General features: G+C 69.6%; 49 protein-coding genes (2 of these 49 cut by a window edge). 20 read left to right on the forward strand and 29 right to left on the reverse strand.

The annotated features are described in order from the left end of the window. The 7 genes from ACQP06_RS26615 to ACQP06_RS26645 form a co-directional block, all read right to left on the reverse strand. Positions 1 to 1,934: the 5' portion of an Hsp70 family protein gene (locus tag ACQP06_RS26615; RefSeq protein ID WP_433667142.1), read on the reverse strand. It extends 349 nt beyond the left edge of the window; only the first 1,934 of its 2,283 coding nucleotides appear in the window; it begins with the start codon at positions 1,932 to 1,934; its stop codon lies off the left edge, out of view. 742 nt (positions 1,935 to 2,676) lie between these two features. After that, the gene (locus ACQP06_RS26620; RefSeq protein ID WP_433667143.1) at positions 2,677 to 4,260 is read right to left on the reverse strand and encodes an FAD-dependent oxidoreductase; all 1,584 of its coding nucleotides are present in this window, start codon (positions 4,258 to 4,260) and stop codon (positions 2,677 to 2,679) included. A 14-nt stretch (positions 4,261 to 4,274) separates the two neighbouring features. After that, positions 4,275 to 5,279, reverse strand: coding sequence for an AurF N-oxygenase family protein (locus ACQP06_RS26625; RefSeq protein WP_433667144.1), 1,005 nt, complete (start codon positions 5,277 to 5,279; stop codon positions 4,275 to 4,277). Between the two features lie 255 nt (positions 5,280 to 5,534). Beyond that, positions 5,535 to 6,557 carry an Hsp70 family protein gene (locus ACQP06_RS26630; RefSeq protein ID WP_433667145.1) on the reverse strand — a complete coding sequence of 341 codons (1,023 nt, stop codon included), beginning with the start codon at positions 6,555 to 6,557 and terminating at the stop codon, positions 5,535 to 5,537. A 336-nt stretch (positions 6,558 to 6,893) separates the two neighbouring features. Beyond that, a complete protein-coding gene (locus ACQP06_RS26635; protein ID WP_433667146.1) occupies positions 6,894 to 8,747 on the reverse strand; it encodes an N-acetylmuramoyl-L-alanine amidase in 1,854 nt (617 codons plus the stop codon). 279 nt (positions 8,748 to 9,026) lie between these two features. After that, entirely contained in the window at positions 9,027 to 9,485 is a 459-nt protein-coding gene (locus ACQP06_RS26640; RefSeq protein ID WP_433667147.1) for a ubiquinol-cytochrome c reductase iron-sulfur subunit, read from the reverse strand. Positions 9,486 to 9,570: 85 nt separating this feature from the next. Further along, positions 9,571 to 10,128: a sigma-70 family RNA polymerase sigma factor gene (locus ACQP06_RS26645; protein WP_433667148.1), complete on the reverse strand. Its 558-nt coding sequence runs from the start codon at positions 10,126 to 10,128 to the stop codon at positions 9,571 to 9,573. A 180-nt stretch (positions 10,129 to 10,308) separates the two neighbouring features. Here ACQP06_RS26645 and ACQP06_RS26650 point away from each other — a divergent pair, with 180 nt between their 5' ends. The 3 genes from ACQP06_RS26650 to ACQP06_RS26660 all read left to right on the forward strand — a co-directional run bounded on the left by ACQP06_RS26650 (position 10,309) and on the right by ACQP06_RS26660 (position 12,330). Continuing rightward, complete coding sequence (locus ACQP06_RS26650; protein WP_433667149.1) at positions 10,309 to 10,689, forward strand: hypothetical protein; 381 nt, start codon at positions 10,309 to 10,311, stop codon at positions 10,687 to 10,689. A gap of 76 nt (positions 10,690 to 10,765) precedes the next feature. After that, positions 10,766 to 11,515, forward strand: coding sequence for an SDR family oxidoreductase (locus ACQP06_RS26655; RefSeq protein WP_433667150.1), 750 nt, complete (start codon positions 10,766 to 10,768; stop codon positions 11,513 to 11,515). A 62-nt stretch (positions 11,516 to 11,577) separates the two neighbouring features. Then, on the forward strand, positions 11,578 to 12,330 hold the full coding sequence (locus ACQP06_RS26660) for an alpha/beta fold hydrolase (RefSeq protein WP_433667151.1): 753 nt from the start codon (positions 11,578 to 11,580) through the stop codon (positions 12,328 to 12,330). A 26-nt stretch (positions 12,331 to 12,356) separates the two neighbouring features. On the opposite strand, the gene ACQP06_RS26665 is transcribed toward ACQP06_RS26660, so the two are convergent. The 4 genes from ACQP06_RS26665 to ACQP06_RS26680 form a co-directional block, all read right to left on the reverse strand. Continuing rightward, positions 12,357 to 13,730, reverse strand: coding sequence for a bifunctional lysylphosphatidylglycerol flippase/synthetase MprF (locus ACQP06_RS26665; RefSeq protein ID WP_433667152.1), 1,374 nt, complete (start codon positions 13,728 to 13,730; stop codon positions 12,357 to 12,359). A 66-nt stretch (positions 13,731 to 13,796) separates the two neighbouring features. Further along, the gene (locus ACQP06_RS26670) at positions 13,797 to 14,759 is read right to left on the reverse strand and encodes a DUF5996 family protein (protein WP_433667153.1); all 963 of its coding nucleotides are present in this window, start codon (positions 14,757 to 14,759) and stop codon (positions 13,797 to 13,799) included. Between the two features lie 28 nt (positions 14,760 to 14,787). Further along, positions 14,788 to 15,444 (reverse strand): CE1759 family FMN reductase, encoded by a 657-nt coding sequence (locus ACQP06_RS26675; RefSeq protein ID WP_433667154.1) that lies wholly within the window; start codon positions 15,442 to 15,444, stop codon positions 14,788 to 14,790. 8 nt (positions 15,445 to 15,452) lie between these two features. Continuing rightward, the gene (locus tag ACQP06_RS26680; protein ID WP_433667155.1) at positions 15,453 to 16,586 is read right to left on the reverse strand and encodes an LLM class flavin-dependent oxidoreductase; all 1,134 of its coding nucleotides are present in this window, start codon (positions 16,584 to 16,586) and stop codon (positions 15,453 to 15,455) included. Positions 16,587 to 16,892: 306 nt separating this feature from the next. On the opposite strand from ACQP06_RS26680, the gene ACQP06_RS26685 reads away from it, so the two are divergent. The 5 genes from ACQP06_RS26685 to ACQP06_RS26705 all read left to right on the forward strand — a co-directional run bounded on the left by ACQP06_RS26685 (position 16,893) and on the right by ACQP06_RS26705 (position 24,665). Next, complete coding sequence (locus ACQP06_RS26685) at positions 16,893 to 17,261, forward strand: hypothetical protein (protein ID WP_433667156.1); 369 nt, start codon at positions 16,893 to 16,895, stop codon at positions 17,259 to 17,261. A gap of 88 nt (positions 17,262 to 17,349) precedes the next feature. Continuing rightward, a complete protein-coding gene (locus tag ACQP06_RS26690) occupies positions 17,350 to 20,568 on the forward strand; it encodes an ATP-binding protein (RefSeq protein ID WP_433667157.1) in 3,219 nt (1,072 codons plus the stop codon). Positions 20,569 to 20,662: 94 nt separating this feature from the next. After that, positions 20,663 to 21,043 carry a nuclear transport factor 2 family protein gene (locus tag ACQP06_RS26695; RefSeq protein WP_379277156.1) on the forward strand — a complete coding sequence of 127 codons (381 nt, stop codon included), beginning with the start codon at positions 20,663 to 20,665 and terminating at the stop codon, positions 21,041 to 21,043. 2 nt (positions 21,044 to 21,045) lie between these two features. Beyond that, on the forward strand, positions 21,046 to 23,136 hold the full coding sequence (locus tag ACQP06_RS26700) for an MMPL family transporter (protein WP_433667158.1): 2,091 nt from the start codon (positions 21,046 to 21,048) through the stop codon (positions 23,134 to 23,136). A gap of 77 nt (positions 23,137 to 23,213) precedes the next feature. Next, positions 23,214 to 24,665, forward strand: a complete 1,452-nt coding sequence (locus ACQP06_RS26705; RefSeq protein WP_433667159.1) for a DUF222 domain-containing protein — start codon at positions 23,214 to 23,216, stop codon at positions 24,663 to 24,665. A gap of 260 nt (positions 24,666 to 24,925) precedes the next feature. On the opposite strand, the gene ACQP06_RS26710 is transcribed toward ACQP06_RS26705, so the two are convergent. Next, the gene (locus ACQP06_RS26710; RefSeq protein WP_433667160.1) at positions 24,926 to 26,005 is read right to left on the reverse strand and encodes an acyl-CoA dehydrogenase family protein; all 1,080 of its coding nucleotides are present in this window, start codon (positions 26,003 to 26,005) and stop codon (positions 24,926 to 24,928) included. Between the two features lie 9 nt (positions 26,006 to 26,014). Then, a complete protein-coding gene (locus ACQP06_RS26715) occupies positions 26,015 to 27,181 on the reverse strand; it encodes an acyl-CoA dehydrogenase family protein (RefSeq protein ID WP_433667161.1) in 1,167 nt (388 codons plus the stop codon). A gap of 119 nt (positions 27,182 to 27,300) precedes the next feature. Here ACQP06_RS26715 and ACQP06_RS26720 point away from each other — a divergent pair, with 119 nt between their 5' ends. Both ACQP06_RS26720 and ACQP06_RS26725 read left to right on the forward strand, forming a co-directional pair. Beyond that, complete coding sequence (locus ACQP06_RS26720; protein WP_433667162.1) at positions 27,301 to 28,248, forward strand: patatin-like phospholipase family protein; 948 nt, start codon at positions 27,301 to 27,303, stop codon at positions 28,246 to 28,248. Next, on the forward strand, positions 28,245 to 28,829 hold the full coding sequence (locus ACQP06_RS26725) for a QsdR family transcriptional regulator (protein ID WP_433667163.1): 585 nt from the start codon (positions 28,245 to 28,247) through the stop codon (positions 28,827 to 28,829). The genes ACQP06_RS26720 and ACQP06_RS26725 overlap by 4 nt, the downstream gene beginning before the upstream one ends. Position 28,830: 1 nt before the next feature. Here ACQP06_RS26725 and ACQP06_RS26730 read toward each other — a convergent pair whose 3' ends face one another. From ACQP06_RS26730 to ACQP06_RS26745, 4 genes are all read right to left on the reverse strand, one after another. After that, positions 28,831 to 29,985: an alkaline phosphatase family protein gene (locus tag ACQP06_RS26730; RefSeq protein WP_433667164.1), complete on the reverse strand. Its 1,155-nt coding sequence runs from the start codon at positions 29,983 to 29,985 to the stop codon at positions 28,831 to 28,833. A gap of 36 nt (positions 29,986 to 30,021) precedes the next feature. Then, entirely contained in the window at positions 30,022 to 30,483 is a 462-nt protein-coding gene (locus ACQP06_RS26735; RefSeq protein ID WP_433667165.1) for a hypothetical protein, read from the reverse strand. 83 nt (positions 30,484 to 30,566) lie between these two features. Next, entirely contained in the window at positions 30,567 to 30,878 is a 312-nt protein-coding gene (locus tag ACQP06_RS26740; protein ID WP_357086311.1) for a hypothetical protein, read from the reverse strand. Between the two features lie 92 nt (positions 30,879 to 30,970). After that, positions 30,971 to 31,612 carry a TetR/AcrR family transcriptional regulator gene (locus tag ACQP06_RS26745; protein WP_433667166.1) on the reverse strand — a complete coding sequence of 214 codons (642 nt, stop codon included), beginning with the start codon at positions 31,610 to 31,612 and terminating at the stop codon, positions 30,971 to 30,973. 109 nt (positions 31,613 to 31,721) lie between these two features. Here ACQP06_RS26745 and ACQP06_RS26750 point away from each other — a divergent pair, with 109 nt between their 5' ends. Continuing rightward, on the forward strand, positions 31,722 to 32,438 hold the full coding sequence (locus ACQP06_RS26750) for an SDR family NAD(P)-dependent oxidoreductase (RefSeq protein ID WP_433667167.1): 717 nt from the start codon (positions 31,722 to 31,724) through the stop codon (positions 32,436 to 32,438). Positions 32,439 to 32,453: 15 nt separating this feature from the next. Here the strand turns inward: ACQP06_RS26750 and ACQP06_RS26755 are convergent, their stop codons facing one another. From ACQP06_RS26755 to ACQP06_RS26775, 5 genes are all read right to left on the reverse strand, one after another. After that, positions 32,454 to 33,776, reverse strand: a complete 1,323-nt coding sequence (locus tag ACQP06_RS26755) for a serine hydrolase domain-containing protein (protein WP_433667168.1) — start codon at positions 33,774 to 33,776, stop codon at positions 32,454 to 32,456. Positions 33,777 to 33,886: 110 nt separating this feature from the next. Next, the gene (locus ACQP06_RS26760; RefSeq protein ID WP_433667169.1) at positions 33,887 to 35,200 is read right to left on the reverse strand and encodes a CHAT domain-containing protein; all 1,314 of its coding nucleotides are present in this window, start codon (positions 35,198 to 35,200) and stop codon (positions 33,887 to 33,889) included. Then, positions 35,197 to 36,711, reverse strand: coding sequence for a tetratricopeptide repeat protein (locus ACQP06_RS26765; protein WP_433667170.1), 1,515 nt, complete (start codon positions 36,709 to 36,711; stop codon positions 35,197 to 35,199). Before ACQP06_RS26765 ends, ACQP06_RS26760 begins: the two co-directional genes overlap by 4 nt. Positions 36,712 to 36,713: 2 nt before the next feature. Further along, entirely contained in the window at positions 36,714 to 37,799 is a 1,086-nt protein-coding gene (locus ACQP06_RS26770; RefSeq protein ID WP_433667171.1) for a hypothetical protein, read from the reverse strand. Next, a complete protein-coding gene (locus tag ACQP06_RS26775; RefSeq protein WP_433673438.1) occupies positions 37,796 to 39,151 on the reverse strand; it encodes a hypothetical protein in 1,356 nt (451 codons plus the stop codon). Before ACQP06_RS26775 ends, ACQP06_RS26770 begins: the two co-directional genes overlap by 4 nt. A gap of 148 nt (positions 39,152 to 39,299) precedes the next feature. On the opposite strand from ACQP06_RS26775, the gene ACQP06_RS26780 reads away from it, so the two are divergent. The 3 genes from ACQP06_RS26780 to ACQP06_RS26790 all read left to right on the forward strand — a co-directional run bounded on the left by ACQP06_RS26780 (position 39,300) and on the right by ACQP06_RS26790 (position 41,305). After that, on the forward strand, positions 39,300 to 39,842 hold the full coding sequence (locus ACQP06_RS26780; RefSeq protein ID WP_433667172.1) for a lipoprotein LpqH: 543 nt from the start codon (positions 39,300 to 39,302) through the stop codon (positions 39,840 to 39,842). Between the two features lie 83 nt (positions 39,843 to 39,925). Then, positions 39,926 to 40,714 carry a hypothetical protein gene (locus ACQP06_RS26785; RefSeq protein WP_357086327.1) on the forward strand — a complete coding sequence of 263 codons (789 nt, stop codon included), beginning with the start codon at positions 39,926 to 39,928 and terminating at the stop codon, positions 40,712 to 40,714. 228 nt (positions 40,715 to 40,942) lie between these two features. Continuing rightward, a complete protein-coding gene (locus ACQP06_RS26790; RefSeq protein WP_433667173.1) occupies positions 40,943 to 41,305 on the forward strand; it encodes a hypothetical protein in 363 nt (120 codons plus the stop codon). Between the two features lie 23 nt (positions 41,306 to 41,328). On the opposite strand, the gene ACQP06_RS26795 is transcribed toward ACQP06_RS26790, so the two are convergent. Both ACQP06_RS26795 and ACQP06_RS26800 read right to left on the reverse strand, forming a co-directional pair. After that, complete coding sequence (locus ACQP06_RS26795) at positions 41,329 to 42,174, reverse strand: helix-turn-helix domain-containing protein (protein WP_433667174.1); 846 nt, start codon at positions 42,172 to 42,174, stop codon at positions 41,329 to 41,331. Positions 42,175 to 42,204: 30 nt separating this feature from the next. Continuing rightward, complete coding sequence (locus ACQP06_RS26800) at positions 42,205 to 43,188, reverse strand: cyclase family protein (protein ID WP_433667175.1); 984 nt, start codon at positions 43,186 to 43,188, stop codon at positions 42,205 to 42,207. Positions 43,189 to 43,282: 94 nt separating this feature from the next. On the opposite strand from ACQP06_RS26800, the gene ACQP06_RS26805 reads away from it, so the two are divergent. Together ACQP06_RS26805 and ACQP06_RS26810 are read left to right on the forward strand one after the other, a co-directional pair. Next, on the forward strand, positions 43,283 to 43,720 hold the full coding sequence (locus ACQP06_RS26805) for a T6SS immunity protein Tdi1 domain-containing protein (RefSeq protein WP_433667176.1): 438 nt from the start codon (positions 43,283 to 43,285) through the stop codon (positions 43,718 to 43,720). Between the two features lie 72 nt (positions 43,721 to 43,792). Next, complete coding sequence (locus ACQP06_RS26810) at positions 43,793 to 44,950, forward strand: lipase family protein (RefSeq protein ID WP_433667177.1); 1,158 nt, start codon at positions 43,793 to 43,795, stop codon at positions 44,948 to 44,950. A 7-nt stretch (positions 44,951 to 44,957) separates the two neighbouring features. On the opposite strand, the gene hutI is transcribed toward ACQP06_RS26810, so the two are convergent. The 4 genes from hutI to hutH are packed head-to-tail and all read right to left on the reverse strand — an operon-like array spanning position 44,958 to position 50,617. Continuing rightward, complete coding sequence (gene hutI / locus ACQP06_RS26815; protein ID WP_433673439.1) at positions 44,958 to 46,133, reverse strand: imidazolonepropionase; 1,176 nt, start codon at positions 46,131 to 46,133, stop codon at positions 44,958 to 44,960. Then, the gene (locus ACQP06_RS26820; RefSeq protein WP_433667178.1) at positions 46,130 to 47,425 is read right to left on the reverse strand and encodes a formimidoylglutamate deiminase; all 1,296 of its coding nucleotides are present in this window, start codon (positions 47,423 to 47,425) and stop codon (positions 46,130 to 46,132) included. The genes hutI and ACQP06_RS26820 overlap by 4 nt, the downstream gene beginning before the upstream one ends. Position 47,426: 1 nt before the next feature. Next, positions 47,427 to 49,076, reverse strand: a complete 1,650-nt coding sequence (hutU, locus tag ACQP06_RS26825; RefSeq protein WP_433667179.1) for a urocanate hydratase — start codon at positions 49,074 to 49,076, stop codon at positions 47,427 to 47,429. Then, positions 49,073 to 50,617, reverse strand: coding sequence for a histidine ammonia-lyase (gene hutH, locus ACQP06_RS26830; RefSeq protein WP_433667180.1), 1,545 nt, complete (start codon positions 50,615 to 50,617; stop codon positions 49,073 to 49,075). Before hutH ends, hutU begins: the two co-directional genes overlap by 4 nt. A gap of 95 nt (positions 50,618 to 50,712) precedes the next feature. Here hutH and ACQP06_RS26835 point away from each other — a divergent pair, with 95 nt between their 5' ends. Together ACQP06_RS26835 and ACQP06_RS26840 are read left to right on the forward strand one after the other, a co-directional pair. Then, positions 50,713 to 51,504, forward strand: coding sequence for an SAM-dependent methyltransferase (locus tag ACQP06_RS26835; RefSeq protein ID WP_433667181.1), 792 nt, complete (start codon positions 50,713 to 50,715; stop codon positions 51,502 to 51,504). Between the two features lie 39 nt (positions 51,505 to 51,543). Beyond that, entirely contained in the window at positions 51,544 to 52,557 is a 1,014-nt protein-coding gene (locus ACQP06_RS26840) for an alpha/beta hydrolase (protein ID WP_433667182.1), read from the forward strand. A gap of 7 nt (positions 52,558 to 52,564) precedes the next feature. Here ACQP06_RS26840 and ACQP06_RS26845 read toward each other — a convergent pair whose 3' ends face one another. Continuing rightward, the gene (locus tag ACQP06_RS26845; RefSeq protein WP_433667183.1) at positions 52,565 to 53,605 is read right to left on the reverse strand and encodes a hypothetical protein; all 1,041 of its coding nucleotides are present in this window, start codon (positions 53,603 to 53,605) and stop codon (positions 52,565 to 52,567) included. A gap of 51 nt (positions 53,606 to 53,656) precedes the next feature. Here ACQP06_RS26845 and ACQP06_RS26850 point away from each other — a divergent pair, with 51 nt between their 5' ends. Together ACQP06_RS26850 and ACQP06_RS26855 are read left to right on the forward strand one after the other, a co-directional pair. Then, positions 53,657 to 53,788 (forward strand): hypothetical protein, encoded by a 132-nt coding sequence (locus ACQP06_RS26850; protein WP_433667184.1) that lies wholly within the window; start codon positions 53,657 to 53,659, stop codon positions 53,786 to 53,788. A gap of 59 nt (positions 53,789 to 53,847) precedes the next feature. After that, a protein-coding gene (locus ACQP06_RS26855) for an arabinosyltransferase domain-containing protein (protein ID WP_433667185.1) crosses the window boundary here: on the forward strand, positions 53,848 to 57,323 show its 5' portion. The gene runs 214 nt beyond the window's last position; only the first 3,476 of its 3,690 coding nucleotides appear in the window; its start codon is at positions 53,848 to 53,850; its stop codon lies off the right edge, out of view.

A 57,323-nucleotide genomic window follows, 5' to 3' on the forward strand; every position in this document is an offset into this window, starting at 1 on the left:
GGGTTGGAACCACCCGGGTTCGAGCCACCAGGGTTGGAACCACCCGGGTTCGAGCCGCCCACGTTGGAGCCACCGGGGTTTGAACCACCAGGGTTGGAACCACCCGGATTCGCGCCACCGGGATTGGAGCCTCCGCCGTTGGAACCGGGTGACGCACCGCCGGTGTTGGCACCAGCGGGGTCGCCGGTCGCACCGCCGCCTGCCGAGGTGCCGCCGCCCGGGTTCGAGGCACCGCCACCGGAAGTCGTGCCACCCGTGGTGGTTCCGCCGGTGCCGCCTGGGGTCGAGGTGCCGGGGGTTCCGGTGCCGGCACCGGTTCCGCCCGTCGCGCCGCCGGGAGTCGTGCCGCCGGGCTGGCCCGAACCCGGCTGGCCCGCACCGGGCTGACCCGCACCGGGCTGACCGCTGCCGGGCTGACCCGCACCGGGCTGACCGCTGCCGGGCTGACCCGCACCGGGCTGACCGCTGCCCGGTTGACCCGCACCGGGCTGGCCACTGCCCGGTTGACCTGCGCCGGGCTGGGTTCCGCCGGGTTGTGTCGTGCCCGGCTGCGTCGTCCCGGGCTGACCGGTGCCCGGTTGGGTTGCGCCAGGGGTGGTTCCGCCGGGCTGGGTGGCGGAGGGGACGCCGGGGATGCTGACCTTGGGGGTCTTGCCGACGTAGCCGCCGATGGTCCAGCCCGCGAGAACGGGGTTCTGGAACGGGAGCGGGTTGGTGAACTGGGCCGGGTTCGCGTAGGTGACAGCCGGATTGGCCAGCGTCAGGGCGCGGGTCTCGCAGTGGCTGCCGCCGCCCGTGGTGTCGACGGGGCGGCCGTTGTACCAGGTGGAGGTGACCGTCGGGGCCTGCGGCGCGTAGCTGCGCACGGCGGCCACGGTGGTGACGGCGTGGGAGCGGGTACCCGCGGGGGCGGTAACGTCGTCGAGGACCATGACGTCCCCGCCGCCGAGGGTCGAGGTGCCGGCGGGCGGGTCGGCGGGTTCGGGGGCGGCCTGCAGTCCGGGCGGCCCGGCGACGGGCCCGCCGAGCACGGTGGCGGCGGACATGGCGAGCGCGGAAGCGACTGCCGCGCCGGAGATCACGGCGGCACGAGGGGCGTAGCGCCCGATGGCGGAACCGGTATCGACGCTGCGAAAGGCCGCGATGGCCGCGCCGACGGCGGCGGTGTGCGCGGGATCGGGCGACATGACGACCGGGCGGCCCAGATCGGCCAGCACGCGTGCCACCTCGGGGGGCCGGGCCGCGCCGCCGATCAGCAGCACCCGGTCGATCTCCTCCATGTGCAGCCCGGCCCGGTGCACGACGGACCGGACCAGGCGTAGCGAATTGCGAATATGCCAGCTGCGCAGCCGGTTCGTGTCGGAGGCGGGCACCACGGCCGAGACCGGCTCGGTCGCGCCGGGCGCGATGCTGCGTGCGTACTTGGCCAGCAGCGCGCCCAGCGGCCGACCGCCGAAGTCGTAGGAGCGTTCGGCGCGGCCGAGGATGCCGCGCTCCTCCACCTCGGCTTCGGTGCGCACCACGGCCAGGTCGAGGCTGTTGCCGCCGAGGTCGTAGACCAGGGTGATCCCGTTCTCCGAGAGGCCGTATTCCTCGTCGAGCCATTCGACTGCGGCGACCGGTTCGGGCATCAGGGTGACGTCCGCCGCGCCGGACCAGTCCAGTGCCCGCCGAATACGGGTGACGAGTTTGTCCGAATAGCAAGCGGGATACGTGGTTACGGCGGGCGCTTCGGGCGCGTGGGATTCGATCAGCCCGTTCACCACCGCCGCGATGAGGTCCGCGGGCGACCAGATGCGGCCCCCGATGACCACCGGGTCGGGATCGGCCGTGAGGTCCGCGAAGTCGGTGACCACCGGCGCGAACCTGGGAACCCCCCCGATCTGCGGGCCGCCGGCGCTGTCGAAGGTGACAGCGGTCCGACGAACCCGCACGGCTGGTCGGTTCCTTTCACCGGCCGTGGTGGCCCATACAGAGTTCACTGTGCCGATGCTCATGCCAAAGCCAACTGTCATTGCTATCCCGTCAACGCACCGAGACCACGGCCCGTCAGGCGTACCAACCATGTGGTCGCGGTCGTTTTCCAAACAGCGCGTTCAGGTTAGCTGGCGTTTGCGGGCATTGAATATCGAATCGGGAGAAAAGATTTCGCGTCCAGTAGCGAAGTTGGCGAATCTACTGGTCAGGCAACCGCCGTAGCAAGATCGAATCCGACTCCCCCATAAAGGCAACCGAACAGTCTTTAGCGATGGCTACATCACAGCGAACATTAAATTCATACCGACCGGTAGGCGAGTAGTGTCCGGAAAACAAAACCGCATCGTCAGTACGGACGGGCGGATTACTGATCACTGGTCGGTAGCTGTCCCGGAATGCCCCACGCCGGCCGCCGTACCGTCCGTGATTCGCGACGAAATCTTCCCTACTACCGGAGATGTCGCTGTGAGCAAACACGGTATTACAACTCGCACAACACCATCGGTACAGCGGACTCGACGGCGTCGGCCGACGTTCGCACAGACCCCCGAGATTCGCAGCAGCGGCGACGCCGGATACGTTGCCCGGCACAAAAAGTCGCGGCGGACCGCCCGGCCGGACCGGACATGACGAAGGCCGCCGCACGCACAGGGGTTGCGCGCGGCGGCCTTCCGAGGGACGACGCCGACAGGGGTGGGGTCAGCGACGCACCATCAGGGACAGCTTGCGCCGGGGCCGGTTGACCGCGCCGCCACGGATGGCGTGCGGCTGCCGCTCACCGACGAGCCGGTCGAAATCGCCCGCGCTGCGGGCGGGCCGGGTCAGCCGCCCGGCATTGAAGTCGTCCACCAGCTGGCGGACCGTCTGCTGCGCGCAGGACTTGTTGGTCCCGATGAACCCGGTCGGGCCGCGCTTGATCCAGCCGGTCACGTACGCGCCGGACACCACCGCGCCGCCGGACTCCTCGAGCACCCGTCCGTCCAGGTTCGGGATGATCCCGGCCCGCTCGTCGAACGGCACGCCCGGCAGCGCCACACCGCGGTAGCCCACCGAGGTCAGCACCAGTCCGGCGTCGAGGGTCTCGACGTCCTCGGTCGGAACCGCGTGCACCGCGCCGTTGTCGCCGGTGACGAGCTCGTTGCGCACCACCTCGACCCCGGTCACCCGGTCCACGCCGGCGATGGTCACCGGCGCCGACAAGTACCGGAACACGATCCGCTTGCGTCCGCCCACGGGCCGATCAGCCAAGCCGTGCAGCAGCTTCAGCTTGTGCTCGACCTTCTGCGACATGCCCTCGACGATCGGCGGCAGCTCGCCCTCGACCACGATGTCGACATCGGCGCCCAGCAGGCCCACGAATTCCGGCACGGTGAAGGCGGATTCGGCCGGACCGCGCCGTCCGAGGATCACGACCTCTTCGATATTGCTGCGCCGCAACGCGTTCAGCGCCCGCTGGGACACGTCGGTGCCGGCCAGCAGTTCCGGATCGGTGGTCAGGATGCGCGCCACGTCCAGCGCCACATTGCCGTTGCCCACGATCACCGCGCGCCGCGCCGACAGGTCGAAGAACCGGCCCGCCTGGTCGGGGTGGCCGTTGTACCAGGCCACGAAGTCGGTGGCGGAGGTGCTGCCGGGCAGCCCCTCACCCGGGATCCCCAGCTTGCGGTCCGAGGACGCGCCGACGGCGTAGATCACCGCGTGGTGGTGCGCCAGCAGTTCCTCGTGCGAAACGTGCTCGCCCACATTGACGTTCAGGTACGAGCCGAAGCCGGGCTGCGCGGAGATCACGTCGAACAGCTCGCCGACCTGGCGGGTCTTGGTGTGGTCGGGCGCGACGCCGAAGCGGGCCAGACCGTAGGGCGTGGTCACCTTGTCGAACACGGTCACCGACACGCCGGGCTGGGTGAGCAGTTCGTCGGCGGCGTACATGGCCGACGGGCCCGAGCCGATCACGGCCACCCGCAACGGTTCCCGGCCGGGCTTGACCTCGGCCGCGGGAATCGGCAGGGCCAGGAGCGGCCGCGGCCGTTCCTGGCGGTAGAAGTCGGCGTTGATCTCGATGAACGGCAGCTGCGCTTCGGTCAGCTTCTTCGAGGAGGTGATGGCGTCCACCGGGCAGGCGGTCGCGCACGCCCCGCAGTCCACACAGGCCTGCGGGTCGACGTAGAGCATTTCCGCGGTCAGGAAGTCCGGCTCGTCGGGAGTCGGATGGATGCAGTTGACCGGGCAGGCGTAGACGCACGAGGCGTCGCTGCAACAGGATTGAGTGACAACGTACGGCACTGTACGTCCCCTTCCTACGCGACCTTGCCGGAGCGGATGGGCTCCGAGCGGTAGCGCGACACCGGGCCGGAGATGCCGAGCAGCTTCCAGACCCGCTTGGAGATCGGGTTCATCAGACCGATCTCGTCGGCGAGGGCGCGCACATCGATGAAGTAGTCGGCGAAGACCTGCTTGGCCTCCTTGGAGCCGTAGAACAGCTCCTTGCGGACCGTCTCCGGGATGTCGAACTCCTGGAAGAACTTCTTCGGCGGGGTCGCGATGGACCGGCCCAGGATGAACATGATGACGGGCATGGCGATCGAGAGGATGAAGCGCTCGGCCGCGTTGCGCTCCGGCACGTGGTGCTTGAGGAACTCGTGCGCGAAGGAGATGTGGCGGGCTTCCTCGGCGACGTGGATGCTCATCACGCCGCGCATGATCGGGTGGACTTCCTCGCCCGAGCGCAGGATCTGCTTCTGGATGTGGTCGATCGGCTCCTCGCCGGCGAGCACGGCCATGAAGAACAGGTTCGGGAAGGCGACCGCGACGGGCACGCCGAGCAGGCGCAGCTGGCGGACGAGCGGGCCCATGCCCGGGACGTCCACGCCGATGCGGTTCACCATCTCCTGGAACATCAGGGTGTGGTTGAGTTCCTCGGCCATCTCGTGGGTGCAGTAGCGGAATTCCGCGTCACCGTTGGGCAGCGAGAAGGTGTGGTTGACCATGCCGCTGATCAGGATGGACTCGAACTGCAGGCCGACCTTGGCGATATTGGCCTGGCGGTACTTGCCGACCGCGATCTGCTGCTCCACCGTCAGCGACTGGTACCAGTCGTGGCGGCCCAGCGGGTCCGCGGACTCCGGCAGGATCCAGCGCTCGGGGCGGGCGTTGGAATCGAAGTCCGGGTTGTCCCAGTCGATGTCCTCGTAGGGGTCGAAGTGCTTGTTCACCGACCCTTCCGAGAGCAGCAGCAGCTTGTTGGCGTACTCCTGAGCTTCGGCAACCACGGGGTCGTCAAGGGGGGTCGTGGTCGGAGACATCGTCGTCACCTCTCCAGTCAGTGGCGTTATGTGTACCCAATAGTTACACCAAACTGGAGGGGCGTCAACAACAGTTCGCAAGATGCTTGCACGAGTTAGCGCTCCCCCGCCTCCCCGGCACTTCAGCGGACGACCGAGAGCCGTCGACCGGCACGCACCCGCCCTGCGGTCAGGTGGCGAACCGATGTTGGACGTACCCGACGAGTTACCCATACGGCACGAAATCAGTGCTTACCTGGGGGACGAAAGATCAAGTCAGAGCGCAGCCACCCGGGTGACACGCCGGAAGAATCCGGTCAGCGCATGATGCTTATGGCCCGCCGACTCCCGGGCCAGGAGTGCTTGCCGGGCCGCGATGGCCGCGCCGTCGGCGATGGTCCGTTCCGGGTCCGCGGAGACCACCACGGGACGCGCCAGCTCCTTGGCCAGCACCTGCGCCACCTCGGGCGGCCGTGCGGCCCCGCCGACCACCAGGATCCGATCCACATCGGCCATGGTGACGTCCGCGATCCCCAGGCACTGGTAGACCAGGGCGAGCGAACGGCGAATGTGGTCGGCACGCAGTTCCCCGGAGTCCGCGTCCGACAGCCCGCGCGGCACCACCGGCGAGCCCGCGGTCCGCCGCAGCGTACGCGCCACCATGTCGCCGAAGGCGCGGCCGCCGTAATCGGCCGAGTGCAGCGGCATGCCGACGACCGGATTGCTGGGCGCGCCCATGCCGACGCGCAGCAGCGTGACGTCCAGCCCGGCCCCGCCGAGGTCGTAGACCAGCGCCAATCCCGGTGTGAGCGGCCCGCGTTCGGCGGCCAGCCAGGACGCGGCCGCGATCGGCTCGGCCACCAGGGTGGCCCGGTCCAGGCCCACGCCGTCCAGCGCGGTGCGCAGATCGGCGATCAGAGTGGCGGAGTAACCGGCCGGATGGGTCACCGCGATACCGGTCTCCCCGTGGTCCAGCACCCCCGCCGGGGGTTTGCCCAGCACCTCCGCGACCACGCTGTAGGCCACGGTGGCCACCAGATCCGCGGCCGAGAGCGCCCGGTGCCCGACCCGCGCCATCGGCGCGCCGCGCTGGCCGAGATCGGCGAAATCGGTGATGACGCGCCCGTGCCGGGGAATGCGCCCGACGCGGGCGGTCCCGGAACTGTCGAAGGTGAGGGTGGTGCGCCAGGTGGCCGGAGGAATGCCTCGACGGCCGGGCGGCAGCTTTCCGGTTCGATCGGCCGCCGTGGAGCAGACCGTGTTGACCGTGCCGATACTCAAACCCACACCGAACGCCATCATCCACCTCGATCGACGAGTCCATCGGGCCGAGCGTTCGCACCGGCCGTCGAACTCGACCCGAATTCATGCAACTCCCGCGCCGGATGCTTGCCAACCACCGGACACGCGATTGTCCGCACGTGCGCCGCCGATCGGCGACAACCGTGTTGTCCAGGCAGGTGGCCGCGAAATCCCGCCGCGCACAATCCGATCGCGAGATGTTTGCCCGAACTCCCCCATTCGCCAGAAAAGCGACAGCCGGGTCCATCCGGTACGACCCGTCCATGCACCGACGAGAATCGCCCCCGCACCGGATAATCCGGAGCGAGGGCGATTCCGCGTCGATCTGTTCGACTACTTTGCGGTCGAGCCGAGCAGCGTGTTGCTGAGCACCGAGACCACGCTGTAGGCCAGGTTGATCAGGTCCGCACCCAGACCCGAGTCACCGGTGAGCATCTTGGCCAGCGGGCCGAAGAGCTTCACGGCCATCGGCACCAGTGAGCTCAAGCCACCCGCGCCCAGGCTGTCGGTCTTGGAGTTCTTGTCGGTCCCGGGAGCCTGCGCGCCCGGGGTCGACTGTGTTCCGAGGCCGCCCGGCGCCGCCGAATTCCCCTGACCGCCAGGGGTGCTCGGCGATTGCCGCACCGGTGCGCGCAGATCCGCGATCGCCCGTACCGCCGGGGTGGCGGGCTTGGTCTGCGCGGCCGGCGGCTGAGTTCCGTTCTGCGGCTGGGTGGTTCCCGGCTGCGGCACGGTCCGCTGGATGCCCGGCTGCGGCGGAGTCTGCGCGTGCTGCCAGTTGTTCAGGAACTGGTCGGCGAGCTGCTGGAGGACCTGGAGCCCGTCCCCGAGCACCGCCGCACCCGGCTGCTGCGCCGGATTCTGTTGCGCCGGACCGGCACCCGGTGTCCCGGGGTTCTGGGCCGGGAGCGCCGGAGTCTGCCCTGGCTGGGCCTGACTCGTCCCGGGCTGAGCCTGACTGGTGCCGGGCTGAGCCTGACTGGTGCCGGGCTGAGCCTGACTTGTTCCGGGCTGCGCCTGACTTGTTCCGGGCTGCGCCGGGGCCGGAGCCGCCGGAGTAGTCGTCGACTGCGGAGCCCGCGCCGGAACGATGATTGGCGGGGACTTCGGGGCGTGCGCCGGAACGATGACCGCCGGAACCTGCGGAGCCACCGCCACGGGCGCTTGCGGCGCAACGGCTTCGGGAGTCGGTTCCGGAACCGCCGCCGGGGCCTGCGGAGCCACGGCCTCGGGCACGACGGCCGGAGCCTGCGGGGCACTGGCTTCAGGAACCGGGACCGCGGCTTGCGGGGCCAGCAAGGCCTCGGGAGCCGGAGCCTGTGCCGGAAGCTGCTGCGCCGATGGGATTCCCGGCTCGGCCGCCTTCTCCGCCGGCTTGTCGGTGGCTGCGGGCACCGGCACGCCGAGCAGGTAGGAGGCGATCCCGGTGGTGATGGTGACCGCGTGCTTGAGCTGTCCCTCCGGGGATTCCAGCTGCTGGGCGTCCTCGGCGTTGGCGCCGTTGCCCATTTCGAGGAAGACGTCCGGCACCAGGGTCAGTGCGGGACCCGCGACGTCGGAACGGGTTTGGAGTCCCTCCGCCGCGCCGTTGTAGGTGGCGGCCTGGTAGCCGCTCTGCAGGTAGGTGTCGCGCATGGCCTTGCTGGCGGCCAGGCCCGCACCGGACTGCACCTCGTTGACCTTGGCGTCGGGGACCGGCAGCTGCGGAACGATGAGGTGGAAGCCCTTGCCGTCGGCGGGCCCGCTGTCGGCGTGGATGCTGACGGCGACGTCCGCGCCGGAGGCGTTGGCGGCCTGGGCCCGTTCGTCGATGCAGCCGCCCCAGCCGGTGTCGTCCGGACGGCTCATGACCACGTGCGCGCCCAGGCCCTCGAGCGAGGTGCGCACCAACTGCGCGACGTTCCAGGTGATGGTGTGCTCGGCTATGCCGTGCAGGGTGGTCATGCCGGTGGTCTGGCACGCCTTGGTGCCGCCGCGACCGTCACTGACCTGTTTGTTGGTGTCCTGACTGTGATTGGGCCCCTGATGGCCCGGGTCCAGGAAGATGGTCTTCCCGGCCAATTTCTGCGGTAGTTCGGGCAGCGCCGGCGCGGCCAGCGCGGCCACCGGAACTATCCCGGCCGCGGTGGTGATGGCCGCCGCAGTGACGGCCGTGCAAATTCCGGACTTGGTGATGCTTCGTTTCATAAGCGGCGGCGCTCGGGCGGAGCGCCCCTCCCTTCCCACTAGTAACACCAGACCCAGCAGTTCACTCTTGCAACACCAGTTACTACCTGGCAAGCGTCGTGACGGAACCGTTACCAGTGGTCAAACGACCGAAATGCCCTGATCCGGAGCACTACCGGGCGCAATGGCAAGCGACCACAGCGCCAACTATCCCCCACCCCGCGTGTCCCGCCCGGACGACGCGCCTGAGCGGTTCGACGCAACCCCTCGGCGTCGAACCGCATGGACGAAAATGGCTGATCAGGCCGATACGATCTGGTCCCCGTCGACCCGAATGCCCCGGGCGTCCAGCGCCCGCGGCGCGGGCCCGCTCGCGACCGATCCGTCCAGATTGAAGGTGCTGCCGTGGCACGGGCATCGGATCAGGCCGCCGGACACCGAATTCACGTTGCAACCCATGTGCGTGCAGACCGACGAGAAGCCCAGGAACGACCCCGCGGACGGCTGGGTGATGACGGTGCCGCCGCTGATCAGACCCCCGCCGACCGGCACATCGGAGGTATTGGCCAGTACGTCCAGTTTCTTCGCGGGCTGGGCATCCGGCCCGCCCGGCTCGGCTCTGGGCGCCGCGGAGGCGGGCCCGTCGGATGTGGTGCCGCAGCCCACCACGGCGAGCGCGGTGGCGGCGACGGCGGTGGTGGCCAGCGCGGTGCGACGGTCCAGGCGGAACCCGTCGGGGCCGGCGGTGGTGTCGGTCATCGGAAACTCCTCGCTCGGGGCCGGACCGATGCGATTCGGCCGCTGCTTGTTCGACGTGTGGGAAGGGGCGGTTGGTTCACCCGTTTCACGCACTGAGCGGTACGCGCCGCAGCGATCGCAGCGCGTAGTGCACCCGGGTTTTCACGGTGCCGACCGGAATGCCCAGGTCGGCGGCCACATCCTGGTAGGCGCGGTCGCACAGGATGACCTGGACGACGGCGTCGCGCTGCGGGGCCGGCAGCTGCGCGAGCAGGTCGGCGACCAGCAGGCCGTCGGTCAGGGCCTCACTGAAGTCGGGCCGGGCGCATCGATTCTCGGCCTGTTCGCCGATCTCGTCCCAGCAGGTGTCGCCGGGGCGCGCGGCCCGGAATCGGGCGATGTCGATGAGCACATTGCGTTCGATGGTCAGTAGCCAGGTGCGCACGCTGCCCCGGTCGGGGTCATAGCTGGCGCAGGCCCGCCACGCCCGTAGCAGGGTCTCCTGCACGGCGTGTTCGGCCAGACCCGGATCGCCGAGGCGACTCATGGCCCGCCAGTGCAGCAGGCCGCGATCGGCGGCGAGGACCGCCGCCAGTCCGGAGTCGGTACACAGCCGGGCGCAGTGTCCGGCGCATCCGGTCATGACCGGGCGAAGTCTTCCCATGACTGAATATCGCACTGGAGGCCGAAAGAGCATCGCATGTTTGTGAATTACCCGAAATCGCCCGATTTCCCGAAAACAGACCGAAATTTCTGATAAACCCCTCCCCGGGAGATGCGGGGATCGCCCGACACCGTACGACGGGAACCGTGCGGTGCAGTGAACTGCTCAGGGAGGAACATCGTGCGTGCAGGCGCGCTCGTAGCGACGGGAGCATTCGCTTCCGCGCTGACAATGGCGGCGTCGGGAATTGCGGCGGCCGAACCGGCCACCGATATCACCGTCGACGGCACCTATTTGGTCAATGTGGATATCAAGCCGGGCATCTATATCGGCGATGGGACGATGGATCCGGCCCCCGCGGGCTGCTTCTGGCGGCGGCTGTGGAAGGTCCAGACCCCCGAGGACTACCCGGACCCGAACTACTACATCATCGCCAGCGACTTCACCCGGCTGCGGTCGATCACGGTGGAGATCAAGGCGACCGACGTGGCCTTCTCGACGCAGAACTGCGGGGCCTGGCACCCGGCGCCCGCGCGGCCCAACACCGGATCGTTCGGATAATCGGCGCGCGCTCGTGCGGGGCATCGGCTCGTCCCGGTACCCCGCACGGGCGCGGCCGGATCACTAGGGTGAGCGGATGACCAGGCAGAGGATTCTCATCACCGGCGCGAGCTCCGGGCTGGGCGCGGGCATGGCCCGCGAGTTCGCGAGCCGTGGGCGCGATCTGGCGCTGTGCGCCCGGCGGGTCGCGAATCTGGAGGCGCTGCGCGCGGAGCTGCTGGCCACGCACCCCGGCATCACGGTCGCGGTGCGCGGCCTGGACGTCGATGACCACGCGGCCGTCCCGAAGGTGTTCGAGGAGCTGCGCGAGGAGCTCGGCGGGCTGGACCGGATCATCGTCAATGCCGGGATCGGCAAGGGCGCGCGCCTGGGCACCGGCCGCGCCGACGCCAATCTGGCCACCGCCACCACGAACTTCGTGAGCGCCATGGCCCAGGCCGAGGCCGCCATGAGCATCTTCCGCCGCGAGAACGCCGGTCACCTGGTGCTCATCTCGTCCATGAGCGCGGTGCGCGGGCTGCCCGGCAAGAAGGCGGCCTACGCGGCCAGCAAGGCGGGCGTCACCGCGCTGGGCGAGGGGCTGGCCATCGAGCTGCGCGGCACCCCGATCAAGGTCACCACCGTGCAGCCGGGGTTCATCGCCACCGACATGTCCGCCAAGGCCGGGGACGCGAAACTGGTTGTGCCACTGGACAAGGGCGTGCGTTCGATGGTCGCCGCCATCGAGCGGGAGACCGTACGGGCCTCGGTGCCCGAATGGCCGTGGCGGGTAGTGGGTCTGGTGCTGCCGGTGCTGCCGCGCGCGATCATGGCCCGGATGGGCTGACGCCGGGTAAGTGGCCGGGAATGCCGATCGAAGGCCGTGATCCGGCCGATAGCATCGCGGCCATGGCGAAATTCACCACCTGGGACGGGCTCGAACTCAACTACCGCGTGTGGGAGGGCGAGGGCGTCCCGGTGGTGTTGCAGCACGGCATCGTGGCCGACACCAATGCCAACTGGATGAGCCTGGGCGTGGTCGCGGCGCTGGAACGGGCGGGCCACCACGTGATCTCGCTGGACGCACGCGGTCACGGGCGTTCGGACAAGCCGCACGACCCGGCCCGCTATTCGTGGCAGGCCATGGCCGACGACATGCGCGCGCTGTTCGATCACCTGGGCCTGGAGCGGGTCAAGGTGGTCGGCTACTCGATGGGCGGGATCATCTCGCTGCTGGTGGCGGGGTCCGACGAGCGGGTGGAGCGGCTCGCGGTCGGCGGTATCGGCTCGGGCGTGGTGGATCACGGCGGCATCGACTGGCGGGTGATCGCCGCACAGGACATCGTGTCCGCCATGTCCGGCGACGCCACCGCGGTCAAGGGGCTGCCGAGCATGTTCCGCCTGCTGGCCGACGCGCTGGGCGCGGACCGCGAGGCCATCGCCGCCCTGGCCGCGTCCCTCGACGCGGCCCCGATCGAATCCCTCACCGGCATCACCGTTCCGACGCTGGTGCTGGCGGGCGATGCCGACCCGCTGGCCGCCGAACCCGAACGCCTGGCGGCCGCCCTTCCCAACGCGGAGTGCGTGGTGGTCAAGGGCGACCACCTCGCCGCCGTCGCCGACCCGGCGTTCTCGAAGACACTGGTCGACTTCCTGAGCTGAGAACGGTCGCGGCCCTCGGGGTTTGGTCAGTACTGCTTGCGGTGCGGCACGAACTCCAGGGAGAGCAGTGCCAGCGCAGCGATCAGCACCTCGCGCCACCGGATCAGCACGTACCGCTGATCGCCGAAAGAATTGAACTTGCGCAGGAATCGGTACAGCGATTCCAGCCGGATCAGCGGATCCCCCAGGCGCACCGCGAGATACACCGCCTGCATGGTCCGCGACCGGTGCTTGTCGGCGAAGATCTCCGGAAACGCCGCGAACGCCAGCGAGATTCGCTTGATCCCGTGGTCGCGCGCGTAGTCCACCAGGTCCACGATCATGCGTTCGTCGAGTCCGTTGGGTGCGTCGCGCCGACGCCACGGCACGTCCAGGCTGAGTTCCTGGCCGTTGCCGGAGGTCCCGTAGCGCTGGAACCCGACCACCTGTCCGTCGGCGCCGCGGGCCATCACCACCAGCATGCCCGGGTGCCGTCCGTCGAGCAGGTGGTCGAGGATCATGGAGAAGCCCCGGGTCTGCCGCCCGGTCCCCCACTCGTCGACGATGGACAGCAGGGTTTCGCGCTGCGGTTCGGTGAGCGCGACCTCGGGCAGGATCTCGGTGGTGACGCCGTAGTTCTTGGTGCGGCTCACGGCCTGGCGCAGATTGCGGAACTTGCGGCCCACCAGGTCGAAGTGGTCGACGTCGATGACCACGTCGCGGCCCACCGAGATGGCGCGCAGCCCGCGGTGGTCGACGGCCCGCCGCTGCCACAGCTCGCTGACCTCCGGACTGGCGCCGAGCACCGCGATGCGCCAGCCGTGGCTGCCCGCGAACAGCGAGAACTCGGTGAGCAGTTCCGGGAACCGCGCGGGGTCGCCGAGCGGGTCGCCGGAGACGACGGCGATGCCGAGCCGGGCCCGGTAGGCCACCGCCGCAGCGCCCGCGTCGTCGAAGAAGTAGGTCTTGGACGAGTGCAGCGCGAACGGCGCGAGCGGGTCCTGCGAGCTGCGCCGCACCAGCTCCGCGACCCGGGGTAGCTGTTCGGGTTGCGGCTTGCTGTTCTGCGGCAGCACCAGGATCGCGCCGCTGACCGCGAGGAACACGAATCCGGCCCCGGGGTGGTCGGTGCGGTAGGCGAAGTTGGAGACGACCAGGGTCGTGGCCGCGCCGGTGAGGTGAGGCAGCGTGATGGGCCGGCGCAGGTAGAGCCCGCGCGCCACGAACAACCCGGCGACCGAGACCGCGATGAACCAGCCGTGGTCGTCGCCTTCGCGGGAGGCTCGTTCGGCGGCCCAGACCAGGATCACGCTGCCCAGGACCAGGGCGCCCATCAGCCCGACGCGGGTGCTGGGCCCGGCGACGAAGGTGGTTTCCCGGTATGCGGTCAGCGTCGGATTCGGTACGCGTTCCTCACGCATCTGGACCCCTTTTCTCCCGCGTCTCCCACTCGACACTATGTGTGAGAGACGGTTCGAGGCATCGGGTTATTCCGGCCAACCCAGCCGCGGCGTGGTGAGCACCGGATCGGTGATGCCATTGTTGCAGGCCAGACCGACAGCGTCCCAGCCCGCGAGACTCGATCCGGACTCATATGCGGATTGGAAGAAGTCCAGTGCGGTGGCGACGGGGTCGGCGGTGACGCGGACGTCGTCGTAGGACAGGTAGGCGCTGTGCCCGGAGCCGGACGCCACCCAGCGGGCTTGATCGGGTCGCAGTGGTTTATCGCTGAGCCCGGCGGGTTCGGGCGCGGTGTAGGAGTAGAAGGTGGGGGCCGGGACCTTGTCGTCGCCGAACCAGAATCCGGCGCTGATCACCTCGCGGGAGTAGGCCTCGCGCGTGACCAGGTCGACGGTGTCGGGCATGACGATCTTGCGGTCGGAGAAGCGCTGCACGGCCAGATCGAAGGTGTGCCAGAAGATCTGGACGGGGCTGATCTTGCCGGAGTAGGTGGCGCTGAACTGTTCCAGGATGCGTCCGACCTGGCTCTGTACGTGGAAGGCGCGTTGCGCGGCGGCGGCGTTGTAGGTGTGGTGCTGGTCGTCCTGGTCGAAGGGGCGGCCGTGGTCGGGCAGGTCGAAGGGGGTGGGGTGGGCGATCACCACGTCGATGTCGAGGTTGCGCAGCGCGTTCATGGTCTCGACGTAGAAGCTGGCCACCGACTGGCCCGTGAGCGGCACCTCCTCCTGCGTGCCGCGGTCGTTGCAGACCCGCAGCACGTGGTCGAAGAAGTCGAAGGAGCAGGTGAAGACCGGGCCGTCGGTGGCGCTGCCGAGGGGGACGGTGGTCCAGCCGCGGGCGGTGAGCCGGTAGGTCATGTGCCACCAGTGGTTGCGGCGGATGCCCTTGGCCAAGGCGACCTTGCCGACGATCTGGGCGTAGCGGTGCAGGGTTTCCTTGGTGGGCCGCCATGAGTCGAGCGGGATGGCGGGAAGTATGTCCTGGGCCATCCGCTCATGCTACTCAGCTATCAGTGCATTACCGCCCGTCGCCGGTGTGCCCGGCGAGCAGTTCGGCGAACGGCCGGACCGCGCCGACGCCATTGCCGGAGTTGCGGTGCCGGACCGGCTCGTCCTGCAGGAAGCCCTGCACCGCGGTGGGTGCGGCGACGATCTGCTGGGCGAGTTCGGACGCCGCCCGGTGCACGCGCTCGGCGAGTCCGGTGGAGCCGAAGTCCTCGGTGGCGGCGAAGACGCCGGTGGGGACGACCACGGCCCGCAGGTAGGTGAACAGCGGGCGCAGCGCGTGATCGAGCACCAGCGAATGCCGGGCGGTGCCCGCGGTGGCGGCGATCAGCACCGGCATGCCATTGAGCGAGTCGGTGTCCAGGACGTCGATGAACATCTTGAACAGCCCGCTGTAGCTGGCGGTGAACACCGGGGTGACCGCGATGATCCCGTCGGCGTCGGAGACTCTCTGCCGGGCCGCGGCCACGGCGGGCGTGGGCAGCCCGCCGGTGGTCAGGGTGGTGGCGAGATCGCCTGCCAGTTCCCGCAGTTCGATCACCTCGACGTCGATGCTCTCCCCGCGCCCGCCCACCGCCGCGGAGACCGCGGCGGCGAGCTGGTCGGCGAGCAGCCGGGTGGAGGAGGGCTGCGAGAGCCCGGCGGTCAGGACTACCAGTGAGCGACTCATGCTCGGCCTCAGTTCTTTTCGGCGAGCACGCGCTCGCGGGCGGGCTCGACCAGGTGGTGCGGGGCGTCGGGGCCGGCAGCGACCAGCGACGCGTGGGTGGGCGGATCGCTGGGCACGCCGGCGGGGCGGCGGGCCTCGAACTCCTTGCGCAGCACCGGGACCACCTCCTTGCCGAGGATCTCGATCTGCTGCAGCACCATGTCCAGCGGCAGGCCGGCGTGGTCCATCAGGAACAGCTGGCGCTGGTAGTCGCCGACATTGTCGGCGAAGCCCAGGGTGCGTTCGATGACCTGTTCGGGGGTGCCGACGGTGAGCGGGGTCAGTTCGGTGAAGTCCTCCAGCGACGGGCCGTGTCCATAGACGGGCGCGTTGTCGAAGTAGGGCCGGAAGATCTTCTTGGCCTCGGCCTCGGTCTCGGCCATGAACACCTGGCCGCCGAGTCCGACGATGGCCTGTTCAGCCGCGCCGTGCCCGTAGTGCTCGAAGCGGCGGCGGTACAGGGTCACCATCTGCTTGGTGTGCTGCATGTCCCAGAAGATGTTGTTGTGGAAGAAGCCGTCACCGTAATAGGCGGCCTGCTCGGCGATCTCGGGCGAGCGGATGGAGCCGTGCCACACGAACGGCGGGGTGCCGTCCAGCGGCGCGGGGGTGGAGGTGTAGCCCTGCAGCGGGGTGCGGAACTTGCCTTCCCAGTCCACGCGCTGTTCGCGCCACAGGCGGCGCAGCAGGTGGTAGTTCTCGATGGCGAGCGGCAGCCCGTCGCGGATGTCCTTGCCGAACCACGGGTAGACGGGTCCGGTGTTGCCGCGGCCCATCATGACGTCGACGCGGCCGCCGGCCAGGTGCTGCAGCATGGCGAAGTCCTCGGCGATCTTCACCGGATCGTTGGTGGTGATCAGGGTCGTCGCGGTGGACAGCACCAGCTTGTCGGTCTTGGCGGCGACATAGCCGAGCATGGTGGTCGGCGAGGAGGGCACGAAGGGCGGGTTGTGGTGCTCGCCGGTGGCGAACACATCGAGTCCGACCTCCTCCGCCTTGAGGGCGATGGAGACCATGGCCTGGATGCGCTCGGCCTCGCTGGGCGTCCGGCCGGTGGTGGGGTCCATCGTCACGTCGCCGACGCTGAAAATTCCGAACTGCACGGGTCCTCCTCGGGTCGCATCCACATTTGGTGGATATGGCAACCACTTGAACATAGCGGGTGGATGGGGTATTCCTGGGCGCGACGGAGGCGTGATTCGTGCCACTGCGAGCGCCTCGCGGTCACCCCCGCCGAGGGTCCCGAATTCCGGCGGCACCTGCTCCGTTCCGGAGCCGAGGACTGGCCAGTACCCGCAATCCACTTGCGGGTACAGCGAAACACTCAGTAGTGCAAGATCTTTCGAAGTATCCTGAACATTCCCCGCGCAACGCCGGAGATCTCGAGCATGAACAAGGGGGTAGATCCAATGGCGGACAACTCCGTCGGTGCGGCATACGCTGTCGTCGTCACCGCGGTCGCCGATCCGATGCAGGTGGAGGGCCTGGAATGGGATCGTGCGGTGGAATTCCTGCCCAGTATCGATTCGCACGTCCTGAAGTCGTGGGTGCGAGATCAGGAGGCCGGGCCCGACCCACGCCGCGGCGTGGTGATCCCCGGCCCACAGCGCCGCGTCGGCCAGCGACATCCGTACCGGGAGGTGTGCGTCCCCTCGGCCGAATACCAGCTCTTCAGCGCCGCGGTCCGCAGCAACCGCCGTCGCGCCCTCGCCACCGCCTGTGCCGAGGAGGAAGGCCGCCGGCGAACCCGTGTGCTGTCCAGCGCCAACTGCGGCTGACCACACCGCTACCGGCGCACGTCACCGGACCGCTCGGGGGGTCGAGCGAATATCCGAGCCGAACGTGCCGCCGTGCCACACTCGCGGAGTGCGCATCGCCATCCTGGGCCCGCTGGAAGTAGCGGACGACGCCCGGCCCGTCCCCATCCCGGGAACCCGTCTGCGCGCCCTGCTGATTCGCCTCGCCCTGGAGCCAGGCCGCCCGGTGAGCGTCCCCACCCTGATCGACGACCTGTGGCCCGAAGCGGCGCCCAAGCGCCCCGAACACGCACTGCAAGAGCTGGTTTCCCGCCTCCGCCGCACCCTGCCCGCCGACGTCCCGCTCCGCGCGGCCGCGGGCGGCTACCTCCTCGACATCGCCGCCCTCTCGGTCGACGCCCACCGCTTCGAGCGCCTGGTCCGCGGCGGCGTCCTGCGCCTCGACCGCGGTGACCGGGCCGCCATTCCCCAACTGCGCGAAGCCCTCTCCCTCTGGCGCGGCCCGGCCCTCTCCGACGTATCGGCCCTGCCATTCGCCGCCGCGGCCGCCACCCACCTCGACGAGCTCCGCCTGACCGCCACCGAATCAGCGCTGGCCGCCGAACTCTCCATCCGCCCCGGCGATCCCCTCCTCATCACCGAACTGACCGGCCTCCTGACCGCCCACCCGCTCCGAGAACGCCCCCGCCTGCTCCACATTCAGGCCCTCCATGCCGCGGGCCGCACACCCGAAGCCCTGACTTCGTACGACCACTACCGGACCCTGCTCGCCACCGAACTCGGCACGGACCCGAGCCCCGAGCTCGCGGACCTGCACCTGAAACTCCTCCGAGGTGAGCGGCCGACCAAGACCACAGGCCCGAGTCCGGCTGCGCGGCTCCGGGTTCCGCTGACGAGCTTCATCGGGCGTGAGCACGACCTGACCGAGGTGGTGAAGCGGGTCGGAGATTCGCGGCTGGTCACATTGGTGGGGCCGGGCGGTGCGGGGAAGACGCGCCTGGCGGTGGCCGTGGCGGCAGAACTGGGCGGGCAGGTCGCGGGCCAGGTTGACCGTGCGACGGGCAGCCTGTTCGCGGGTGGCGTTGGGTTGGTGGAATTGGCGGCGGTGAGTGATTCCTCGGATCTGCCGCAGGCTGTGGCCGGGTCGCTGGGGGTGGCGTTGTCGCGGACGGCGGAGCCGTCCGGGGGTGATCCGGTGGGGCTGCTGGCGGAGGGGTTGCCGACTGCGCCGATGCTGCTGGTACTGGACAACTGCGAGCATCTCGTCGACGGAGTGGCCCGCTTCGTGGAGGACCTGCTCGGGCGGGTGCCGGCGCTGCGGATCCTCGCGACGAGTCGTCAGCCGCTGGGGATCAGCGGGGAAACGCTGTGGGAGACCGCGCCGTTAGCGGTGCCGCCGGCTGATTCGGTTGAGGTCGCGGATTTTCCGTCGGTTCGGCTGTTCCTGGATCGCGCTACCGCGGTCCGCGCTGATCTCGCGCCGACGGAGGGTGTGCTCGACACGGTCGCCGAGATCTGCCGTCACCTGGACGGGTTGCCTCTGGCATTGGAGCTCGCGGCCGCGAAGCTGCGGGTCATGCCGCTGCCGGTGCTTCGTGACCGACTCGATGATCGATTCACCGTGCTGGCGGGCGGAAGCCGCACCGCGCTCCCCCGCCACCGCACGCTGCGGGCCGTATTGGATTGGGATTGGGAGCTTCTCCTCGAGGAGGAGCGCACCGCCCTCGCCCGCCTGTCGGTCTTTCCCGCGCCCTTCACCCCCGCTGCCGCCGAGGGGCTCGGTGTGGCCACGTCCGAAATCGAAGCGCTGCTGGACAAATCACTGGTGCAGCTCGTCGACGTCCTGATCGCCGACCCCGCCCTCCCCACTCCGCGACCGCGCTACCGAATGCTCGAGTCGGTCCGCGCCTACGGTCGCGAGCACCTCACGGCCCGAGGCGAACTGGACTCGACCAGATCCGCCCACGCCGCCTACCACCTGGCCCTCGCCGAAGCCGCCCACCCGCATCTGCGCGGCCGCACCCAACTCCCCTGGCTCCGGCTCCTCGACGCCCACCACGATCACCTGATCGCCGCCCTCCGCTTCGCCGAGGAGTCCGCCGACACCGGCACCGCGTCCCGCCTGGGCTCGGCCCTCGGCATGTACTGGGCCCTGCACGCCAATCACACCGACGCCGTCCGCCTCCTACGCCCGATCCTCGAACTCCCGACCACCCACCCCCATCCCCCACTGGCCGCAGCCTTCGCCCTGCATTCCCTGCTCGCCGCCCAAGCCACCGAACTGACCACGGCCACGGACCACATCCGCCGCTGGACAGCGGAATCAGCTTCGGGTTCGGCCGGATCGGTGACCGCGGATGGGGCAGCGGAGTTGGCTCTGGCGCTGGTGGAGTTGGCAGGCGAGCGAGTCGATGTGGGGCTCGGGGTGGTGGAGCCGTGGCTGGGGCATTCCGATGCGTGGACTCGGGGGATGTTCTGGTTGGTGCGGTCGTTCCTGCACGCCAATGAGTCCGGGGTGGCGCGGTTGGACGCGGATCTGCGGATGGCGGCGGAGTGTTTCGAGGAGGCCGGGGAGCGGTGGGGTTGGTCCACCGCGTTGACGTATCTGGCGTTCACGCGGGCCGCGCTCGGGGATTTCGGCGGGGCCGAGGAGGCGATGGCGTCGGCGTTGGTCGCGGCGGAGGAGCTGGGCAGGCCGGTGGCGCTGCGGGTGTGGCTGGTGATGATCCGCTTGCATTCGGGCGAGGTGGAGGCGGCGCGGACCGATCTGAGTGCGCTGGCCGAGGAGACGCTGTCCGCCGGGGACACCGTCATGACCCAGCTGCTCGCGGCGGATGTCGCCCGGTTCGATGGAGATCTGGCCGAGTCTGCGCGCTGTTTGCGGCGGGTCGAGTCCGATCTCGGCCGGGCCGTGGGCGAGGACCGCTCGTACCGTGCGATGTTCGGGCTGCGAATGGGCTTGCTGCGTGCGGCCGAAGGCAGCACCGCCGCAGCCGCCACCCACTGTTCGGACGCGTGGGCGAACGCCATGGCCATCCGCGACCTGCCGTTAGCCGCCGAAGTTGCGGTCGGCGTAGCCCGGCTGTGCCTGGCAGCCGAGGCGGCGGAAGCGTCGGCCCAGGCGCTGGGCGCCGCACATGCGTTGCGTGGCGCTCCGGATGCCAGCTATCCCGACATCGTGGCACTCCGAACGGAATTGGCAGCAGCCCTGGGCGATGTTCACGCGACTGCCGCTTACGAACAGGCACGGGTCCTCACCCGCGACGAGGCGCTGGTGACGGTCGAAACCTGCCTTCGGACGGCGAGCGACATCAGCTCGAACACCTGAGGTTCATACGCAGCACGGCAGATGTGAGTGCCGAGTGAATGCGTGTGAGCGCGATGTGAACTCGCTGTGAGCGCCGCCCCGCAGTGTGGGCCGCATGCGAAACGACTCCGATCTGCACGAGTTCCTCACCACCTATCCCCACGACATGGCGTTCAGCCCCGACGACCCGTCCACCGTGGTCGACCGCTGGTTCACCCCCGACATCGACTACCGCAACGACGGCCTCCACCTGAACCGCCAGTCCTTGATCGCCCACGCCCGCCCGGCTCGCAAGAACGCCGAATCCGTGCGGGTCCGCATCCATCGAGCCTTGCTGTCCGGTGACAGCATCGCGGCCCACTACACAATGTTCGCGACCCTCCGCACGACCGGTCCGACCGCCACCGAAGTGTGCATGATCGGCCGCCTGTCCCCCGACGGACGCATCGAGCGGATCGATCAGCTCACCCGCTCCGTGCCGGTGGAGGGCGAGTAACCGTGCGATCCCTCCTATCTGCGCCGATCCTGCGGCGAATCGCCTTGGCCGCCATCGTCTTCTGGGTGGCCGCGCTCGTCGCCACCGGTGGTCTGGCGGGCAAGCTCGGCGGGGCGGAGAAGAACGACGCCACCACCTGGCTGCCGAAGAGTGCCGAGTCGACGAAGGTCTCCGAGCTGACCGGAAAGTTCATCGGGTCCGATGTGTACCCGGCGGTGGTCGTCTACGAGCGGGGCGACGCGGTGTCGAGCCCCACCGCGCGGGCGCGAGTGGAGTCGGACGCTCAGCGGTTCGCGACGCTGCCACAGGTGCGTGGTCCGGTCCCGGAGCCCGTGGAGTCGGAAGACGGCAAGGCGATCCAAGTCGTGGTCCCGATCTCGGTGGGCGTCAAGGGAGTCACGGACGCCCTGCCGACGGTGCGATCGATCCGCGACATCGTCTCCGATGCGGGGATGAGCGTGCACGTCACCGGACCTGCGGGTTACGGGGCCGATTCGGCGGACGCGTTCTCCGCGGTGAACTCGACACTGTTGTACGTGACCATCGCGATCGTCATAGTGATCTTGCTGGTCACCTACCGCAGCCCGGTGCTGTGGCTGCTGCCGCTGGTGTGCGTGGGTGTGGCCTTGACGGTCGCGCAGGGGCTGATCTACCTCCTGGCGGCGCACGCGGGCCTGACGGTCAACAGTGACACGGAATTCCTGCTGACCGTCCTGGTCTTCGGCGCGGGCACGGATTACGCACTGCTGCTCACGGCACGCTATCGAGAGGAGTTGCGGCGCACGGAGAATCGTCACGTAGCCATGGCCACGGCCATCCGCCGCGCCGGACCCGCGATCGCCGCGAGTGCGATCACCGTCGCCCTGAGCCTCTTGTGCCTCATAGTGGCCGATCTGAACTCGACGAAGAGCCTGGGCCCGGTGATGGCGACGGGAGTTCTGGTCAGCTTCGCGGTGCTCACCACCCTGTACCCGGCGCTGCTCGTGCTGTGCGGACGGTGGATATTCTGGCCCGCCGCAGCGCGTTTCGGCGATCCCGAACCGGCCGGAAGCCGTCGAGGGAATCGCCTCGAACGCTTGATCACCTCCCGTCCGCGAAGGGTCTGGCAGGTCACCGCGGCGGTGCTGGCGTTCCTCGCCCTGGGGCTGTTCGGATTGCACGCGTCCGGGCTGCGGGCGCAGGACACCTTCCGAAACCGCCCTGATGCCGTGGTCGGCGAACAGGTTCTGCTCGAGCATTTCCCGGGCGGGTCCGGCGACCCGGTACAGATCATCGGACCGGCAACGGATGCGGATCGCCTGCGGAACCTGGCTTCGGGGGTTCCCGGTATCGTGTCGGTGTCGGCTCCCGTTCGCGCGGATGGCCTCGCCTACTTGGAGGTGACGACGGCCGATGTCCACGGTAGCGATGCGGCGTTCGCAACCGTGGAGCGTCTCCGCTCCGCGGTGCACGCCGTGCCTGATGCCATGGTCGGCGGCAGTAGCGCCGTCGCGCTCGACACCCTCGACTCCGCGCGCCACGACCGCAATGTGGTTGTGCCCCTGGTCTTGTCCGTCGTCTTCGTGATCATGGCGCTGCTGCTTCGAGCCTTGGTGGCCCCCGCGGTGGTGCTGGTCACTGTCGTCCTGTCGCTGGCCGCTGCTCTCGGCGTCAGCGCGCTGGTGTTCGACAAGGTGCTCGATTTCGCCGGAGCTGACCCGTCATTCCCGCTGTGGGCCTTCGTTTTTCTGATCAGCCTGGGAATCGACTACAGCATCTTCTTGATGGCCAGGATCCGCGAGGAGACCGCGAACCATGACACCGCCAAGGCAACGGTGATCGCGGTGCGCACCACCAGTGGAACGATCACCGCTGCGGGGGTGGTGCTGGCCGGGACGTTCGCGGCATTGCTCACGCTTCCTTTGGTTTTCGCGGCGGAGATCGGGTTCGCGGTCGCGTTCGGCGTACTGCTGGATACCTTCGTGGTGCGGACGGTGTTGGTGCCGGCGCTTGCAATCGATTTGGGTGAGCGCATGTGGTGGCCTCGACGCACCCGATTCGGTTCACGGAAAGAGGAGGACGTTTCCGATCCGATTGTGACGCAAACTATTTAACCAATTCAATCTGAAATGCTCAGAAGCACTGTACATTTTGTGTTCCATAGGCGATCAAGCGGGAGTAGAATGGAGGCATGGATTCGAATGGGGTGACACTCGACGACTGCGGTATCGCTGAACTGGCGGCCGCGGTCTCGACTCTGTCGGAATCCATTCAGGGTGGGAAGATGGCGGGGTTTTCCGACGAGGACATTGTGACGTTGATGCAGAGGATTGAAACCTGCAAGCGTCAGCTCGCCGCGTTGGATACTCCGCTGATTGTCGAAGCGGGGGAGCGTTCGCTGCATTCACGTAGCGGGGCCGGGAAGATGGTGCCGTTCCTGCGCCACACCCTCGGGCTCTCCCGTTACGACGCGTCGGTGCGGGTGAAGATCACCCACCACTGCGGGGAATTCGTGCAGCAGACAGGGCATGTCGCACCACCGGTATTGCCGGTAACTGCCGAAGTGTTTGCTGCGGGCGAGATCTCGCGTGATCACGTGCGCCACATCATGGACGTGATGAACCACCTGCCTCTTGATGTGCCCACCGAGGCGCGGGCCGAGGCAGAGCAGATCCTGGTCGACTACTCGCGCAACGGGTGGCCCGATGACTTGTTGAAGATCGGCCGCGACATCCTTGCCCGATTGGATCCCGACGGGAAAGTCGTCTCCGACGCCGACCGTCGCCGCCGTCGCGGGATCACGCTGTGTCGCCCTGGTGTGGACGGGATGAGCCGGATCGAAGGGTGGATCACCCCTGAGCTGCGTGCCTGCCTGGATGCGGTGTTCGCGAAGCTCGCCCGGCCCGGGATGTGCAACGTCGAAGATCCTGAAAGCCCTTCCGCCATGGGTGGGTTCATCGCCGACAGCATCCTCGACGCTGCCGCGCGTCGCGACCGCCGTGATGCCGGGCAGCGGACCCACGACGCTTTGCTGGCGTTGGTGCAGCCCGGGGTGAACATGCGGACCCTGGGCATGCACCGTGGCCTGCCCGTCGAGGTCGTGCTCACCATGAGCCTCACCGACCTGGAAAACGGCACCGGCGTCGCCACCACCGCGTCCGGCACTCAGATCTCCATCAACGAAGCCTTGAAGATGGCCGAAGGGACCCGACCGGTGATCGCGGTCCTCGACGGGGACGGGATGCCGTTGTTCCTGCGTCGCTCCCGCCGCACCGCCAACCGCGCCCAACGATTGGCGCTCCTCGCCCGTGACAAGGGATGTACTCGACCGGGTTGTGAACAACCCGCCAACATGTGCGCCGCCCACCACGTCACCGACTGGGCCACAGGCGGGCCGACCGACATCAACAACCTGACCTTGGCGTGCGACCACTGCCACGCGCTGGTCAACGACAGCCCCGATGGCTGGAAAACCGTTGTGATGGGTAAAGATTCGCCCCACCCCGGTCGGACAGGGTGGATTGCACCGAAGAGTGTTGATCCCACCGGCACCCCACGCGTCAACGACCGCCATCACGTGGGGCAGGCGATCGCCGCTGCCATCGATTCCAGCTGCCGAACGTGGCGCTCACGGGCAGCGTGACACCGAGCTGCTCGTGTCCTGCCGGCGTGCGCAGAACAACGGGGAGTGTGGTCACCTCGCCTGCTCTGCCGGACCTGGGCTGACGCCGGGCTGGGATCCGCTACCCGCCGATCCCAGCCCACAGACTGCACGCATCACCTACCAGAGACCAACCGCTGCGGCGTCTTGTTCTCTTCGGCTCTTCGTTCTTTTGTCTTTTCTTCTCTTCTCCAGGCGTCTTTTATCTTTGTGTCTCTCTTATCTTTTGGTCGCGTAGATCTTTAGATCTCGACCATCTGATAGTCAGCCACATGACTACCGAGGAACCGCAAGTGATCGGTGGAGTCCCCCAGCGTGTGCTCGATGGCGTTCAACCGCGCGGTGTAGTGCCCAACCGGATACTCATCAGTCATCCCGATCCCACCATGCATCTGAATCGCCTCCTGCCCGATGTGCCTGGCAGACCGCCCGATCCGCAACTTGGCCCGAGAAACAACCATCGGATCGACAACCCCATCGGCCAGCGACATGGACGCATACATACTCATCCCCCGCGCCAGCTCCAGCGACACATACATGTCAGCAGCACGCTGAGTCAGCGTCTGGAACGTACGCAACGGCACACCGAACTGCTTACGAGTCTTCAGGTACTCGGCCGTCAGCCGCAAAGACTCCTCCATCGCCCCGATCGCTTCGGCACACAACGCAGCCTGAGCAGCGGCGATGGCGGCACCAATGGCGTCAGAGGCATCAGCCACGTCGCCGAGCAGTTCCGCAGCAGCCCCCTCGAATTCGATGTCCGCACCATGCCGCCCGTCGTGGGTGGTGTACGGCCGCAGTCGCACACCCGGATCGGAGGGCGTCACCAGGAACAGCCCGACCCCGTCGTCATGGGCAGCACTGACGATCAGAACGTCCGCCTGGTCACCATAGGAAACCGGGTGCTTGCGTCCGGTGATACGCCACCCGTCACCATCCGGAACCGCTCGAGTGTCGGTATCGGCGGCAGGCCAGCGCAGTCCCGGCTCACCATGGGCGAAAGCAAGTTTCAGCTGCCCTTCGGCAACACGAGGCAGCAGACCCTTGCGCTGGACATCGCTGCCGACGGCCGAGATGAGCGCTCCGGGCAGCAGCGCGCAGTCGAGGATCGGTTCGGTGGCCAAGGCGCGCCCGATCTCGGTCATGACCAGCATGGCTTCGATGGGTCCGGCGCCCATGCCGCCGTCTGCCTCATCGAAGGTCAGGCCGAGCAGCCCGATGTCGGCGAAGGTGGCCCATCGTTCGGTGTCGCGTCCGCGGGCGAGCAGGTCCCGCACGGTGTCGCGCAGCATTTCCTGTTCGGGGGTGAGATCGAAATCCATGGTGCTGCCTCACAGTCCGAGGATCGTCGAGGCGATGATGCCGCGCTGCACCTCGTTGGATCCTCCGTAGATCGATGTCTTGCGATAGTTCAGGTAGGTGGCGGTGCTGCGGCGCGCCCAGTCGGCGTTCGACTCGTCCTCGCGGGCAATCGAATCCGGTCCGGCGATGTCGACCAGGAGTTCGGTGACGGCCTGCTGGAGCTCGGTGCCGCGCAGTTTGAGGATGGACGACACCGGGTTGGGTTTGCCGTCGGCGGATCCGGCGGCGACCCGTAGTTGCACGAGTTCCAGTGCCAGCAACTCGTTTTCGAGTTCGGCGAGCCGGGTGGCAAACAGTGGATCGTCGAGCAGGGTGCGTTCGCCGAGGCGGGTCTGCTTGGCGTGTTCCTTGGCGAGCCACAACCGCACCTTGGTCTGGCCGACGGCGGCGATGCCGGTGCGTTCGTTGCCGAGCAGGAATTTGGCGTAGGTCCAGCCCTGGTTCTCCTCGCCGACGAGCTGGTCGGCGGGCACCCGGACGTTCTCCAGGAACACCTCGTTGACCTCGTGGCCGCCGTCGATGAGCTTGATGGGCCGCACGGTCACGCCCGGGGTGTCGAGCGGGAACAGGAACATGGAGATGCCCGCCTGCTTCTTGGGGGCGTCGGGATCGGTGCGGGCCAGGCAGAAGATCCAGTCGGCGAACTGCGCGCCGGTGGTCCAGGTCTTCTGGCCGTTGATCACATAGCTGTCGCCGTCGCGTACGGCGACGGTGCGCAGGGAGGCGAGGTCGGAGCCGGCTTCGGGTTCGGAGAAGCCCTGGCACCACCAGATGTCGAGGTTGGCGGTGGCGGGCAGGAACCGCGCCTTGAGCTCCTCGGAGCCGAAGTGCGCGATGACCGGCCCGATCATATTGGTGTTGAAGGTGAGCGGCTCGGGCACCGAGGCGAGCTGCATCTCCTCGTGCCACAGGTGCCGCTGGATCGGGGTCCAGCCCTTCCCGCCCCAGGCCACCGGCCAGTTCGGGGTGGCGAGCCCGTGCGCGTTGAGGATGCGCTGGGTGGTGACGAGGTCGTCCTTGGACAGTTCCTGTCCGTGCCGATGCCGGTTGCGGATGTCGGCCGGGATTTCGCTCCGAAAGAACGTGCGCAGCTCGTCGCGGAAGGCGAGCTCGTCGTCGGTGAGCGCTAGTTGCATGCGTTGACCTCCAGTTTCGTGGTTACCCACGCCATCGACGGAAATGATACACAGACATAGCCGTGTCTCAAATAGGGTCGTATACTCGACGGTCGACCGGCCCCTCGAAAGGAGCACCCTTGTCCGATCACGACCTCGGCGTCGGCGAACTCATCGCCCGCCGGCACCGCGAGGACAGCGTCCCCGGTCGCCGCACCGATCGCCATCGCCTCGCACTCGTCATCGAGGGCGGCTCCTCGCGTGGGGCGTACTCGCACGGAATGGCCATGGCCATCGAGGAATTGGGCGTGCTGTCCTGCTTCGACGCGGTGTACGGGGCTTCGGCGGGCGCGTTGAACGCGGCCTGGCTGCTGTGCGGTCGGGCGGTGGATTCGCGGCGGGCCTGGAATCCCGAGGTGATCAACCGTGTGATCAGTCCGGCGCGGGCATTGCGCGGCGGCAAGGTGGTGGACACCGATTATCTGGTGCACACCGTGTACGAGCGGATCGTGCCCATGGATTTCCCGGCGATCCTGGCCAATGCCATCACCTTCCACCCCATCGCCACCGACGCCGACACCGGCGCGGCCGTCGACCTGCATCCGGAACTCAGCGATGTGCGCTCGGTGCAGACGGCGCTGCGGGCCTCGACCTGCCTGCCGATCCTGGCGGGGCGGCCGGTGCGGATCGGGGCGCGGCGGTTCGTGGACGCGGGGCTGTCGGAATCCGTGCCGGTGCGAACGGCGTTGGCGCAGGGCGCGACCCGGGTGCTGGTGCTGCGCACGCGCCGGGACGACGAGGCCATGCGGCCCCCGTCTACGGTGGAGTCGCGGGTGGTGGCGCGTTTCCTGTCTCGCCACGCGCCCGGGACCGTCGGGCCGTGGCTCGCGCGGGTCGAGCGACATCACAGCGACGAGCGCGATTTCGCCTCCGACCCGGCCGTGCTGCAGATCCGCCCGCCGCGCGACGCACCCGATATCGGCCGCATCGATCGTGACCCCGAGGTACTGCGGACGGCCCTCATCCTGGGACGCGCGGCGACCGCGCGCACGCTGTCGGAGTTCCTGGCTCCTAAGCTGTCCGCGTGACGCGAGCGGAGGGAACGAGAGCGCCGGGCCGACCGGCGTCGGCGAGTCGGGACGATGTGCTCGAGGCGTCCATCGCCGTGTTCCTGGAGGGAAAACGGCTGGACGTCAATGCCATTGCCGCGCAGCTCGGGGTGGGGCGGGCGAGCATCTACCGCTGGTTCGGCTCCCGCGACGGCCTGCTCGGCGCGGCCGTGGCGCGGCAGCTGGAGAAGGTGGTGGCCCTGGCCGACCGCCGCACCCGCGGCACCGGCGGGGAGCGGCTCGCCGCGGTGCTGGACCGGACCATCGACCTGCTGGTCGCCAATGACGCGCTGCGCGCCTACTTCGACAACGAGTCCACCGCCGCCCTGCGCCTGATCACGCGCGGTGACGGGACCGTGCACCAGACCGCGGTGAGCATCGTCGAGCGGCACATCGAGCGCGCGCAATCGGAGGGCTACCAGCCGCCGATCGAACCGGACACCCTCGCCTACGCCCTGGTCCGGCTGTGGGAGGCGTTCCTCTACAACGATGCCGTGGCCGGTTTCCGCGGTGACGTGGACCGCCTGCGCAAGGTCCAGAACGCGCTGCTGCGAACCTGATTCAGAGGTTCGCGATGAGCGGGACGAGCTGTTCGGCGGAGGTGCGGGCCCCGTGGTGGCCCAGCAGCGCGGATTCCAGGGGTTCGAGGGCGGGCCGGATCAGCGCGGTCTGGTTCTCGGCCACGGCGATGAGATCGCCGATGCGGTGGGCGATCACGGGTGTCGGCGGGGTCGGCCCGAACCAGCTCTCGTCGAGGGCTTGTTCGCGGGAGACGACAGTGGCGTGCGGCGACAGTTCCGCGGTCCACGCCGCGCGGACATCGGCGAGGGCGTCGGGGTGTTCGAGATAGACGTGCCGCACCCGCGCCTCACCGCCGATCAGGCGGACGCCCCGGTGCAGGGCGGGTAGCGCGTCGAGGTCGATGGCGTTGTCCACGTGGATCATTCCGTGATCGCCGGTGATCAGCAGTGTGCAGCTGGACGGCAGGTCCGCGAGCAGGTCGGCCACCGCGGCGTCGATCTCGGCAAGCACCGCCAGCCACTGCGGCGATTCGGGGCCGTACAGATGCCCGTTGGCGTCGAGGTCGGCGAAGTAGGCGTACGCGAACCGCGACGTCGTCCCGGAATGCTGTGCGACAGCGAGGATTCCGGCGCGCAGATCGTCGAGGTTCGAGGCCGGGTGCAGGGTGCCCGGGGCGCGGAAGGCGGCGCGGGTCAGCCCCGACGCGCGCTGGTAGCCGGGGATCACGTAGTGCGGTTCGATCCCGTGGGCGGCCAGGTCCTCGAGCCGGCTGGCCTGCGGCTGCACCGATTCCGGCGGGTATGCCTCGACGGCGGTGTCGCCGGTGGCGCTGTCGAGGGTCCAGCGCAGCGAGTTCAGCAGCCGCACCCCGTCGCCTTCGGGCAGCGCGAAGCTGTAGCCGATGATGCCGTGGGTGGCGCAGGGCGCGCCGAGCGCGAGGCTGGTCAGGCTGGTCGAGGTGGTGGCCGGAAAGCCCGCGGTGAGCGTGGTGCGGACGTGGGCGGCGAGGGTGGGCGCGAGGTCGCGGTGGCGGGCCAGCAGTTCCGCGCCGAGGCCGTCGATGAGCAGCACCACGACGTCCCGATTGGGCGCGATGGCCAGCGGATTCGGCTGATCGAGTCCGAAAGAGGCGGCGACTGAGGGCAGGATGTCGGCGAGTGTGTGCGGACCGACCCCCGCGGATGTACCGGGCATGAATCGACTCTATTGGGCCAACGGTGGGTTTCGAGATCAGAATCCCGGCGGCGGGGGCAGGCGGCGTTCGCGCGGGACGAGCAGGAGCAGCAGGGACAGCAGCAGTCCCCCGGCGACCAGGTACAACCCCCAGGTGCCGGAGAGCAGGTGGCGGTAGTCGGTGCGGAGTTCATGGTCGAAGCGCTGGTCGAGTCGCCAGCCCAGGACGCCGAGTCCGGCCCATCCGGCCAGCACGCCGATCCAGCCCACGATGCGGGACCCGGTCAGCGCGGCCACCAGCACCACCGCCGCAACCCCCAGCAGTCCGATGGCCAGCGAGGTGACGAAGCTCCCCGACTGCGCCCCGATCTGACCCATGGTCCGACCTTGCTCGAAGCCGTTACGCAGGTCGGTGAACTGAACATTCCGCGCGTCGACCGTACCGATGAGCGGACCGAAGACCCCGACCGCCACCGCGACGGCGGCGACGAACAGCAGTAAGTGAACGAAAGTGCGCATACTCCACGGTATTGCGCGGACGGTCCCCCGGCACGCGATCGAACCTTACGGTCCGAAACACACCGGAGGACCGGCGGATGAACTCAGGCGCGACGATCCACGGCGGCCCACGCGGCCACGGCGACCACACTCGACACCACGGCCACCGACGGCCACGCGCCGATCTTCTTGGCCAGCGGGTGCGAGGCGCCCATCGCGCCGATGGCGAGCCCGGTCAGCGCGGCCGCGCCACCGGTGCCGACGGTCTTGCGCCACCGCGGGAACGCGGCCGCGGTCCCCGCCGCGAACACCGCCCCGCCGAGCTGCCGCTTCTTGGTGGCCTGGGCGAGCGCGAAGCCGCCGGTGAGTCCACCGGCCGCGAGCAGCGAGGTCGGTACCGCGGGAATCCCAGCCATTTTCACTACCTCCAACAGATACGAGCGAACGACTACCCCTCCGACGGTAACCGGAGCCGATTCCACCGTTTCTTCGGGGCGGTGTTCGCCCCTCAGTCGCGGTCCGGGTCGGCGAGCAGTGAGCGGTTCAGCTGGTCCTCACTGATCGCCGGAACCGGCAGCGGGTGAGCGGCTTCCGCCCGCAGTCCGTCCAGGATCAGCGCCAGATTGCGCCGCCACGCCTCGGGGGCGATGCCCGCGGTCTGCTCGACCACCCGCGTGTGCGACCAGGTGATGAACGCGATGTCCTCGAGCACCCAGTCCGCCCGCAGTACCCCGGCATCCTGTGCGCGCGTGATGATTTCACGCATGACGGCGTGGCCCCGATCGCGCTGGGCGGCGATCTCCGGACTGGGCGCGGCGCGCAGTGCGAGTTCGTTGAGCAAGCGGTCGTGAGCCTGTAGCTCACAGATCTTCTCGACCAGGTACACGAACGAATCCCACGGATCATCCAAGGCCAGAGCGGCTTCCGCGATGCGACCGCCCGCCTCGATGCGGTCCTCGACCGCCGCCGCGATCAGGTCGTCGCGCGCCGGGAAGCGGTTGTAGAGGGTGCCGATGGCCACGCCCGCGCGGGCGGCGATCTCCTTGAGGGGCGCGTCGAGCCCGCGTTCGGCGAAAACCTCACGCGCCGCGGTCACCAGCGCGTCGCGATTGCGGCGGGCGTCGAGGCGGAGCGGTTTCTGGGCGGGCATGCGCCGATCCTACAAATCGGGGTCACGATTTATGTTGAGCATAGGTTCAACTTAATGCTAGCGTCGTCGCTGTAACTTGAACCATTGCTCAACTTAGCTAGGAGCGAGCATGAGCAAGACCATCGCGATCTTCGGTTTCGGCCCCGGCCTCGGCATGGGCGTCGCGCGGCGCTTCGGGCGAGAGGGATTCCGTGTGGCCGTGATCGGCCGCAACCCGGACAAGGCCGCTCGGCACGTGGCCGACCTGAAAGCCGACGGCGTCGAGGCCCAGGCCTTCCCTGCCGACGTCACCGCCGCGGACCAGCTCGACGAGGCCATCGCGACCATTCGGCGGACCTTCGGCGACATCGATGTCGCGCTGCACGGCGCGGCCGCCGGCATGACCGACCGCTCACCCTCCACCCGCGCCGTGGACCTCGCGGCCCTGCGCGTTCCCATGACCCTGAAGCTGCACTCCCCCATCCTGATGACCCGCGCCCTGCTGCCCGTCATGCTCGAGCGGGGCACCGGCACCCTGCTGTTCTCCTCGGGCTCGCCCGCGCACGGCGTGCTGCCCTATCTGGCCAATTTCGGTGTGGCCCTGGCCGCGCAGCGGGCCTACGTGCTGCAACTGGCCGAGGAAGTGCACGGCACGGGTGTGCACGTCGGGCTGATGAACATCGGCGTGCTGATCGGCGACAGCGAGGCGGAGCGCATGGTCGACGAGCACCCCGAGGTGGTGCCGCCCGGCGTCAGCATCCCGCGCATGACCAATAGTGAACTGGGCGACCACTATTGGGACCTGTATTCCCGCCGGGATCGAACCGAAGTGGAGATCGGCTTCTGATCCGCCCCCGGCAGGTCAGCGGATGCCCGGGGTCGCGGGGTCGGCCCCGGTGCAGCCGAGGATGAAGCAGCCCGGCGGCCAGTCACCGAAGGGCGGGTACAGCGGTTTGCCCAGGCATTCCAGCAGGCCGCAGCCCGGGTAGGCCATCGGGCCGAGGCCCAGGGCGGCGAGCGTGGCGTCCGGGTTCATGAACATCGGGTCGGTGATGCTGGCGTCCGGACGCTGGACGTAGGGACCGGGGTCGGGGAGGGCGGGGGTGCGGAAGGCCGTGGTGAGGCCGCGCAGGACGTCGTGCGGAAAGCTCACCGCGCCACCGGGAACCGTGACGCCGGTCCAGCTGACGAGCAGGCCGAGGCTGGGGACGATGAAGTTGTCCTGGCGCATCATGCCGGCCATCTGGAGGGCGTCCTTGGGGAGGCCGGGGAACAGGTCCTCGCAGTCGGGGCCGTTGACGGTGATCAGGAAGCCGTAGCAGGGGTTGACGCCTTGGGAGGTGGTGGCCTCGGTGAGGTAGGCGGTCGGGATCACCTGGCGGCCGTGCCAATCGCCGCGATTGACGAGCAGCAGGCCGAGTTTGGCGTAGTCGTCGGGCGGGAGCACCAGGTGGGCGTGTCCGTAGGTGTTGCCGCTGCGGTCCCGCGCCCACAGATAGTCGGAGTGCCGGATGCCCAAGGGATCGAAGAGGTTTCGTTGCGCGTAGGCCTGGAAGTCCTCGCCGACGGCCCGTTGGATCACGTAGACGAGCAGGTCGACGGCGCGTTGACTGTACTGCCAGGTCTCCCCCTGCGGATGCAGGATGGGCATGGCCAGGGCCTGCGCGACCACGTTCGGGTCGAGCCGGGCCACCCCGGTGATGCCTTCGGAGGCGATGGCGATCTCCATGCCGGAGGTCTCGGTCAGCAGGCTGCGCACGGTGATCGCACGATGCTCGGCGTCTCCGAGTCCGGCCGGCAGGTAGTCGCCGATCGGATCGTCCACGCGCAGCAGGCCTTCGCCGACCGCGATCCCCGCGACCATGGACACGACGCTCTTGGTGCCGCTCCACAGATTCCACGGGACGCCGCCCGCCCGCTGATTGGTGGGTCCGGAGGCGATCAGGCAGTTGTTGCGGAACACCTGCACGGTGAAGCGGGTCGGGTCGGAGGCGAAGTCCACCGCGCGCCGCAGCGCCTCCGAATCCAGGCCCACCTCTTCGGCGGTCGCGGTCTCGGGCTGCCTGCCGTCGCTGACCGTACAGTGCCGCAGACCATCCGGCTCCGCCCCGGCGACGGGCGCCGCGAACGAGGTCAGGGCAGCCGCCATCACCACCGCCAGGATGCCTGTCAGGAAGCGCGCCACTCGATCCTCCGTACTCCGATGAATCCGATTGGCTCATCGGAGAATCGGCGGGCGCGATTAGCTCTTCCCGGCCCGTGACTTTCGGGGGCGCAGGTTTTCGGGGCAGCCGATCAGTGGGTGTCGACGGTGGCGAACGCGGCCCAGATCAGCGGGGAATGCTCGATCGCCCCGGTCGCGCGCCAGGCGGCCAGATGGGTGCGCTGCCAGGCATTGAGGGCGACGACCGGATCGGCGGTCTCGTGCGCGGCGTCGATGGCGCACACGGCTTCCTGGAACGGGTGCACGGTGTCGGGGAGGCCGGAGAACCGGCGGAACGCCAGATCGGTGGGCAGCGGCCAGCGGCCCGCCGTCACCAGTTCCGCGCCGCCGGTGAGCATGGCCGCCACCAGACCCAGTGGTTCGGCGAACCGGAGGTCGCCGCCGCTCTCGCAGGCGATGAGGGCGACCCGGCTCGGGATCGGCCAGATCTCGGGACCGGTTCGCGGAACCGCTTCCCCGCCAACGCCGTCGCCCGCAGCGCCGAGGTCGTTCGCACGTGAGCCCGCCGTGAGTGCGTGGGTGCCCAGCAGCAGATCGCGTGCCGAGAGCGGCCGATGGTCGCGGTAGGCGGGCGCGCAGCCCGGGCTGGCGGCGGTGCAGGACAGGTGCAGGGTGGCCGATTCGCTGCGGCCGGATTCGGGGGCGGCGGCGGTGACGTGGCCGACATACAGCAGGCGGGCCGCCCCCGCGTGCAGGGCGCGGCTCAGCCAGGCGCGGTCGAGATCGGTCCGGCGGAACGCCTCCACCGGTTCGGCGACGGGCGGGGTGAGGCGGCCGGCGGCCGCGTGGCCGGCGACCAGCGTGGCCAGCGGGGCTGCGGCGGAGTCCATCCGGCCGAGGACCGATCCGAGGGCGGAGTCGGCGCGGAAGCCGGGCACGCGCGGGTCGAGTACGGCGACGACGGGCAGATCGCGGGTTTCCGTCCATGATCGCGCGATGCGGGCGGGTGCGTGCACGATGCCGGGCGGGGCGAGGACACTCACGTCGGCGATATCCAGCAGGCGCACATCCGAGTCGGGGGCGATCAGCTCCCAGGGCAGTTGGGCGGTGCGCGGTGACGGCTGGATCCGGACGTGCGGGCGAATACCTCGCACGTAGAGCTCGTGGAGCGATACCGCCAGGTTGTAGGGCAGGAATACTGACGAGAGGTACTGCGCCAGTGCGCTTTCCGCCTCGGCGGTCGCCAGTGCGCCGGTGGTGAGCGCATTTTCGAGCCCACCGGCCGTTCCCGGCGCGGGGAGGGCGGCGGTGAACCGGCCCATGGCCGCCTCGACCTGGTCTTCCGGTACCACTCCCACCCCGGCGGGGGCGCTGTCGTCGATCCAGCGCCAGGTCAGGTAGAGGTCGCCCGCGTCCGCCATCCGGACCAGCACGGTGGGCGTCATGCGGGGATCACGCGGTCGGTGCGGACGCGGCGGCCGTAACGTTGTTCGGCGGCATCGAGCCAGGCGGACAGGGCGATATGGCCGTCCGGTCGCACCGCGATCCGAGGCGGTGGCGTGACGGGCAGTCCCGCCCCCGCCGCCACGGCCGCGAGGGCGGTGCCGAGTTGCAGCGCGTCCTGGACGGCGGCCGCCGAGTCGGAGGGCGGATCGAAGGATTCGAACAGGTCCAGCGGTGCGGGCGGATCTGCGGCAAGCCGATCGATGTCCAGGATTGTTCCCGCGCACTGATTTTCGATGAGATCGGCGACCAGCCGGGCGTCCCCGGCCAGGTACGCGTACCGGAAGGCCAGCCGCAGAGCGGGATTCACGATGCGGCGGTTCCAGGTGTCGCGCTGGGTGCCGTCGGGCAGCTCGTAGCGGACGGCGTCCAAGGCCAGTGCTGCCGGGACCGCCAGATCCACTGCTCGTGCCAGCAATCCCGGGACGTGCGCGACGAGCGGCTCCAGGAGTCCCGCGTGCCAGTAGTCGAGCTGGGCGCAGTGCAGCCCGAGGCCGCGAGCGGCGTAGGTTCCGCGCGCCGCCGCCAACTCGGACTCACCGTCCTCGTATCGTCCCGCCGCGAAGGCATTGGTGGCCAGTCGAAGTCGAACGTCTGCGGCTTCGACCACGGCGTGCGACTCCTCGAACCGGTGCAGCGCCGCACGGTACTGATCGTCCGCCGCCCCCGTCCGGCCGCGCCGCTCGGCGATGAACCCCATGACCTTGAGACCGATGCCCGCGCGATGCGCCATCCCGGCCGCCTCGAAATACTCTTGGGAAGCGGCCAACAGCGGTTCGGCCTCGTCGAAAGCGCCTGTGCGCGTGTGCATCAAAGCCAAGTTCTGCTGTGTCTCGGCGACCCCGCCGGGGTCGGCGACGGCTTCGAAGGCGGCCAGCGCCTGCCCCGCGAAATCCTGGGCCAGCTCCCAACGCCCGGTCTCGAAGTGCGCGGCGGCCAGGTTCATCAGCGGATGTCCGGCCTGCTCCGGACCGAACCGCCGTGCCGCGTCCAGTGATTCACCGGCCAGCTCCAATGCGCGCCACCACTGCTGCCGATGCAGGGCAATCGCCGTGGAGGACACCAGACACGCCAGCCGCAGATCGCCCGGCGCGCCCTCGTACCCGAGCGCCTCCCGAGCCTGTTCGAGGGCCGCCTGCGCCCCATCCAGATCCCCGAGGCTCTGCAACGCCTGGGACAGCCCGATCAGCGCGCCGGGATGCATCCTGGGCGCGTCCTCCCGCATCTGCGCGAGTGCTTCCCGGAACCGCGCCGCGGCCCCGGCGTGATCCCCCAGCCGATCGGTCACCACCGCCACATCCACCAGCGCGCACAACCGCAGGTCCCCTTGCTCGACCTCGGCGGCCTGCTCGAATATCCGCAGCCCCTCGATCAATTCACCGCGCGCGACCGCCTCGGCCCCGGCGCGCAGCAGCGGACTCTCACCCGCGTTCTCGTCGATACCCGCACTCATGCTCAGAAGTCCGAATCACCTGCGGCGGCGTCGATTTCGGCGAGCAATGGCGCGAACAGGCCGTCGTCACCGACCTGGGTCGACGCCGTCCGCAGCCGTTCGGCCGCGAAGTCGCGAATTCGCTGACGCACCGCGCCCTGCGCCGCCTCCGGGTCAGCGTCGAGGTCGGGCCCGAAGCCCGGGACTCCGATGGCGACATCCACCGTGGAAGCCGGTGCGGGCAACTCGGATTCGCCGATCCAGCTGTCGCCGCCTGGACGCAGTTCGGTCAGCAGCTCACCACGCCCGGTGTCGACGCGGGCCCACGGCCGCAGGTGCTCGGGCACCGCCGCGGGCAGCTCCGGGTGAGCGGCTACGGCAATGGCGACGGTGGTGGCCCCGGCCTCCCGCAGGACCTGCCAGGACACCGCGGACTCGGAGGCGTCGACCAGCCCGGGCGGGCACTGCCGCCAGTCCCAGCCGCCGGTGCCGCGCGCCAGCACCAGTGCGCCGCCGGACCGGTCCGCATCACCGGCCGCCAGTGCGTAATCCGAAGCACGCAAGGAGCTCTCCACGGACGCGCGGATACTGGGCGCCACCGCGTCCGCCCCGTCCACCAGGGACTCGCACTCCTCGGTGAGCAGCGCGATATCGCGGTCGAGCAGCGCCGGATCGAGGGCGGCGATGCCGTCGAGGACCGAGGCGGGCCACCAGCGGGACGCCCAGTGCGCGTAGGCCAGTCTGCGGGCACTCGCCACCAGCGCGGGGAGCCCGGGGGCCGCCGCCGCGTCGGTCAGGCGGTGGCCGCGGGGGTCCACGGGGGCGGGCCGGAGATCCCCCGAGAGTTCGCGGGCTCGCGGCCGCACGGCGTCGAGCGCCGCGGCGACCGGCTCGCCGTACAGGGCCCACACCCACTCCTGGGCTGCGTCGACATCGTCGATGATCGCGAGTGGGAGTTCCTGTGCGGCAAGGACATTCCAGGTCAGGAGACCGCCCGTCACCTCCAGCACCATGGACTCCGGGCCCGCGGGAGTGACCGCCGCGCCGTCGGGGACGAGGACGCGCACCGCGTCGGGGTAGCGGTGGATGGCGACAGTCGAGTTCGTCATCCCACCCTCGATTCGAGTTCCTCGGGCTCGGCGGTCGCGGTGGCGGCCAGGGCCTTCTTCACGCGCATGCGGTGGTCCAGGATGACGGATCGGGCCACCCCGTCGAGCAGGTCCCAGAGCTCGTCGGCCGCGTACACCCCGAACTCGCGTACATCGCGGCCGTGCAGCCGGGGCCAGAGCCTGCGCAGGTAGGGCCGCCACGGCACGCGCAGGTCGGCCGCGATGGCCCCGAGCGGTCCGTCGATCGCGTCCGCGCGCACCGCCATCCGCCGGGCTTGCAAGACGTAGGCCTCACGCTGCCAGCGGCCGTTGATCAATCGTGCGGCCGCGCCGTCGTCGTCCGAACCGGCACCGCCCAGAACTCGGGATTGTGTTGCCGGCCCGCCGATCTCGATGCCGCGCGGCTGGACACCCAAGGGGCGCAAGGTGACCGCCAGGGTCGCGCCCGCGGCGGCCGCCACCCGGAGGGATTCGTCCAGCAGCGCCCAGGGCGCGCACGCGCGGGCGATCTCGGCGTCGACGAGTTCCGGGATCGGCGGCAGGTCGGCGCGTTCGCTGGAGGCCTGGAGGACGGTGAAGACCCGCTCGTGAATGGTGCGGTCGAGCGGTAGTCCGAGAGTGGCGGTGGCGGCTGACGCTCCGACACCGGGAGGCTGCGGCAGCGGGTACAGGGTGAGTCCGAGTTCCTGTGCGGTACTGCCGATCCCACCGTCCCAGAGCCGAATACCGGTATGCGTACCCACGGACGCTTCCACGGCGTCGTCCAGGTCCGGCGGATCATCCGCATCGTCGAATCGGGTTGCGGCGCAGGCGTCGACGAGTTCGCCGAGCAGATCCGCGTGATCGGGCACGTCGGTCAGCGGCCGCCGCCGCCACGCGGTCTCGATCAGCTCGGCAACGTCCTCGGACCGCTCCGGTTCGGACAGGTACTCCCGCAGCGCCTGTGTGGTGCGCCCCGCGGTCACCCCGTGGATCTCGCGCAGCGCCGCTTCGGCGGCGGGCCGGTCCCGCACGGGATCCGGCCGACCCGAGACGGTGGCCAGTTCGAAGCAGCGCTGGAAGTACAGGTCCTGCGCATTGCCCTCGGTGATGCGCAGCGCGCGCCGGGTCTGCTTGAGCAGCGTGAACCAGGCGGCGGTGGCGGCGAGGACGTCGGCGGCGGCGTGGACGCGGGCGGCGAGCAGCACCGCGCCGTCGGCGCTCAGCATGGCCCCGGCGCAGGACGGGTGCTGGACGGGCCGGATCACCAGGGGATCCAGGATCAGCTTGACGGTGCGCCGGAGGGGCCCGCCGTGGGGTCCGCTCAGGGGTTCGACACCGGCGAGGCGGTGCCAGACCTCATCCAGCACCATGGCCCGCGGTCGTCGCATTCGCCCACGTTATCGCAGTTTCCCCGGCCCGCGCGCCTCGGAAGTTGGGATCGGTAGGCGGGGTTCCGATTCCTACTGTTCTGGCATCGGTTCCACCCCGGAGCCACCATCACGAGAACGAGGAATGACCATGAACACCAAGCCGATCCGCCTCACCACCGCCGTCCTCGCCGCCACCGCCGCGGCCGCGCTGCTGGTGACCGGTTGCAGCTCCGGCGATTCCAAGCCGGGTTCGCCCACCACCGCCGCGACCTCCGCCGCGCCGGGTTCCGCGACTCCCGCCGGCGGCGCGTCGTCCGCATCGGTGGACGGCAAGGCGATCAGCGGCAAGTTCGACACCACCTGCGTGAAGCAGGCGGGCACCCTGGCCCTGGCGCTGGCCGACCAGAGCAACGCCACCTACGGCACCCTCGCCGCCAGCGCCACCATCACCGGCGACAACACCGTGCAGGCGGTCGGCATCACCGGTACCAAGGGCGGCGCCAACGGCCAGCCGTACGCGGTGGGCTTCGGCAATGGCATGCCGGGCGGTTCGGCGAAGGTCACCAAGAGCGGCAACACCTACACGGTGTCCGGTGAGGGCGTCGGCGGCGTGGATCTGTCGAACCCGATGGCGGGCCCGAAGACCGAGAAGTTCGAGATCGTCTTCGCCTGCTCCACCATCGTCGGCTGACCCGGCCCCGCTGTTCTCCCCGCTCGTGCCACCGGGCACGAGCGGGGCCGACAACCACCACGACTTCGAATCAGGAGAAGCACATGAAGAACCAAATCCGTTACAGCGTCCTCGCTCTCGGCGTCCTGGCCATCGGCTACTACCTGTGGCACGGCCTCACCGCCGATGACGTCTTCGGCTGGGTGGGCCCGCAGATGGCCCTGCCGATCATCGCCCTGACCATCATCCCGATCGTCTTCGCCTTCACCGGTGACGGCATCATGTCGGCCTTCACCGGCACCAACAGCTCCCAATTCCGCGACGGCCTGGTGGGTCTGGGCACCGTCGAGAGTGTCCGCCAGACCGGCGTCTACCTCAACGAGCAGCCGCAGGTGCGCATCGACTTCCGGGTCGAGGGCGCCGACGGCAAGGTGTTCGCCTCGCACGCCAAGCTGATCGTGCCGCTCACCCAGCTGGCCCTGCTGCGGCCGGGCGTGGTGCTGCCGGTCCGCTACCTGCCCGACAGCCTGGACAAGGTCGAGGTGGACCTGTCCGGCGACACCTCGGCGGCGCAGGACGCCATGAACGCGGCCATGATCCGCAAGGGTTTCACCACGCCCGCCAAGCTCGATATCGCCCGGCGCGGCACCGCGGCGCAGGCGGTGGTCCGGTCGCTGTCGGTGCCCGGCGAGATCCGCGACGGCTACACCCGTTTGGACCTGGTCCTGGTGGTCACCCGCCCGGACGGCACCACCTTCGAGACCCGCACCGAGAAGTTCCTGCCCCCGACGGCGGTCTCGCTGGTCCAGGTCGGCCGCATCGTGGGCGTCCACTACCTGCCGGAGAACGAACAGGAGGTGGTGCTGTCCCTGCCCGTCAACGCCGCCGGATGATGAACAACACCGAATCCCCCAGAGCCGCAGGCCTTGCCGCCCGCGGCTCTCGTGCTGTGTCGGGGGCGTTCGTACTCCTCGCCCGGCAACTGTCACAACCCCATTGCCCGGCGATCACAATAATTCGGAAACGAACTGCATGGTCGCTTTTTCTGATACCTATGAGTCAGCGACCAGGTTGCCTAATTGAATTCGAAATGCACTTCTACCAGCACGGAAGAAGGAGCGATGAGAATCAGGCGATTTACCGCAACCGCCTTGCTCGCACTCGGAGCAACGGTGTTGACGGTCGGCACCGCGGTGGCCGACCCCGCGCAGTCGGATCCCGGACCGGGTATCACGGTCCAGGTCGACGAGGTATCCCCCACTCCCCCGGCCGCCGACACGAACGCGCAGCCCGTGGACGATCTGGACGTGATGCGTCAGTGCAATGCCATCCTCGGCGCCCTCGTCGGCGCCGCCATCGGTGGCAGCGGCAGTGCTCTGCCCGGCGCGTTGATCGGCGCCGGCATCGGCGCCCTCATCGGCTGGACGCTGATCACCCCGCCCGGACCGCCGTTGGGCTGCTGGCAGCCCGCGCCTCAGCCCTGACGGCCGCGGCGATCACCCCGGCGTCACCCAGGGGACGCCGGGGTCGCGCCCTGCTCACCGAGTTCGAGCCGGAACCCGGTGGGGGTGGTCGCGGTGTGGGCGCGGAAGAACTTGGTGAAGTTGGCCGGGTCGTCGAAGCCGAGGTGACGAGCGCAGTCGGCGGTGGTCGCGGGACCCTGTGCGAGCAGGCGTTTCGCCTCCAGGGTGACGCGCGCGTTCACGTACTGCTTGGCGGTGACCCCGGTGGCGGCCTGCACGGCGCGTGAGAGGGTGCGCGGCGAGTAGCCGAGTTGCGCCGCGTACCAGGACACTTCGCGGGTGTCGGCGTGACAGCGTTCGACCAGGCGCGCGAACCGGCCGAAGAGGTCGGTCGGTTCCGGCGGCGCCGGCAGGGCCGCGGACAGTCGCAGGGTGACCGCGCCGAGCAGGTGCCCGAGGATGGCGGTGTCGGGCGGATCGGCGGAGTATTCCCCGGCCAGGTGGTCGAAGGCGCTGTCGGTCAGGGCATTCGCGGCCACGATCGGGGGCGTGGACGGCAGCCGTCCGAGCACCGCGGCCGGGACCAGGTCGGAGCGCACCAGCACGAGATCGCCCTTCAGGTCGGCGATGTCGTCCCAGCGATGCGTCCAGCCGGGATGGATCCAAGCGATGGTGTCGGCGGTGATCTCGTGTGCCGCGAAGTCGACGGTCAGCCGCCCGCTGCCCGCGGTGCACCGGGCCAGCACGTGAAAATCGCCGCGAATGGTCTCCCGGCCCAGCGCCACGGACATGCCGCGGAGCCGGTCGAAGTCCAGCAGTTCGAGGCCGGTGGGGGAACCGGCCCTCGGCGCGTACCGCGGTGTTCGGCTGGGTTGTCCGCTTTCGACCATGAGCGTTGCCGAATCTACCGGCCGCCGGTCCTATTTGATGGCGATCGGGCTGATCGGGGTCCCCACCGCGCCGGGAATTCGCAATGCGGGCGCGCAGAGCAGGAAATCGTAGACGCCGTCCTCGGCGCAATCGCGGGACAGCGCTTCGAGATCCCAGATCTCGCCGAGCGGCATGCCCATGTCCCGCAGCGCGATCATGTGCAGCGGCATCATGACGCCGTCCTCGGGCCGGATCACCTCGACGGCCGGGTTGTCGGCGGCGACGGCGGCGATGTCGTGTTCGTGGAACCATTCCGCGCACCGCCAGCTCAGGCCGGGGCTGCCCGCGAACCATTCACCGTGCCTGCGGGTTTCGAGGAAGCGGGTCCACCAGCCAGTGCGCACCACCAGGATGTCGCCGGGCCGCAGCTCGACATCCTGGGCCTCGGCCACCGCGGCCAGTTCCTGCGGGCTGATGACGGTCGCGGCTTCGAGCCGGTCCACATTCCGGTGCCGGGCCACGTCCAGCAGGACGCCGCGGCCGACCACGCCGCCGCCCTCGGCGATCCGCTCGATGCCCAGCTCGGTCGCGCCGAAGCTGGTGACCGAACCAGCCGGGTACCCGTTGTAGAGCAGTCCGTCGTAGTACACGTGCGAGATGGCGTCCCATTGCGTGGACGATTGCAGCGGCATCATCAGGTAGTCGTCGTTGAAGCGCATCGGGCCGTGCCCGTACAGTCCGGCGACCTGGGCCTCGGTGGGTCCGCCCCAGCCTTCGAGGTAGCCCGCGAGCTCGGCGTCGCCGCCGTCGACGGACATCAGGTGGATGGGGTTGCGCCGATAACCGCTGGAACCCTGCGGCCCGTAGGCGTCGATGGGGATGCCGAGCTGGATGGTGCGGCCCCGCAGCGCCCGGGTGGCGGCGTAGGCGATGCGGTCCGGGGTGAGGTGATTCAGTGCCCCGAGCTGGTCGTCGTCGCCCCAGCGGCCCCAGTTGCGCACGCGCTCAGCGGCTTTGCGCCATTCCTCGGTCACCGGGCACCTCCATGTCGATCGGTCGCTCGATATCTACCCGGTGTGGCGGAGCCTGTCGAGTGAGAGTCCCGGTCGGTCTGGTTGGATGGGCGCGGTGACCAGCGTTCCCTTCCGCCTCATCGGCGACCTGCGTATGGACCGGGTGATGCCGGCATGGGCCGAGCAGTATCCGCCGTACGACACGGTGGTCGGCTACTCGGATCTGGGGCACGCGTTCCTGATGAGCAGCCGCACCGGCGAGTACGGCATCTTCGATCCGTACAGTCCCGGCGTCAAGGATTACGGCGTCTTCACCGAGGTCACCGATTTCGTCAGCCAGGTCCTGTTCGATCCGAGCGTCATCACCTACGTGCTGCAGCCGGGTCATGTCGCCGAGATCCGCCGGCGCCTCGGCCCGCTCGACGACGGCGAGGTCTACATCGCCACCCCGTATCCCTTCCTCGGCGGTTCCGAGACGCCGGACGCGTATCAGAAGGGCGGCGTCTGGGTGTTCTTCGATCTGGTGGCGCAGGCGCACGAACAGGATTCGTGAGCAAGCTCCCCGTCGCGGGGTCGCCCGGGCGGTATGGTCGGGTCGTTGCGCCGCCGAAAGGGAGTGATGGCCATGCCGATTCGTCGCGGGCTCACGGTCGCGGTCCGGCGGGCGGCACTGGCCGCGGGCACGGTGAGCGTCTGCGCCGCCCTCGCCGTGACGGCGGCGCCCGCGGTATCCGACACGGTCGATCTCGGTCACCTCACCGGAGTCGAATTGCTGGACAGCGCATGGTCTTTCGAGAAGGCGGCGATGACGCTGGGCTTCTCGTACTCGACCGTCGACCAGCGTGACCATCGGGCCGACGCGAGCGCCGCGCTGTACGTCCCGGCCGGGCTGCCACCCGAGGGCGGCTGGCCGCTGGTGGTGTGGGCGCACGGCACGATGGGGATCGGGAACGATTGCGCGCCGTCGCACCGGCCGCAGTCGGAGCGAAATCGCACCTATTTCAACGAGATTCTCGATCACGGCTATGCGGTGCTGGCTCCCGACTATCAGGGGTTGGGCACCGGCGGACGGTTCAGCTACTACAATTCCACGGTCGAGGGCCGTTCGCTGCTCGACGCGGTGACCGCACTGCGCGGGCTGCCGGTGCCGTTGGCCCGGCACTATGTCCTCGTCGGCCAGTCCGAGGGCGCGCACGCGGTCATGAGCGCCGCCGCGCTCTACGCCCGGAACGCCTCCGCCACACCGGGACTCACCGGCGTCATCGCCACCGGCCTGCGCACCGATCCGCCGAACAGCCTGCCGGAGATGTTCCGCCGCGGCTCGACCGGCTCGGCGAATCAGGTCGGGTACGCGGGCTACTACCTGGCCGCGCTGGAGGAGCTCGAGCCGGGCAGCGTCACGCCCTACCTGTCGGACTTCGGCAGGCGGTACGTGGAAAAGGCCGCCACCGAATGCCTTTCGACCCTGGTGGCCGCCGCCGAAGGCCGACGACCCGAGGCCCTGGTCGAGGACCCCGACAACCCCACCCCGACCTTCGAGTCCGCCATTCGATCCCTGGTCTCCTACCAGGAGGACATCGTCCCCGCCGATCTGATGATCGGGTACGGCACCGCCGACATCGACGTGCCCCCGGCCGCCACGCCCGCGTACGGCCCGAAGTTGCAGGCCCACAACCCGTGGGTCAAGGTCACCGTGACCGCCTACCCCGGCAAGGATCACAGCGGCGCCTTCCTCGCCTCGCTGCCCGACGCGCTGGCATTCCTCGGCACCCACCTGCCCTGAGCGGCGGCTAGCCGGGCAGCACCTGTTCGCCGCGCTGCCAGACCGACCAGGTCAGCGGGACGCCGGGGCGGTACGCGAGGTGGATGGCCGACGGGGCGTCGAGAATGTGGAGGTCGGCCGCGGAGTCCGGGCGCAGCACTCCCACCGCTCCGGGCGCCGACAGATCGTGGGCGAGCGCTAGTGCGCCACCAGCGGTCGCTGCCCAGATCGCCTCGGCAATAGTCAGATTCATCTGGAGAACGGCGGTGGCCACGCAGTACGCCATGGAGGTCGTATAGGAGCTGCCGGGGTTGGCGTTCGTGGCGAGCGCGATCCGGGCGCCGGCGTCCAGCAGGCGGCGAGCCGGTGCGAGCGGCTGGCGAGTGGAGAGGTCACACGCGGGCAGCACGGTGGCGACGGTGGTGGATTCGGCCAACGCGTCGACATCGGCGTCGGTCAGGTGGGTGCAGTGGTCGACACTGGCCGCGCCGTGCTCGACGGCCAGCCGGACACCCGGCCCCGGGCCCAGTTGATTGCCGTGGACCCGAAGACCGAGGCCGCGAGCGCGGCCCGCCGTCAGCACCCGGGCCGCCTGATCGGCGTCGAAAGCGCCTGTCTCACAGAAGACGTCGGTCCAGCGGACGTAGGGCGCGACCGCGTCGAGCATGGGTCCGCAGACCAGGTCCAGGTACTCGTCGGCGGACAGTTCGGGCGGGACCACGTGCGCGCCCAGGAAGGTGACCTCGTCGGCGACGTCGGCGGCCACCATGGCACAGCGCTGTTCGTCGGCGACGGTGAGGCCGTAACCGGTCTTGGTCTCCAGGTAGGTGGTGCCCTGCCGCAGGGCTTCGGCCCGCAAGCGGCGCAGGTTCGCGGCCAGGGTGGCATCGCTCGCCGCGCGGGTGGCTTCGACCGTGGTGCGAATACCGCCCGCGGAGTAGGGGATTCCGCTCATCCGGGCGCCGAACTCGGCGGTGCGATCCCCCGCGAACACCAGGTGGGTGTGGCTGTCCACCCACCCGGGCAGTACGGCCCGGCCGCCGGCCTCCACGTGGTGATCGGCGGCCGGAGCCGACGCGGTGGGGCCGATCCAGCGCACGAGGTCGTCCTCGATCACCAGGGCCGCGTCACGCAGGACGCCGTACTCCGCCGTATTGGTGGTGAGTTCGCCGATGCCGGTGATGACCGTGGCCGCCGGGTTCATCGCCATAGTGCTCCGATCTCGGTGTCGAGGGCCGCGGCGACATCGCCGAGGGTGCCGTGCACGCGATCGCGGACCACCCAGCGGCCCGCGACCATGACGTCGGTGACGTCGGATGCCGTGGCCGCGAACAGGATTCCGTCCCCGGCCACGCCCGCGGTGCGCGGTGACGCCGTGTCCACGCACACCAGGTCGGCGTCCCGGCCGGGCGCGATCACACCCGGGCCGGTCCATCCCGAGGCGGCGTGCGCGGTGGCGGCGGACAGCAGTTCTCCGGCCCCGAATCGTCCCCGCTCGCGGCTGCCGAGCCGTTCGCGCATTTCCAGGGCCCGCGCCTCGAACCAGGGATCGATGACCGACTGCCCGTCGCTGCCGAGCGCCAGCCGCACCCCGGCATCGGCGAGCGCCCGGGCGGGCCCGATGCCGTCGCCGAGATCGGCTTCCGTACTGGGGCACAGGCACGTCCAGCACTCCCCGAGCGCGGTGATATCGCCGGGCGTCAGGTGGGTGGCGTGCACGGCGACCGTGCGCGGGCCGAGCGCTCCGGCGGCCGCCAGCAGTTCGGTGGGCGTGCAGCCGTGGACGGCGAGGCATTCCTCGTTCTCCCGCGGCTGCTCGGACAGGTGGACCTGCAGGGGCCGGTCCCGCGCGCCGCGCACCACGGTGGGCAGCTGATCCACGGGGACCGCCCGCACCGAGTGGATCGCCGCCCCGACTTGAACCAATCCCTCTGCCGGGGAGAAGGACTCGAGCCGCTGCGCCCACCCGTCGGCATCACCGTCGTCGAACCGCTGCTGCACGCCGGTCGTCGGTTGACCGAAACCCCCTGCCAGATAACACGTGTCGAGCAGCGTCAGCCGGATCCCGGCATCGGCGGCCGCCGCGACCAGCGCGTGCGAGAACTCGTTGGAGTCGGCGTACCGCTGCCCGTGCGCCGCGTGATGCAGGTAGTGGAACTCCGCGACGCTGGTGTAGCCCGCGAGCACCATCTCGGCGTACACCGCGCGCGCCAGCCGGTAATAGGAGTCCGGTTCCAGGCGTCCGGCCACCGCGTACATGCGCTCCCGCCAGGTCCAGAAGGTGCCCCGCGCGGACTGCGCCCGTCCGCGCAGGGCCCGGTGGAAGGCGTGCGAGTGCGCATTGGCGAACCCCGGCACGACCATGCCGGGCAGCCTGGTCCCACAGGCCCGCTCACCACTGGCCACCGCCACGATGACGCCCTCCGCGACATCGATGCGCACCCCCGCCGCCACCCCCGACGGGAGCCACGCGTGCTCGCACCAGTAGCTGGTCAATTCACTCCTCCCCCATCGGAATCCGGACGCCCTTCGCCCGCGCGACGGCGTCGGCCTCCGGGTATCCGGCGTCGACGTGCCGGAACACCCCCATGGCCGGGTCATTGGTGAGCACCCGCTCGAGTTTCTGCGCGGCCAGCGGCGTCCCGTCCGCGACGGTCACCTGTCCGGCGTGGATGGAGCGCCCCATGCCGACTCCGCCGCCGTGGTGGATGGACACCCAGCTGGCCCCGGAGGCCGTGTTGACGAGGGCGTTGAGCAGCGGCCAGTCGGCGATGGCGTCGGATCCGTCGGCCATGCCCTCGGTTTCGCGGTACGGCGAGGCGACCGACCCGCAGTCGAGGTGGTCGCGGCCGATCACCAGCGGCGCGCCGACCGTCCCGTCCGCGACCAGTTCGTTGAAGCGCAGTCCGGCGGCCTGCCGTTCGCCGTAGCCGAGCCAGCAGATGCGGGCGGGCAGGCCCTGGAAGGCGACCCGGTCGCGGGCCAGCCGGATCCAGCGGGCCAGGGATTCCTGTTCCGGGAACAGGTCGAGGACGGCCCGATCGGTGGCGGCGATATCGGCCGGGTCGCCGGAGAGCGCGACCCACCGGAACGGCCCCTTGCCCTCGCAGAACAGCGGCCGGATGTAGGCGGGCACGAAGCCGGGGAAGTCGAAGGCCCGCTCGTACCCGGCCAGTTTCGCCTCGCCGCGAATCGAGTTGCCGTAGTCGAAGACCTCCGCGCCCCGGTCCAGGAACCCGACCATGGCGCCCACGTGGATGGCCATGGATTCCCGTGCGCGGCGGGTGAATTCGTCGGGTTTGCGGCCCGCGTAGTCGTCCCAGTCCTCGACGGTGACGCCGATCGGCAGATAGGTCAGGGGATCGTGGGCCGAGGTCTGGTCGGTGACGATGTCCACCGGGACCTCCCGGCGCAGTAGTTCCGGCAGTACCTCGGCGGCATTGCCGATGAGCCCCACCGACAGTGGCCGCCGCGCGGCCTTGGCGGCGAGCACCCGGGTCAGGGCGTCGTCGATGTCGTCGGCGATCTCGTCGAGGTAGCGGGTCTCGACCCGCCGCCGGGCATGGCGCGGATCGCATTCGACGCACAGCGCCACCCCGCCGTTCATGGTGACGGCCAGCGGTTGCGCGCCGCCCATGCCGCCCAGACCGGCGGTCAGGGTGAGGGTTCCGGCGAGGGTGCCGCCGAAGCGTTTGGCCGCCACCGCCGCGAAGGTCTCGTAGGTGCCCTGCAGGATGCCCTGGGTGCCGATGTAGATCCAGGATCCGGCGGTCATCTGCCCGTACATGGTCAGCCCGGCCGCTTCCAGCCGCCGGAATTCCGGCCAGTTCGCCCAGTCCGGCACCAGATTCGAGTTGGCGATGAGGACCCGGGGCGCCCATTCGTGGGTGCGCAGCACACCAACCGGCTTGCCGGACTGCACCAGCAGCGTCTCGTCGGCGCGCAGGTCGACGAGGGTGCGGGCGATGGCGTCGAAGCAGCGCCAGTCGCGGGCGGCTTTGCCGGTGCCGCCGTAGACGACCAGGTCGCCGGGCCGTTCGGCCACCTCGGGGTCCAGGTTGTTGTGCAGCATCCGCCAGGCCGCCTCGGTTTGCCAGGTGCGGGCGGTGAGGGCGCTGCCGCGGGCGGCGCGAACCGTTCTGGTCATGACGAAACCCCTTGCCCGAGCAGGTGATCCATCGCTCCTGAATGCAGGAGGTCGGTGACGGCGGCGATATCGGGTGCGAGATGGCGATCGGGTCCGGGACCGGGCACCCGGGTGCGGACCAGGTCCCGCAGTGCGCCGGTCACCGGGGCGGGCCGCAGTGGCGCGCGGAAGTCCAAGGCCCGTGCGGCGGTGAGCAGTTCGATGGTCAGCACGGTCGTCAGCCCGTCCACCGCGCGGCGCAGTTTGCGGGCCGCCGACCACCCCATGGACACGTGGTCCTCCTGCATGGCGCTGGAGGGTATGGAGTCCACGGACGCCGGGACCGCGCACCGCTTCAGCTCCGACACCGCCCCGGCCTGCGTGTACTGCGCGATCATGTACCCGGAGTCGACCCCCGGATCGGCCGCCAGGAACGCGGGCAGCCCGTGCGAGCGGTGCACGTCGAGCATCCGATCGGTGCGCCGTTCGGCGATCCCGGCCACGTCGGCGACGGCGATGGCCAGGAAGTCGAGCACATAGCCCACCGGCGCCCCGTGGAAGTTGCCGTTGGACTCCACCCGGCCGTCGGCCAGCACCACGGGATTGTCGATGGCGGAGGCCAATTCGCGTTCGGCGACGGTCTCGGCGTGGGTGAGGGTGTCGCGGGCCGCGCCGTGCACCTGCGGCGCGCACCGCAGCGAATAGGCGTCCTGCACACGCGGGCAGTCCTCCCCGCGATGGCTGGCCACGATCTCCGATCCGGCCAGCGCCGTCCGCATGCGCCCGGCCGACACCGCCTGCCCGGGATGCGGGCGCAGGGCCTGGAGGTCGGCGGCGAAGACGCGGTCGGTGCCCAGCAGCGCCTCCACGCTCATGGCCGCGGTGAGGTCGGCCAGGTCGAAGAGCCGGTGCAGGTCCTCGATGGCCAGCACCAGCATGCCGAGCATGCCGTCGGTGCCATTGGTGAGGGCCAGACCTTCCTTCTCCGCCAAGGTGATCGGGGTCAGCCCGTGCTCGGCCAGCGCGGGCGCGATGGGTCGCGCGCCGTCGGGGCCGAGCACCGAGCCCTCGCCCATGAGCGCCAGCGCGACCGCGGCCAGCGGGGCGAGATCGCCCGAGCAGCCCAGCGAACCGTATTCCGGCACCACCGGAATCAGTCCGCTGTCCAGTAGCGCGGCCAGTGCGCGGGCGGTCTCGGGCCGGACGCCGGTGTGCCCGGACAGCAAGGTGCGCAGCCGCAGCAGCATCATGGCGCGCACCACCTCGGGTTCGACGGGCGCTCCCGCCCCGGCGGCGTGTGAGCGAATCAGCGAGCGCTGCAGATCGGTTCGCCGATCCGCCGGAATGTGCCGCAGGGCCAGGGCCCCGAATCCGGTGGACACCCCGTAGACGGGCCGGTCGCTGTGCGCCAGCTCGTCGATGTCGCGGCGCCTGCGTTCCAGGTCCGCCAGTGCCCGCGCGTCGACGTCCACCCACGCGTGGTGACGGGCCACCGCCACCACCGCCGCCCGCGTCAGGGGCCCCGCTCCCACCGGTACCCGCTCGGTTCCGATTCGCGTCATGGGCACCATTCTGGCGGCTTGCGGGTAAGCTGCGCGTTTCCCTCTGGCGCGCGCCGCCGATTGTTACCATCGGCGTGGATGTCGAGGGAGGTGTGGTGTCCGAGAACAATCGAGCACCGGTTGGCGTGGACCCGTTCCGGCCCAACCCTGCTCGGGTGTACAACTACATGCTCGGCGGCAAGGACAATTACGACGCCGATCGCGAATACGGCGATCGGATGCTCGAAGTGGCGCCCGATACCCGGGTGACCGCCTGGCACAGCCGGCGTTTCCTGCTGCATGGCGTCGAGGTGGCCGCCGACGCGGGCATCCGCCAGTTCGTGGATATCGGCGCGGGCATTCCGATCTCGCCGAATGTGCACGAGGTGGCGCAGGAGATCGAGCCCACCTCGATCGTGGCGTCCATCGATTTCGATCCCGTGGTGTACGCCCACAGCAATGCGTTGCTGACCGGCGCGCCGGGGGTGACGCCGATCCTCGCCGACATTCGTGAGCCGGACAAGATTCTCGAATTGGCGCGTTTCGAAGCCGGAATCGACTTCTCGCAGCCGGTCGCCTTCCTCATCGTCGGCGTGCTGCATTTCGTCATGGACGACGAGAAGCCGTTCGAGGCGGTGGCCCGTCTACGCGAGGCCATGGCCCCGGGCAGCCTGCTCGTCATCCAGCACGCCTCCACCAATACCCATCCGTTCTTCAAGAACGCGGCCTCCACCAATGCCGCGAACAGCCCCGCCCAGCCCGATTTCCGCCCGCCGGAACGCGTGGCGGGGTTCTTCGAGGGCCTGGAGATGCTGTCCCCCGGTCTGGTCGCCGCCAATGAGTGGCTGGCGGTCGACCCGGGCCCGACCAGTCTCGTCGTCCTCTGCGGAATCGGCCGGAAGAACTGATCCGCAGCACATTCCGATCGCCGGAAGGGAATCACTCACGTGCACTCCAAGTTCCGGGCGCTGGCCGTGAGCGCCGCCGTGACGCTGTTGTGCTTCACCCCGGGCATCGCCCAGGCCGACGACTCGACGCCCGGCCGGTGCCAGGACGTCAGCTTCCCGGTGCCGCAGGGCACGCTGTCGGGGACGCTGTGCCTGCCCGACGGGCCCACCGACGCGGTCATGGTCCTGATGTCGGGCTCCAACTACAACCACGTCTACTGGGACTTCCCGTATCAGCCGGAGACCTACAACTTCCGGCAGGCCATGAACAAGGCCGGATACGCGACGCTGGTCGCCGACCGGCTCGGGAACGGCGCGAGCAGCCGGCCACCCAGCCTCTCGCTGACGGCCACCGCCACCGCCGACGCCCTGCACGTCATGGTGCGGTCGCTGCGCGCCGGACTCGCGGGCAATGCCCCCTTCGCCAAGGTGGTCACGGTCGGGCACTCGCTCACCTCCAGCACCTCGATCATGGAGGCCATCGGCTATCACGATGTGGACGGCGTGGTGCTCACCGGCTACTCGCACACGCTCAGCGTCCCCGATGTGCTGGGGGTGATCAGCAGCTACTACCCGGCCGTCGAGGATCCCGGATTCGCCGGGCGCGGTTACGATTCCACGTATCTGGTCACCCGCCCCGGAGCCCGCGCCGCCGATTTCTACGGCCTGAACCCGGACCCGAACGTGGTCGCCCTGGACGAGGCCACCAAGGAGACCTTCTCCCTCACCGAGTATCCCGACGGCCTGCTCGCCACCCTGCCCGGCGAGTCCAGCCTGATGACGGCACCGGTGCTACTGGTGGACGGCAGCCGTGACCGCATGGTCTGCGGGCCGGGCTTCGGTGTCTGCGCCGACAGCGCCACCCTCCAGGCCGCCGAGAATCCCTACTTCTCACCGGCCGCGAAATTGCGCGCCTACGTGCTGCCCGACAGTGGCCACGCCATCAACCTGGCCCCGAACACCCGCGACTATCACGCGGTCGTGGTCGATTGGATGAAGTCGGTCGTCGGCTGAGATCGAATCAACCTGCGGCGGCGAGGAAGTCTGCGCGGGTGATCAGAGTATCGGCGATCGGACGCGGTCGACGACCCAGGCCGCACGCACTGGCCACCCCGTCGACCGGACGACCCAGCGCGCTCTCGACGAGGCGCAGCGTCTCGATTTGCTCTGCCTCGGTGGGGCTTTCGTGGACGAGCCCGGCGTAGAAGCGGGTGCCGGCAGGCAGGTCCAGAGCCGCGAGAGGCGCGTAGAAGGCTGGATCCGCGGAGGGCGCGATGTCCCCGGCCGCCAGCGGGCCATGGATGAACTCCAGGGTTCTGCCCGAAGGCCACTGCTGGGCAATCGAATTCGCCAGCGCCACCAGCGGTCTGGTGTCCCGCAGGGTCGTCCGCGCCTTGTTGTTCATGCTGCCCAGGCATAAGTGGACACCGATGCGGGTCCCCGACGGTGTCGCCGCGGCCATCTCGGCGATGCCGCGGCCCAGGCCGACCGCCGCGTCCACCTGCCGGTGCAGGGGTTGGGTCGTGGCCATCAACACCGTCTCGGCGGTCGCCTCGAACTGCACGACCACGTCCTCACCGGCCAATGCGCGAATAGCTTCGACATCGCGAATACTGGCGTCCTGGAACGCTTTCCGGTGCCTGCGCACCCCACACCGGCCCATGGCGATGAACGCCAGGGTGAAGGCGGTGGGCATCCCGATCTGCAGCGACAGTTCGGGCAGATCCCGTTCCGCGCGCAGTGCCCGGAAGATCGGCAGCGCCTCCTCGGCCTCGGCCAGGTACCCCAGTTCCATCATGTCGCCGGTCAGCTCGACGCCCCGGGCCGCACGGTGGATGGTGCGTTCGTGACTGGAGAGCCAGGTGCCGCTCTTCTTCACCTCCAGCGCACCCTGGGCGACCAGGTCGTCGATGATGGGCTGGATGTACCACTCGTAGCGCCGGGTCTCGCCGGTGGGCAGGGCGCGTAGCCGCGAGCCCGCACCGTCCAGCATCGCCCGCATCGCATCGCCGGTGCTCTCGGCCGGAAAGCTCCCGACGAAGTGCACATTTCGCGCGCCCATACCGTGCATCGTAGATCTCCGGTCACGTTCCGAATGGGTAGGTCGCGGATCTTGGTGTGGAGTCTCGTCATTCGCCAGAAGATGGCCGGAATCGACAGCGGCCACGCCGTCAATCCGGCCCCGAATACCGGCGGCTACCACGCCGTGGTCCTGGACTGGATGCGGTCGATCGTCGGCCACTGAACGAGGGCCGCGGAAATCCGCGATGAGATTTGCGGACGCGATGGCTAGCATCGGCGTTCGTGCGTTCAGTTTCCGGGGGAAGTTTTCACATTCGACTGATCGCCCTCATGGCGGGGGTGCTCGGTGTTCTGCTGGCGGTGCTGGTGCCGCTGCTGCCGGTCCAGCAGGATCGGGCGAGTATCGATTGGCGACCGGCGCAGGCGATTCAGCTGACCGCGCCGCTGGTGGACTATGTGCCGCACACGCTGGATCTCCGGGTGCCGTGCGCGGCGCTGCGGGAACTGCCCAGCGGCACGGTGCTGTCGACGGTGCCGACCCAGGCCCCGGGCGGGGCCGCCAAGGGGTTGATCGCGCGGATCGAGGAGCTGCCGGGCAGCGGGCGCACGTTGTCCGTGACGCTGCGCGACAAGCCGCTGATCACGGCGTCGGTGTTCCAAATGACGGGCGTCGGAACAGCTTCCGAGACCGCGGTCACCACCCCCTCCGGCGTCACGCCGCAAGCCGTCCCGCCCGCACCGGGTTCGACCCCTGCGGCGGTCCCGCCGACCACGGCGAGCGTTCCGCCCGCCGGTGCCAAGCTGCCCCAGGGCGGGACGACGCCCACCGGCCCCGCTCCGTCCGACGGTCCGACTCCGCCCGCGGGCGGCACACCGCCTGCCGGATCGCCGCCGACGGGCCCCACACCACCGGCGGGTCAGACCCCACCGGGAGGCCCGACTCCGCCTGCCGGACTCACACCGCCGACCGGGCCGACTCCGCCCGCGGGCACCACTCCCCCGGCAGGATCCGCACCGGCCGCCGACGCACCGCTGCCGCCTGCCGGTTCCGGAAGCGGCACTGAGCCCGGACCTGGTTCCGGCGCCGGCTCGACTCCGAATATCGTGCCGCACAACGGTTGCGATGCTCTGGTCGTGCACTCGACGGCGAGCGTTACGACCGCCGAGCTGACCGGACTCGGGACCCCGGAAGGTAAGCCGTTCCGGTCCACGGTGACCGAGGATATTCGCCCGCAGATCGTGGGCGTGTACACCGATCTGGATCAGGCTCGCCTGGGTGATGCCACGCTGCACGCCGAGGTGGACGCGCGGTTCTCGTCACGGCCGAGCGCGTGGAAGCTGGCGGCCATGGCGGGTGCGGGATTGTGCACGCTGGTGCCGCTGGTCTGCCTGTACTTCCTCGACGCCGCCGACAGTCGGCGCAGGCGGCGGTTCCTGCCCGCGCGGTGGTGGCGGTTCACCGGCACCGACGCCGCGGTGCTCGCGACGCTGGGCGTCTGGCACGTGATCGGGGCCAATACCTCCGATGACGGCTACATCCTCACCATGGCCCGGGTGTCGAAGCACGCGGGCTACACCGCGAACTACTACCGCTGGTACGGAGTGGCCGAGGCGCCGTTCGGGTGGCCGTACGAACTGCTGGCGCAGATGACCCGGATCAGTGACGCGAGCGTCTGGCTGCGATTGCCCGCCCTGCTGGCCGGGGTGCTGTGCTGGTGGGTGATCAGCCGGGAAGTCCTGCCGCGCTTGGGTTCCCGGGTGCGGTCGGCGGGACCGCGCTGGACGGCGGCACTGGTGTTCCTGGCCCTGTGGCTGCCGTACAACAACGGCCTGCGTCCCGAACCGTTCATCGCCCTGGGCGCGCTGTTGACCTGGTGTTCCATCGAGCGGGCCATCGCGACGCGCCGGCTGCTGCCCGCCGCGGTGGCGGTCCTGATCGCGGCGTTCTCCCTGGCTGCGGGTCCGTCCGGATTGATCTGCCTGGCAGCGCTGTTCGCCGGTTCCCGGCGGGTGCTGTTCGTGCCGGCCGCCCAGGTCCGGGCCACCTCCGGCGGGTTGCTCGGCTATCTCGCGCGCATCGCCCCGGTGCTCACCGCGGGCACCCTGGTGCTGACGGTCGTCTTCGCCGATCAGACGCTGGCGTCGGTCGCCGAGGCCACCCGGGTGCGAAAACTGGTGGGCCCCGACTTCTCCTGGCCGGATGAGCCGACCCGCTGGATCTCACTGCTCTCGCTGACCCCGGACGGTTCCCTGTCCCGCCGCTTCGGTGTGCTCGCCATGCTGCTGTGCCTGGCCGTCTGCCTGGCGGTGGCGCTCCGCAAGGGCGGCCGGATTCCGGACACCGCGCGCGGCCCGGTGGCCCGGGTGCTCGGCATCGCCGTGATGTCGCCGCTGCTCATGGCTTTCACCCCGACCAAATGGACCCACCACTTCGGCGTCTACGCCGGTCTGGCGGGGGCGCTGGCCGCGGTGACGGCGGTCGCGGTGGGCGGCAACGGGATTCGGCTACCGTACTTGCGCACCCTGTTCGCGGCGGCGGTCCTGTTCCTGGTGGCGTTCAGCTTCACCGGCTCCAACGGCTGGTGGTACGTCTCCGGTTACGGCGTGCGCTGGCCCGATCGCGCACCGCTGGCGGGCGGCGTCGGAATCGCCTCGCTGATCTTCGGACTGGGTGCGCTGTGCCTGGCCGTGGCCGCCTGGCAGTACTATCGCGAACCCTATCGATCGGGCGGAAACATCAGGGCCGCCACACCTTTCGACCGGATCGCCATCCGGCCGCTGACCATCGCCGCCGCCGTGCTCGTGGCCTTCGAAGTGGCGACCATGGCTTCCGCCGCCTGGTCTCAATACCCGGCGTACTCCGTCGCGCTGTCGAATATCCGCGCGCTGGAGGGCAAACCGTGCGCGATGGCCGACGACGTGCTGGTGGAGACCGCGACGGCGGACTCGGTCCTCCAGCCGTACACGGGCGCGCCGGCGGATGGACTCGCCGCCGACAACACCGGATTCACCGCCAATGGCGTCGGAGACCTTGCCCCTGAAGGCGGCCCGGGCGGCGGTACCGGCAGCGGCGGCAAGCCGTCCGCTCCCCCGCCCGGCGGCGGCCCGACCGACAAACCGAAGTCCGATCCCGGCATCAACGGCAGCACCGTCGCCCTGCCCTACGGCCTGGATCCCAAACGCACACCGGTGCTGGGCGACTACACCGCCGATCACCCCCGGCCGAGCCGTCTGACGACCCAGTGGTATCGGCTGGATCTGAATGCGGCACAGCAGGACTCGGCCTTCAAGGCCCTGATCCTGACCGTCGCCGGTCACATCGCGGGCGAGCAGCAGGGCCACCGGGTCGACGGAGCCGCCCTCCGTGTGGAGTTCGCGCACCGCGCCGACGACGGCACCCTTCAGCCCCGCGGCGATCTGACCCCGCCCACGGTCGGCGGCGCACCCGGATGGCGCAACCTGCCTATCCCCCTGGACCGAATCCCGTCCGGCGCCAATGCTGTTCGCCTGGTCGCCACCGCGGACGATCCCACCGGCAAGCAGTGGCTGGCCGTCACGCCGCCCCGCCTGCCGCGCCTGGCCACCTTGGACGCGGTGGTCGGCCACGACGCCCCGGTGCTGACGGATTTCCATGTCGGCCTGGCCTTCCCATGTCAGCACCCGTTCGATCACCGCGACGGCGTCGCCCAGCTCCCGGCCTGGCGCATCCTGCCCGACAAGCTCAATGCCCAGGTCGCCACCACCTGGCAGGGCGATTC

It is taken from the genome of Nocardia sp. CA-136227, from assembly GCF_050955695.1.
Classification (GTDB): domain Bacteria; phylum Actinomycetota; class Actinomycetes; order Mycobacteriales; family Mycobacteriaceae; genus Nocardia.

Coding starts and splice junctions, on each gene's coding strand:
- ACQP06_RS26625 (WP_433667144.1), bottom strand. CDS start 5,279: ATGTCTCCGACCACGACCCCCCTTGACGACCCCGTGGTTGCCGAAGCT.
- ACQP06_RS26630 (WP_433667145.1), bottom strand. CDS start 6,557: ATGGCGTTCGGTGTGGGTTTGAGTATCGGCACGGTCAACACGGTCTGC.
- ACQP06_RS26635 (WP_433667146.1), bottom strand. CDS start 8,747: ATGAAACGAAGCATCACCAAGTCCGGAATTTGCACGGCCGTCACTGCG.
- ACQP06_RS26640 (WP_433667147.1), bottom strand. CDS start 9,485: ATGACCGACACCACCGCCGGCCCCGACGGGTTCCGCCTGGACCGTCGC.
- ACQP06_RS26645 (WP_433667148.1), bottom strand. CDS start 10,128: ATGGGAAGACTTCGCCCGGTCATGACCGGATGCGCCGGACACTGCGCC.
- ACQP06_RS26655 (WP_433667150.1), top strand. CDS start 10,766: ATGACCAGGCAGAGGATTCTCATCACCGGCGCGAGCTCCGGGCTGGGC.
- ACQP06_RS26660 (WP_433667151.1), top strand. CDS start 11,578: ATGGCGAAATTCACCACCTGGGACGGGCTCGAACTCAACTACCGCGTG.
- ACQP06_RS26665 (WP_433667152.1), bottom strand. CDS start 13,730: ATGCGTGAGGAACGCGTACCGAATCCGACGCTGACCGCATACCGGGAA.
- ACQP06_RS26670 (WP_433667153.1), bottom strand. CDS start 14,759: ATGGCCCAGGACATACTTCCCGCCATCCCGCTCGACTCATGGCGGCCC.
- ACQP06_RS26675 (WP_433667154.1), bottom strand. CDS start 15,444: ATGAGTCGCTCACTGGTAGTCCTGACCGCCGGGCTCTCGCAGCCCTCC.
- ACQP06_RS26685 (WP_433667156.1), top strand. CDS start 16,893: ATGGCGGACAACTCCGTCGGTGCGGCATACGCTGTCGTCGTCACCGCG.
- ACQP06_RS26695 (WP_379277156.1), top strand. CDS start 20,663: ATGCGAAACGACTCCGATCTGCACGAGTTCCTCACCACCTATCCCCAC.
- ACQP06_RS26705 (WP_433667159.1), top strand. CDS start 23,214: ATGGATTCGAATGGGGTGACACTCGACGACTGCGGTATCGCTGAACTG.
- ACQP06_RS26710 (WP_433667160.1), bottom strand. CDS start 26,005: ATGGATTTCGATCTCACCCCCGAACAGGAAATGCTGCGCGACACCGTG.
- ACQP06_RS26715 (WP_433667161.1), bottom strand. CDS start 27,181: ATGCAACTAGCGCTCACCGACGACGAGCTCGCCTTCCGCGACGAGCTG.
- ACQP06_RS26730 (WP_433667164.1), bottom strand. CDS start 29,985: ATGCCCGGTACATCCGCGGGGGTCGGTCCGCACACACTCGCCGACATC.
- ACQP06_RS26735 (WP_433667165.1), bottom strand. CDS start 30,483: ATGCGCACTTTCGTTCACTTACTGCTGTTCGTCGCCGCCGTCGCGGTG.
- ACQP06_RS26740 (WP_357086311.1), bottom strand. CDS start 30,878: ATGGCTGGGATTCCCGCGGTACCGACCTCGCTGCTCGCGGCCGGTGGA.
- ACQP06_RS26745 (WP_433667166.1), bottom strand. CDS start 31,612: ATGCCCGCCCAGAAACCGCTCCGCCTCGACGCCCGCCGCAATCGCGAC.
- ACQP06_RS26750 (WP_433667167.1), top strand. CDS start 31,722: ATGAGCAAGACCATCGCGATCTTCGGTTTCGGCCCCGGCCTCGGCATG.
- ACQP06_RS26760 (WP_433667169.1), bottom strand. CDS start 35,200: ATGACGCCCACCGTGCTGGTCCGGATGGCGGACGCGGGCGACCTCTAC.
- ACQP06_RS26765 (WP_433667170.1), bottom strand. CDS start 36,711: ATGAGTGCGGGTATCGACGAGAACGCGGGTGAGAGTCCGCTGCTGCGC.
- ACQP06_RS26770 (WP_433667171.1), bottom strand. CDS start 37,799: ATGACGAACTCGACTGTCGCCATCCACCGCTACCCCGACGCGGTGCGC.
- ACQP06_RS26775 (WP_433673438.1), bottom strand. CDS start 39,151: ATGGTGCTGGATGAGGTCTGGCACCGCCTCGCCGGTGTCGAACCCCTG.
- ACQP06_RS26780 (WP_433667172.1), top strand. CDS start 39,300: ATGAACACCAAGCCGATCCGCCTCACCACCGCCGTCCTCGCCGCCACC.
- ACQP06_RS26785 (WP_357086327.1), top strand. CDS start 39,926: ATGAAGAACCAAATCCGTTACAGCGTCCTCGCTCTCGGCGTCCTGGCC.
- ACQP06_RS26790 (WP_433667173.1), top strand. CDS start 40,943: ATGAGAATCAGGCGATTTACCGCAACCGCCTTGCTCGCACTCGGAGCA.
- ACQP06_RS26795 (WP_433667174.1), bottom strand. CDS start 42,174: ATGGTCGAAAGCGGACAACCCAGCCGAACACCGCGGTACGCGCCGAGG.
- ACQP06_RS26810 (WP_433667177.1), top strand. CDS start 43,793: ATGCCGATTCGTCGCGGGCTCACGGTCGCGGTCCGGCGGGCGGCACTG.
- hutI (WP_433673439.1), bottom strand. CDS start 46,133: ATGAACCCGGCGGCCACGGTCATCACCGGCATCGGCGAACTCACCACC.
- hutU (WP_433667179.1), bottom strand. CDS start 49,076: ATGACCAGAACGGTTCGCGCCGCCCGCGGCAGCGCCCTCACCGCCCGC.
- hutH (WP_433667180.1), bottom strand. CDS start 50,617: ATGACGCGAATCGGAACCGAGCGGGTACCGGTGGGAGCGGGGCCCCTG.
- ACQP06_RS26845 (WP_433667183.1), bottom strand. CDS start 53,605: ATGGGCGCGCGAAATGTGCACTTCGTCGGGAGCTTTCCGGCCGAGAGC.